Annotated in this window: 44 protein-coding genes, 9 tRNA genes, 3 rRNA genes and 4 pseudogenes (2 of these 60 cut by a window edge); 38 read left to right on the top strand and 22 right to left on the bottom strand. The window is 42.9% G+C overall.

Going from position 1 to position 52,730, the window contains the following annotated elements:
- From ACMX2I_RS21145 to ACMX2I_RS21135, 3 genes and pseudogenes are all read right to left on the bottom strand, one after another.
- On the bottom strand, positions 1 to 214 hold the 5' portion of the coding sequence (locus ACMX2I_RS21145; protein ID WP_414958258.1) for a hypothetical protein. The gene continues 68 nt to the left of window position 1, outside the view; the window shows 214 of its 282 coding nt (coding positions 1–214); it begins with the start codon at positions 212 to 214; its stop codon lies off the left edge, out of view.
- Complete coding sequence (locus tag ACMX2I_RS21140; RefSeq protein ID WP_414958257.1) at positions 215 to 571, bottom strand: hypothetical protein; 357 nt, start codon at positions 569 to 571, stop codon at positions 215 to 217. It lies immediately after the preceding gene.
- 124 nt (positions 572 to 695) lie between these two features.
- Positions 696 to 1,931 (bottom strand): annotated as a pseudogene (locus ACMX2I_RS21135) (ribonuclease YeeF family protein); the annotation flags it as partial.
- Positions 1,932 to 2,136: 205 nt separating this feature from the next.
- Between ACMX2I_RS21135 and ACMX2I_RS21130 the strand changes: the two are divergent.
- From ACMX2I_RS21130 to ACMX2I_RS21120, 3 genes and pseudogenes are all read left to right on the top strand, one after another.
- Positions 2,137 to 2,588 (top strand): annotated as a pseudogene (locus ACMX2I_RS21130) (aspartate phosphatase); the annotation flags it as partial.
- 95 nt (positions 2,589 to 2,683) lie between these two features.
- Positions 2,684 to 3,145, top strand: coding sequence for a tetratricopeptide repeat protein (locus ACMX2I_RS21125; RefSeq protein WP_414958256.1), 462 nt, complete (start codon positions 2,684 to 2,686; stop codon positions 3,143 to 3,145).
- 115 nt (positions 3,146 to 3,260) lie between these two features.
- Positions 3,261 to 3,392, top strand: a complete 132-nt coding sequence (locus tag ACMX2I_RS21120) for a hypothetical protein (RefSeq protein ID WP_414958255.1) — start codon at positions 3,261 to 3,263, stop codon at positions 3,390 to 3,392.
- A 43-nt stretch (positions 3,393 to 3,435) separates the two neighbouring features.
- On the opposite strand, the gene ACMX2I_RS21115 is transcribed toward ACMX2I_RS21120, so the two are convergent.
- Positions 3,436 to 3,624, bottom strand: a complete 189-nt coding sequence (locus ACMX2I_RS21115; protein WP_414958254.1) for a hypothetical protein — start codon at positions 3,622 to 3,624, stop codon at positions 3,436 to 3,438.
- A gap of 105 nt (positions 3,625 to 3,729) precedes the next feature.
- On the opposite strand from ACMX2I_RS21115, the gene ACMX2I_RS21110 reads away from it, so the two are divergent.
- The gene (locus ACMX2I_RS21110) at positions 3,730 to 3,957 is read left to right on the top strand and encodes a hypothetical protein (RefSeq protein WP_414958253.1); all 228 of its coding nucleotides are present in this window, start codon (positions 3,730 to 3,732) and stop codon (positions 3,955 to 3,957) included.
- Positions 3,950 to 4,162, top strand: coding sequence for a transcriptional regulator (locus ACMX2I_RS21105; protein ID WP_131227035.1), 213 nt, complete (start codon positions 3,950 to 3,952; stop codon positions 4,160 to 4,162). Before ACMX2I_RS21110 ends, ACMX2I_RS21105 begins: the two co-directional genes overlap by 8 nt.
- 79 nt (positions 4,163 to 4,241) lie before the next feature.
- On the opposite strand, the gene ACMX2I_RS21100 is transcribed toward ACMX2I_RS21105, so the two are convergent.
- A complete protein-coding gene (locus ACMX2I_RS21100; protein ID WP_414958252.1) occupies positions 4,242 to 4,904 on the bottom strand; it encodes a hypothetical protein in 663 nt (220 codons plus the stop codon).
- A gap of 456 nt (positions 4,905 to 5,360) precedes the next feature.
- Between ACMX2I_RS21100 and ACMX2I_RS21095 the strand changes: the two genes are divergently transcribed.
- From ACMX2I_RS21095 to rrf, 7 genes are all read left to right on the top strand, one after another.
- A tRNA-Gly gene (locus tag ACMX2I_RS21095) sits at positions 5,361 to 5,435 on the top strand.
- 33 nt (positions 5,436 to 5,468) lie between these two features.
- A tRNA-Arg gene (locus ACMX2I_RS21090) sits at positions 5,469 to 5,545 on the top strand.
- 26 nt (positions 5,546 to 5,571) lie between these two features.
- Positions 5,572 to 5,648: transfer RNA gene (locus ACMX2I_RS21085), tRNA-Pro, on the top strand.
- A gap of 7 nt (positions 5,649 to 5,655) precedes the next feature.
- A tRNA-Ala gene (locus ACMX2I_RS21080) sits at positions 5,656 to 5,731 on the top strand.
- Positions 5,732 to 5,899: 168 nt separating this feature from the next.
- Positions 5,900 to 7,449: ribosomal RNA gene (locus tag ACMX2I_RS21075) — 16S ribosomal RNA — on the top strand.
- A 233-nt stretch (positions 7,450 to 7,682) separates the two neighbouring features.
- A 23S ribosomal RNA gene (locus tag ACMX2I_RS21070) occupies positions 7,683 to 10,610 on the top strand.
- Positions 10,611 to 10,744: 134 nt separating this feature from the next.
- A 5S ribosomal RNA gene (rrf, locus tag ACMX2I_RS21065) occupies positions 10,745 to 10,860 on the top strand.
- Together the 16S, 23S and 5S rRNA genes with 4 tRNA genes alongside form the textbook arrangement of a ribosomal RNA operon.
- A gap of 37 nt (positions 10,861 to 10,897) precedes the next feature.
- Here rrf and ACMX2I_RS21060 read toward each other — a convergent pair.
- A pseudogene (locus ACMX2I_RS21060) lies at positions 10,898 to 11,699 on the bottom strand (MFS transporter); the annotation flags it as partial.
- Between the two features lie 395 nt (positions 11,700 to 12,094).
- Here ACMX2I_RS21060 and ACMX2I_RS21055 point away from each other — a divergent pair.
- Positions 12,095 to 13,531, top strand: a complete 1,437-nt coding sequence (locus tag ACMX2I_RS21055; protein WP_414958251.1) for a SulP family inorganic anion transporter — start codon at positions 12,095 to 12,097, stop codon at positions 13,529 to 13,531.
- Between the two features lie 146 nt (positions 13,532 to 13,677).
- Complete coding sequence (locus ACMX2I_RS21050) at positions 13,678 to 14,598, top strand: bile acid:sodium symporter family protein (RefSeq protein ID WP_414958375.1); 921 nt, start codon at positions 13,678 to 13,680, stop codon at positions 14,596 to 14,598.
- A gap of 15 nt (positions 14,599 to 14,613) precedes the next feature.
- Here the strand turns inward: ACMX2I_RS21050 and ACMX2I_RS21045 are convergent, their stop codons facing one another.
- The 13 genes from ACMX2I_RS21045 to ACMX2I_RS20985 all read right to left on the bottom strand — a co-directional run bounded on the left by ACMX2I_RS21045 (position 14,614) and on the right by ACMX2I_RS20985 (position 29,034).
- On the bottom strand, positions 14,614 to 15,360 hold the full coding sequence (locus tag ACMX2I_RS21045) for an alpha/beta hydrolase (protein WP_414958250.1): 747 nt from the start codon (positions 15,358 to 15,360) through the stop codon (positions 14,614 to 14,616).
- Complete coding sequence (gene feuC / locus ACMX2I_RS21040; RefSeq protein WP_414958249.1) at positions 15,357 to 16,367, bottom strand: iron ABC transporter permease FeuC; 1,011 nt, start codon at positions 16,365 to 16,367, stop codon at positions 15,357 to 15,359. Before feuC ends, ACMX2I_RS21045 begins: the two co-directional genes overlap by 4 nt.
- Positions 16,360 to 17,364 carry a FecCD family ABC transporter permease gene (locus ACMX2I_RS21035; protein WP_414958248.1) on the bottom strand — a complete coding sequence of 335 codons (1,005 nt, stop codon included), beginning with the start codon at positions 17,362 to 17,364 and terminating at the stop codon, positions 16,360 to 16,362. The genes feuC and ACMX2I_RS21035 overlap by 8 nt, the downstream gene beginning before the upstream one ends.
- Before the next feature lie 18 nt (positions 17,365 to 17,382).
- A complete protein-coding gene (gene feuA, locus ACMX2I_RS21030; protein WP_414958247.1) occupies positions 17,383 to 18,336 on the bottom strand; it encodes an iron ABC transporter substrate-binding protein FeuA in 954 nt (317 codons plus the stop codon).
- A gap of 90 nt (positions 18,337 to 18,426) precedes the next feature.
- Positions 18,427 to 20,016, bottom strand: a complete 1,590-nt coding sequence (locus tag ACMX2I_RS21025; RefSeq protein ID WP_414958246.1) for an AraC family transcriptional regulator — start codon at positions 20,014 to 20,016, stop codon at positions 18,427 to 18,429.
- Between the two features lie 187 nt (positions 20,017 to 20,203).
- Positions 20,204 to 21,448, bottom strand: a complete 1,245-nt coding sequence (locus ACMX2I_RS21020) for an exo-beta-N-acetylmuramidase NamZ domain-containing protein (RefSeq protein WP_414958245.1) — start codon at positions 21,446 to 21,448, stop codon at positions 20,204 to 20,206.
- Positions 21,449 to 21,458: 10 nt separating this feature from the next.
- Complete coding sequence (locus ACMX2I_RS21015) at positions 21,459 to 23,390, bottom strand: glycoside hydrolase family 3 protein (protein ID WP_414958244.1); 1,932 nt, start codon at positions 23,388 to 23,390, stop codon at positions 21,459 to 21,461.
- A gap of 27 nt (positions 23,391 to 23,417) precedes the next feature.
- Entirely contained in the window at positions 23,418 to 24,743 is a 1,326-nt protein-coding gene (gene pbp4b, locus ACMX2I_RS21010; RefSeq protein WP_414958243.1) for a penicillin binding protein PBP4B, read from the bottom strand.
- A 55-nt stretch (positions 24,744 to 24,798) separates the two neighbouring features.
- On the bottom strand, positions 24,799 to 26,166 hold the full coding sequence (locus ACMX2I_RS21005; protein WP_414958242.1) for a PTS transporter subunit EIIC: 1,368 nt from the start codon (positions 26,164 to 26,166) through the stop codon (positions 24,799 to 24,801).
- Positions 26,167 to 26,191: 25 nt separating this feature from the next.
- The gene (locus ACMX2I_RS21000; protein ID WP_414958241.1) at positions 26,192 to 27,043 is read right to left on the bottom strand and encodes a MurR/RpiR family transcriptional regulator; all 852 of its coding nucleotides are present in this window, start codon (positions 27,041 to 27,043) and stop codon (positions 26,192 to 26,194) included.
- Between the two features lie 16 nt (positions 27,044 to 27,059).
- The gene (gene murQ / locus ACMX2I_RS20995) at positions 27,060 to 27,974 is read right to left on the bottom strand and encodes an N-acetylmuramic acid 6-phosphate etherase (protein ID WP_414958240.1); all 915 of its coding nucleotides are present in this window, start codon (positions 27,972 to 27,974) and stop codon (positions 27,060 to 27,062) included.
- 109 nt (positions 27,975 to 28,083) lie between these two features.
- Positions 28,084 to 28,566 (bottom strand): GNAT family N-acetyltransferase, encoded by a 483-nt coding sequence (locus tag ACMX2I_RS20990; protein ID WP_414958239.1) that lies wholly within the window; start codon positions 28,564 to 28,566, stop codon positions 28,084 to 28,086.
- Between the two features lie 12 nt (positions 28,567 to 28,578).
- Positions 28,579 to 29,034 carry a DUF523 domain-containing protein gene (locus ACMX2I_RS20985; protein WP_414958238.1) on the bottom strand — a complete coding sequence of 152 codons (456 nt, stop codon included), beginning with the start codon at positions 29,032 to 29,034 and terminating at the stop codon, positions 28,579 to 28,581.
- A 180-nt stretch (positions 29,035 to 29,214) separates the two neighbouring features.
- Here ACMX2I_RS20985 and ACMX2I_RS20980 point away from each other — a divergent pair.
- From ACMX2I_RS20980 to ACMX2I_RS20885, 20 genes and pseudogenes are all read left to right on the top strand, one after another.
- A tRNA-Glu gene (locus tag ACMX2I_RS20980) sits at positions 29,215 to 29,289 on the top strand.
- A gap of 3 nt (positions 29,290 to 29,292) precedes the next feature.
- Positions 29,293 to 29,368: transfer RNA gene (locus tag ACMX2I_RS20975), tRNA-Val, on the top strand.
- A gap of 4 nt (positions 29,369 to 29,372) precedes the next feature.
- Positions 29,373 to 29,445 (top strand) — tRNA-Thr (locus ACMX2I_RS20970).
- 17 nt (positions 29,446 to 29,462) lie between these two features.
- Positions 29,463 to 29,547 (top strand) — tRNA-Tyr (locus ACMX2I_RS20965).
- Positions 29,548 to 29,551: 4 nt separating this feature from the next.
- A tRNA-Gln gene (locus ACMX2I_RS20960) sits at positions 29,552 to 29,623 on the top strand.
- A gap of 228 nt (positions 29,624 to 29,851) precedes the next feature.
- Positions 29,852 to 30,415, top strand: a complete 564-nt coding sequence (sigW, locus tag ACMX2I_RS20955; protein WP_087992004.1) for an RNA polymerase sigma factor SigW — start codon at positions 29,852 to 29,854, stop codon at positions 30,413 to 30,415.
- A gap of 13 nt (positions 30,416 to 30,428) precedes the next feature.
- Positions 30,429 to 31,055 (top strand): anti-sigma-W factor RsiW, encoded by a 627-nt coding sequence (gene rsiW, locus ACMX2I_RS20950; RefSeq protein ID WP_087992005.1) that lies wholly within the window; start codon positions 30,429 to 30,431, stop codon positions 31,053 to 31,055.
- Positions 31,056 to 31,216: 161 nt separating this feature from the next.
- Positions 31,217 to 32,038, top strand: a complete 822-nt coding sequence (gene cdaA, locus ACMX2I_RS20945; RefSeq protein WP_087992006.1) for a diadenylate cyclase CdaA — start codon at positions 31,217 to 31,219, stop codon at positions 32,036 to 32,038.
- The gene (gene cdaR, locus ACMX2I_RS20940; RefSeq protein WP_414958237.1) at positions 32,031 to 33,476 is read left to right on the top strand and encodes a CdaA regulatory protein CdaR; all 1,446 of its coding nucleotides are present in this window, start codon (positions 32,031 to 32,033) and stop codon (positions 33,474 to 33,476) included. Before cdaA ends, cdaR begins: the two co-directional genes overlap by 8 nt.
- An 18-nt stretch (positions 33,477 to 33,494) precedes the next feature.
- Positions 33,495 to 34,841, top strand: coding sequence for a phosphoglucosamine mutase (glmM, locus tag ACMX2I_RS20935; protein WP_087992008.1), 1,347 nt, complete (start codon positions 33,495 to 33,497; stop codon positions 34,839 to 34,841).
- 430 nt (positions 34,842 to 35,271) lie between these two features.
- Positions 35,272 to 37,074, top strand: a complete 1,803-nt coding sequence (gene glmS / locus ACMX2I_RS20930; RefSeq protein ID WP_414958236.1) for a glutamine--fructose-6-phosphate transaminase (isomerizing) — start codon at positions 35,272 to 35,274, stop codon at positions 37,072 to 37,074.
- A gap of 333 nt (positions 37,075 to 37,407) precedes the next feature.
- Positions 37,408 to 38,031 (top strand): undecaprenyl-diphosphatase, encoded by a 624-nt coding sequence (locus ACMX2I_RS20925; RefSeq protein WP_414958374.1) that lies wholly within the window; start codon positions 37,408 to 37,410, stop codon positions 38,029 to 38,031.
- Between the two features lie 1,056 nt (positions 38,032 to 39,087).
- Entirely contained in the window at positions 39,088 to 40,596 is a 1,509-nt protein-coding gene (locus ACMX2I_RS20920; protein WP_414958235.1) for an NADH dehydrogenase subunit 5, read from the top strand.
- A 14-nt stretch (positions 40,597 to 40,610) separates the two neighbouring features.
- A complete protein-coding gene (locus ACMX2I_RS20915; RefSeq protein WP_414958373.1) occupies positions 40,611 to 43,229 on the top strand; it encodes a DUF2309 domain-containing protein in 2,619 nt (872 codons plus the stop codon).
- Positions 43,230 to 43,290: 61 nt separating this feature from the next.
- Positions 43,291 to 43,818, top strand: a complete 528-nt coding sequence (locus ACMX2I_RS20910; RefSeq protein WP_414958234.1) for a carbonic anhydrase — start codon at positions 43,291 to 43,293, stop codon at positions 43,816 to 43,818.
- 56 nt (positions 43,819 to 43,874) lie between these two features.
- Entirely contained in the window at positions 43,875 to 44,165 is a 291-nt protein-coding gene (locus ACMX2I_RS20905) for a DUF6407 family protein (RefSeq protein WP_414958233.1), read from the top strand.
- A 52-nt stretch (positions 44,166 to 44,217) separates the two neighbouring features.
- A complete protein-coding gene (locus tag ACMX2I_RS20900; protein WP_202329087.1) occupies positions 44,218 to 44,580 on the top strand; it encodes a DUF2294 domain-containing protein in 363 nt (120 codons plus the stop codon).
- 493 nt (positions 44,581 to 45,073) lie between these two features.
- Positions 45,074 to 45,376 (top strand): ArsR/SmtB family transcription factor, encoded by a 303-nt coding sequence (locus ACMX2I_RS20895; RefSeq protein WP_015715145.1) that lies wholly within the window; start codon positions 45,074 to 45,076, stop codon positions 45,374 to 45,376.
- Between the two features lie 129 nt (positions 45,377 to 45,505).
- Entirely contained in the window at positions 45,506 to 46,678 is a 1,173-nt protein-coding gene (locus ACMX2I_RS20890; RefSeq protein WP_414958232.1) for an MFS transporter, read from the top strand.
- A gap of 483 nt (positions 46,679 to 47,161) precedes the next feature.
- A pseudogene (locus ACMX2I_RS20885) lies at positions 47,162 to 47,676 on the top strand (HEAT repeat domain-containing protein).
- Positions 47,677 to 47,856: 180 nt separating this feature from the next.
- On the opposite strand, the gene ACMX2I_RS20880 reads toward ACMX2I_RS20885, so the two are convergent.
- Both ACMX2I_RS20880 and ACMX2I_RS20875 read right to left on the bottom strand, forming a co-directional pair.
- Complete coding sequence (locus ACMX2I_RS20880) at positions 47,857 to 48,864, bottom strand: serine hydrolase domain-containing protein (protein ID WP_414958231.1); 1,008 nt, start codon at positions 48,862 to 48,864, stop codon at positions 47,857 to 47,859.
- A 5-nt stretch (positions 48,865 to 48,869) separates the two neighbouring features.
- Complete coding sequence (locus tag ACMX2I_RS20875) at positions 48,870 to 49,700, bottom strand: MerR family transcriptional regulator (protein WP_414958230.1); 831 nt, start codon at positions 49,698 to 49,700, stop codon at positions 48,870 to 48,872.
- A 135-nt stretch (positions 49,701 to 49,835) separates the two neighbouring features.
- Between ACMX2I_RS20875 and ACMX2I_RS20870 the strand changes: the two genes are divergently transcribed.
- From ACMX2I_RS20870 to ACMX2I_RS20855, 4 genes are all read left to right on the top strand, one after another.
- Positions 49,836 to 50,813 carry an alpha/beta fold hydrolase gene (locus ACMX2I_RS20870; RefSeq protein WP_414958229.1) on the top strand — a complete coding sequence of 326 codons (978 nt, stop codon included), beginning with the start codon at positions 49,836 to 49,838 and terminating at the stop codon, positions 50,811 to 50,813.
- A 1-nt stretch (position 50,814) separates the two neighbouring features.
- Entirely contained in the window at positions 50,815 to 51,486 is a 672-nt protein-coding gene (ybdJ, locus tag ACMX2I_RS20865) for a two-component system response regulator YbdJ (RefSeq protein ID WP_414958228.1), read from the top strand.
- Positions 51,483 to 52,469 (top strand): sensor histidine kinase, encoded by a 987-nt coding sequence (locus tag ACMX2I_RS20860; protein ID WP_414958227.1) that lies wholly within the window; start codon positions 51,483 to 51,485, stop codon positions 52,467 to 52,469. Before ybdJ ends, ACMX2I_RS20860 begins: the two co-directional genes overlap by 4 nt.
- A gap of 68 nt (positions 52,470 to 52,537) precedes the next feature.
- Positions 52,538 to 52,723, top strand: a complete 186-nt coding sequence (locus tag ACMX2I_RS20855) for a hypothetical protein (protein WP_176365283.1) — start codon at positions 52,538 to 52,540, stop codon at positions 52,721 to 52,723.
- Here the strand turns inward: ACMX2I_RS20855 and ACMX2I_RS20850 are convergent.
- Positions 52,720 to 52,730, bottom strand: the end of a protein-coding gene (locus tag ACMX2I_RS20850) for a serine/threonine protein kinase (RefSeq protein ID WP_414958226.1). 805 nt of this gene lie beyond the right edge of the window; 11 of the gene's 816 nt are visible here — the last part of the coding sequence; its start codon lies beyond the right edge, outside the window; the stop codon is at positions 52,720 to 52,722. The genes ACMX2I_RS20855 and ACMX2I_RS20850 overlap by 4 nt on opposite strands.

The following is a 52,730-nucleotide window of genomic DNA, read 5'->3' as shown; positions in this document are numbered from 1 at the left end:
TGTTCTCGTCAAGGATGTACCAATTTTTATCTTCTAACCATTCTTTATCGTAGCGAGTTTCATCAAATTGTCCTTCTTCATCTATTAGATCATTAAATAGATCCCTAAAAACTTCAATTTCTTTTTCGGGTTTTAGAATTCCATACATCCACATTCCCTCACCGGAAACATCATGAATTTCTCCTAATTTCGTATCTTTAAAATATAAAATCATCTATTTAGACTCCTTTTGATGAAATTTAAAATACTCTTTTGGTATTTCGCCTCTTATTAAATATTCAGTATCCCTTTTTGTCCAACTAAGAGCCCTTTTCTTCCAATAATCTGAATGCTTATCATTCTTTATTAGACGTTCAATTTGTTTCGGAGTTAAAATAGCTACTCCTTTTACTTCTCCTGATTGGTTGGCCTTTCGCAAAGCCGGCAGATTCAATTCAATAAAACTATCACCGTAATTAGTGATTACATTTTTATTCATCGTTAAACTGGTGTACGGACTATTAGACTTTTGAGCTCCTCTAAATCCGCCTAAAATATGTTCTGTTACTGTGACTTGTCTACCTTTATACATTACCTTCTTTATTTATCGGCACAAGATTTCCGGTGTCCGGATCAATATGTGATTTACCTAATCCGTTAGCTGCTTTGGTGGAATATAAATCTTTATCTCCACGATAGAGATTTGAGGGTTTTCCGGCTCCTGCGCTTGCTTTCAATACTTTTCCCGTCCCGATTGCTCTTATAGGACCGAGAGCAGCTAGAGAACTATTAAAGCTGTTTTCGCGTCTATCCTCAGAAATCTTATTCCCAAACATATCTCGGCCGGTTATTGCTTCACTAAAACCATTCGCTGACGCAAGACCATAGAGTCCTTTACTGGAGTTTTGAAGGGCAGGGAATGTCTTAGGTGTTTTATAGATATCAAGCGTTTTGTCTGCCCTATAGATGGCTTTGCTCGTTGAGTAGACAGCCTTTCCGCCTTTGGCTAATTTTCCGGCCCAGCCAACTATAGGGATGTAGCCGGCCGCAGCCATTGCGCCAGCTGCCACTCGTTGCCCCTCGGTTAATTTTTCACCGGTGACAGGATCGACGCCATCAGCAGCTCTCTTATAATCATAATATCCGGAGACTTCCCCCGTAAAATTACAAACGACATCCCAGGTCTTTTCATACCATGGCCTATTTGCGAGTTCTTCCTGTTCCTTCGCAATTCTTCTTTGTTCGGCCTGCTGATCTTTAAAGGAAATATAATCAGTAGATTGTTTTTTTACATCCTCGGTCATCTTATGAATTTCACTGTCCCTATAAGCCTTTGCATTATAGTGGATAGGGGAGGCGCTTTTGCCTTTTGTTGTAGCATTCATGAGTGCTTGATAATCAGCCTGAATCATTTGTTCATTTGCTTCTGAGAGCGTATATTCAGATGTTGAATTTTCATCGACTTCATGAATTTTTTTGACGGTCTTGGTACGTTTGTTGTTGGCTGAAGAGAGTTCGTCTTTAAAAGTTTCTGTGAAGAATAAATCTAGTGGCAGTATGATGTTGAGGTCATTTAGAATGTCTTTCATTGCTTTTTTCTGTTCTGACATGATGGATTTTGATTTAGTATAAGCGTTAGCCAGCTCGTGTTCTAAAAAAGATTCTTCTATGTAGGCATCGGATAAGCTTGCGTCTTCCAGGATGCCAATAATACCCGTGAGAAATGCGATTTTCATGTCGATCAAATCAATCCACTGGTCAGCGATCCCTGCTTGATCTTCTTAAAATGCCGTTATGTTATTGGCCCCTTTACCTGAAAACTCACTGTCATCAAGATCAGCCACTGATTTGAAGACTTTCTTTAATTTGACCATTTGATTTCTTGTATCTTTGTATTCCTTTGCACGGTTTTCAGCTTCAGAAAGCAATGATTTAGCTTCAAATACTTTCATGATCATATCCTTTCTTGTTAAGCTTTTTGGTTCAATAACTAACAAAATTTTACCATATAAAGAGAGTGAGAAATACAATAAACCCTGGAAGATGAGTAATTGAACGAAGTGAACCGAAGAAAAAGTTTGCGGTTTTTTCGCGGCATAAACACTTTTTGGAAATGTTACAATATTACAAAAATAGACATAAGAGGGAGGGGTATGTATGGACCAAGTTTTACCGTCATCCCGAGTGGGAGTCAAGATCAATGAATGGTATAAAATGATTCGTCAGTGTTCCTGATGCAGAGATCTTAAAGGCGGAAGTGGAGCAAGAAATAGAGGAAATGGAAGAGGATCAGGATTTACTTGTATATTATTCATTGATGTGTTTCCGTCATCAATTGATGTTAGATTCATTGGAGCCAGAATACAGATATCGGGATCGTCCCACAGTCGATGAACTACTTGAAAAAATAGAAAAACCGCAAAAAAGACTTACAGGTCTTTTAAATTATTACTCATTATTTTTCCGAGGAATGTAAAAATTTGATCATAAAGAGTACGTTGAAGCGATAAGTTATTATCGTAAAGCTGAGGAGGAATTGACTGCAGTTTCAGATGAAATGGAACAAGCTGAATTTCATTATAAAATAGCAGATGCCTACTATCAAATTGATCAGCATTTTGTTTCCCTGAATCATTTGAAAAAAGCTAAGCATTTGTTTGAAAAAAATCAATTATATAAGGTGAAAGTGATCGGATGAAATATGATGTTTGGTGCTAATATGTACGATATGTACCGGCTGACAGAGGCGGAATCATATTACCGAGAAGCTTTAAGTGTTGCTGAGGGAATGAGTGAGAAAAAGGCAAAAAGGATCATTGGGGTGATCTTTCATAATTTAGGCTTGGTTTATTTAAGGGCCCAAAACCTAAGTGCAGCTGAAGAGTATTTCAAAAAAGCAATAGAGATGAAAGAACATCTTGATACAGTGTATGGAGTAAGATCATTATATATGATGGCAAATGTACTTTACCAAAGCAACAAACCTAAGAAAGCACGTTTCTTTTATGAAACAGCTTTAAAACGGGCTGAAGATTCTAATGAAGAGGAATATATGGCGAAATTAAAGATCATTAATTCAATATATGAAGAATATAATGAAACAGAAGTATATCGAAGCTTAGACTATTGGAAAACAAACGTCTGTGGTCTGATTTTGCAGAATTAACAGAAAAATTGGGTGACTTCCATTATGAGCAAAGAAACTATGCAGAGGGAAGAAGCTTCTTAAAGAGAACTATACATGCACAAACACAAATACTTAAGGTTACGGAGGCTATATAATGAAAAAATTTTTAATCAGCTCCGCTTTAATCGGTATTTTTTTTGCAGGTTTATTAAATGTGGAAAATGTATATGCTGCTATGAATAATTCTGGAACTTTCTATGTAGCAGAAAAAGCTATTAATATCTAAGTAATATTATCCTGTTAAACCCCATCTTTTTAAGGTGGGGTATTTACACAATCCATTTATTCTTTTCCTTATCCCATTTTAACAAACGCTTCCTCATAAGATTCTTAACAGCTTCCCGTATAGCTCGTTCATCCTTCCCAGTCTTTCTCATCAATTGATCCAACGAGGGATTTTTTCCTAAGTGGGTCATATTAAAAATAATCCGATACACTTTTTGCTCAAAATCATTCAATTCAATGCCTCCTTGAGTAAATAATACTAGAACAAACATTCGTTTTTCAACTCGAAACAGAACTAATGTTCGTATAAAATATTGGTAAAGAAGGAGGAGGAAAGCATGGAATCGATTTTAAAACGTTCATTAACTGAGAAAACACCATTAGATATGATATATATGAGAAATGACGGTCTCATTACAAAGAGATCAATTATTGTTCGGCAGATTAATCAGAGTTACATACGCGCTTATTGTTTCAGCAGCCGTCAAATAAAGACGTTTACGATCGAGAATATCCTTGCTGTTTCTCCTGCAGCCTATAAAAGAGGGGCCAAGAATTATGCGTAAAATTACAGAACGACAATTTGAAACGCTCCAAGTAATCGAAAAATACATTAATGAAAAGGGGTTTGCTCCTACATATAGAGAATTAATGAACATGTTAGGGTTAACCTCACCAAGTACAGTGAAGGGGCTTTTAGACGCTCTGAAAAGAAAAGAATATGTAACTTGGGAAGCGGGATCACCAAGAACATTAAAAGTTATTAAATAAAGAACCAACCCATCGTCATAGATGGGTTCTTTTTGTTATAAATTAAAAGGGGGCTTTGCGAGGATTGATTAACATTGCTTTATTGCAGTACTCTTAGGTTGGCGAAGCCAGCAGTATCAATATCCATTCTTAGTACATAGCTCCTTGTGTAGTAGTCAGCTATGTTCCCGAAAGCATACAACGTAAATTGTCCACTTGTTTCTGTAATCCCCATTTTTGGGCTTGTGGCATTTTTTCGAATGATACGGCTGGACTGTTTATCGTTTTTAGCGAATGTACCTTGGAAGCCATGGTAAGCTCTTCTTACAGTTAAGCTTCTTCCTTCATGTTTAATATCTGCTTTGACAGAAATGTTGGCATTTGCTGTGACATAGAAGTATTGTTTTCTTAAAGTGTATGTTTTGTATGTGGCTTGGATGTCAGCGTCACTTTGGGTGAGGTTCTTAGGAAGATTTTCTTTTGATGTAGGAGTTATTTCTAGGGAGTAGACAATTCGGCTGCCGTCATCAAATTTAATTTCGAGAGATTGTCCATTTTTGAATTGGAGTTTGTCTGGATCTTGTCCTAATTCTTTTAGTTTTTTAACTTCGAGTTCTGTGTCCATTGCTTGAGACGTAGCAAGTTTGGCTTGCATAGCATTTGATGTAGTGTGAACTTGAGGTGTTTCTGACGCTGATGCTGGTGCAACAGGGAGCAATAACAAAGCGGCGAGACTAGGCATTAAAAAAGATCGTTTTTTCATTTCTTTCCTATTTGAAGTTTGATACATTCGTAGTATACTTGAAAAAATAGGGGAATAATAGGGTTTATTGTAAAACAAAAGAAAAATAGGAGGAATTTACTATGGCAACTTTAGGTATCATTATTCCGATTATTGTTTGGTTAGGTATCATTTATTTAATTGTTAGATGGTTCTTTAAAAGAAGAAAGAACAAAATTTAACCATAGTAAATCCTCTGTATTGCTCAAAAATATCTTTATAGGTGTATTCGCCACCTTTCTAAAATTGTTTAAACCGTATTGACATTTATCAAAACCCTGCTATAATTACTTTTGTTCTATGAAACCGGAGTTAAACTTTCAAGTTGCTCTTCCATGGTAAGGAAGAGGTCAGTGGTTCGAGCCCGCTTGGAAGCTTTATTAAGTGTGTTATTACCAAGGTTTCTCAAAAAAGAGAAAGCTTTTTTTATTGCGATATGCGGAAGTAGTTCAGTGGTAGAACACCACCTTGCCAAGGTGGGGGTCGCGGGTTCGAATCCCGTCTTCCGCTCCATTTTTATCCCAACGGGTTATTGTAAAATTGATTGCGCCCGTAGCTCAATTGGATAGAGCGTTTGACTACGGATCAAAAGGTTAGGGGTTCGACTCCTCTCGGGCGCGCCATTATTGTTATAGAATAGATAGGGAATCGGGAAGTAGCTCAGCTTGGTAGAGCACATGGTTTGGGACCATGGGGTCGCAGGTTCGAATCCTGTCTTTCCGACCATTTCAATGGGGCCTTAGCTCAGCTGGGAGAGCGCCTGCTTTGCACGCAGGAGGTCAGCGGTTCGATCCCGCTAGGCTCCACCATTTTTTTTAAAAAAGGTTGTTGACTTTGAAGAAGCATCATTGTATACTAATAAAGTTGCTTTAACAAAGCCAAACGAAATGATCTTTGAAAACTAAACAAGACAAAACGTACCTGTTAATTCATTTTTTATAAATCGCACAGCGATGTGCGTAGTCAGTCAAACTACTTTATCGGAGAGTTTGATCCTGGCTCAGGACGAACGCTGGCGGCGTGCCTAATACATGCAAGTCGAGCGGGCAGATGGGAGCTTGCTCCCTGATGTTAGCGGCGGACGGGTGAGTAACACGTGGGTAACCTGCCTGTAAGACTGGGATAACTCCGGGAAACCGGGGCTAATACCGGATGCTTGTTTGAACCGCATGGTTCAAACATAAAAGGTGGCTTCGGCTACCACTTACAGATGGACCCGCGGCGCATTAGCTAGTTGGTGAGGTAACGGCTCACCAAGGCAACGATGCGTAGCCGACCTGAGAGGGTGATCGGCCACACTGGGACTGAGACACGGCCCAGACTCCTACGGGAGGCAGCAGTAGGGAATCTTCCGCAATGGACGAAAGTCTGACGGAGCAACGCCGCGTGAGTGATGAAGGTTTTCGGATCGTAAAGCTCTGTTGTTAGGGAAGAACAAGTACCGTTCGAATAGGGCGGTACCTTGACGGTACCTAACCAGAAAGCCACGGCTAACTACGTGCCAGCAGCCGCGGTAATACGTAGGTGGCAAGCGTTGTCCGGAATTATTGGGCGTAAAGGGCTCGCAGGCGGTTTCTTAAGTCTGATGTGAAAGCCCCCGGCTCAACCGGGGAGGGTCATTGGAAACTGGGGAACTTGAGTGCAGAAGAGGAGAGTGGAATTCCACGTGTAGCGGTGAAATGCGTAGAGATGTGGAGGAACACCAGTGGCGAAGGCGACTCTCTGGTCTGTAACTGACGCTGAGGAGCGAAAGCGTGGGGAGCGAACAGGATTAGATACCCTGGTAGTCCACGCCGTAAACGATGAGTGCTAAGTGTTAGGGGGTTTCCGCCCCTTAGTGCTGCAGCTAACGCATTAAGCACTCCGCCTGGGGAGTACGGTCGCAAGACTGAAACTCAAAGGAATTGACGGGGGCCCGCACAAGCGGTGGAGCATGTGGTTTAATTCGAAGCAACGCGAAGAACCTTACCAGGTCTTGACATCCTCTGACAATCCTAGAGATAGGACGTCCCCTTCGGGGGCAGAGTGACAGGTGGTGCATGGTTGTCGTCAGCTCGTGTCGTGAGATGTTGGGTTAAGTCCCGCAACGAGCGCAACCCTTGATCTTAGTTGCCAGCATTCAGTTGGGCACTCTAAGGTGACTGCCGGTGACAAACCGGAGGAAGGTGGGGATGACGTCAAATCATCATGCCCCTTATGACCTGGGCTACACACGTGCTACAATGGACAGAACAAAGGGCAGCGAAACCGCGAGGTTAAGCCAATCCCACAAATCTGTTCTCAGTTCGGATCGCAGTCTGCAACTCGACTGCGTGAAGCTGGAATCGCTAGTAATCGCGGATCAGCATGCCGCGGTGAATACGTTCCCGGGCCTTGTACACACCGCCCGTCACACCACGAGAGTTTGTAACACCCGAAGTCGGTGAGGTAACCTTTTAGGAGCCAGCCGCCGAAGGTGGGACAGATGATTGGGGTGAAGTCGTAACAAGGTAGCCGTATCGGAAGGTGCGGCTGGATCACCTCCTTTCTAAGGATATATTACGGAATATAAGACCTTGGGTCTTATAAACAGAACGTTCCCTGTCTTGTTTAGTTTTGAAGGATCATTCCTTCAAAAACATAGGAATACCTGCTAAATGCGCCACATCTGTGGGAACGCATGTGTTAGCATGTCCTATACGTTGTTCTTTGAAAACTAGATAACAGTAGACATCACATTCAATTAGTAATACAAGATATCACATAGTGATTCTTTTTAACGGTTAAGTTAGAAAGGGCGCACGGTGGATGCCTTGGCACTAGGAGCCGATGAAGGACGGGACGAACACCGATATGCTTCGGGGAGCTGTAAGCAAGCTTTGATCCGGAGATTTCCGAATGGGGAAACCCACCACTCGTAATGGAGTGGTATCCATATCTGAATTCATAGGATATGAGAAGGCAGACCCGGGGAACTGAAACATCTAAGTACCCGGAGGAAGAGAAAGCAAATGCGATTCCCTGAGTAGCGGCGAGCGAAACGGGATTAGCCCAAACCAAGAGGCTTGCCTCTTGGGGTTGTAGGACACTCTGTACGGAGTTACAAAAGAACGAGGTAGATGAAGAGGTCTGGAAAGGCCCGCCATAGAAGGTAACAGCCCTGTAGTCAAAACTTCGTTCTCTCCTGAGTGGATCCTGAGTACGGCGGAACACGTGAAATTCCGTCGGAATCCGGGAGGACCATCTCCCAAGGCTAAATACTCCCTAGTGACCGATAGTGAACCAGTACCGTGAGGGAAAGGTGAAAAGCACCCCGGAAGGGGAGTGAAACAGATCCTGAAACCGTGTGCCTACAAGTAGTCAGAGCCCGTTAACGGGTGATGGCGTGCCTTTTGTAGAATGAACCGGCGAGTTACGATCCCGTGCAAGGTTAAGCAGAAGATGCGGAGCCGCAGCGAAAGCGAGTCTGAATAGGGCGCATGAGTACGTGGTCGTAGACCCGAAACCAGGTGATCTACCCATGTCCAGGGTGAAGTTCAGGTAACACTGAATGGAGGCCCGAACCCACGCACGTTGAAAAGTGCGGGGATGAGGTGTGGGTAGGGGTGAAATGCCAATCGAACCTGGAGATAGCTGGTTCTCTCCGAAATAGCTTTAGGGCTAGCCTCAAGGTAAGAGTCTTGGAGGTAGAGCACTGATTGGACTAGGGGCCCCTACCGGGTTACCGAATTCAGTCAAACTCCGAATGCCAATGACTTATCCTTGGGAGTCAGACTGCGAGTGATAAGATCCGTAGTCGAAAGGGAAACAGCCCAGACCGCCAGCTAAGGTCCCAAAGTATACGTTAAGTGGAAAAGGATGTGGAGTTGCTTAGACAACCAGGATGTTGGCTTAGAAGCAGCCACCATTTAAAGAGTGCGTAATAGCTCACTGGTCGAGTGACTCTGCGCCGAAAATGTACCGGGGCTAAACGTATCACCGAAGCTGCGGACTGTTCTTCGAACAGTGGTAGGAGAGCGTTCTAAGGGCTGTGAAGCCAGACCGGAAGGACTGGTGGAGCGCTTAGAAGTGAGAATGCCGGTATGAGTAGCGAAAGAGGGGTGAGAATCCCCTCCACCGAATGCCTAAGGTTTCCTGAGGAAGGCTCGTCCGCTCAGGGTTAGTCGGGACCTAAGCCGAGGCCGAAAGGCGTAGGCGATGGACAACAGGTTGATATTCCTGTACCACCTCCTCACCATTTGAGTAATGGGGGGACGCAGGAGGATAGGGTAAGCGCGGTATTGGATATCCGCGTCCAAGCAGTTAGGCTGGGAAATAGGCAAATCCGTTTCCCATAAGGCTGAGCTGTGATGGCGAGCGAAATATAGTAGCGAAGTTCCTGATTCCACACTGCCAAGAAAAGCCTCTAGCGAGGTGAGAGGTGCCCGTACCGCAAACCGACACAGGTAGGCGAGGAGAGAATCCTAAGGTGATCGAGAGAACTCTCGTTAAGGAACTCGGCAAAATGACCCCGTAACTTCGGGAGAAGGGGTGCTCTGTTAGGGTGCAAGCCCGAGAGAGCCGCAGTGAATAGGCCCAGGCGACTGTTTAGCAAAAACACAGGTCTCTGCGAAGCCGTAAGGCGAAGTATAGGGGCTGACGCCTGCCCGGTGCTGGAAGGTTAAGAGGAGCGCTTAGCGTAAGCGAAGGTGCGAATTGAAGCCCCAGTAAACGGCGGCCGTAACTATAACGGTCCTAAGGTAGCGAAATTCCTTGTCGGGTAAGTTCCGACCCGCACGAAAGGCGCAACGATCTGGGCACTGTCTCAACGAGAGACTCGGTGAAATTATAGTACCTGTGAAGATGCAGGTTACCCGCGACAGGACGGAAAGACCCCGTGGAGCTTTACTGCAGCCTGATATTGAATGTTGGTACAGCTTGTACAGGATAGGTAGGAGCCTTGGAAACCGGAGCGCTAGCTTCGGTGGAGGCATCGGTGGGATACTACCCTGGCTGTATTGACCTTCTAACCCGCCGCCCTTATCGGGCGGGGAGACAGTGTCAGGTGGGCAGTTTGACTGGGGCGGTCGCCTCCTAAAAGGTAACGGAGGCGCCCAAAGGTTCCCTCAGAATGGTTGGAAATCATTCGCAGAGTGTAAAGGCACAAGGGAGCTTGACTGCGAGACCTACAAGTCGAGCAGGGACGAAAGTCGGGCTTAGTGATCCGGTGGTTCCGCATGGAAGGGCCATCGCTCAACGGATAAAAGCTACCCCGGGGATAACAGGCTTATCTCCCCCAAGAGTCCACATCGACGGGGAGGTTTGGCACCTCGATGTCGGCTCATCGCATCCTGGGGCTGTAGTCGGTCCCAAGGGTTGGGCTGTTCGCCCATTAAAGCGGTACGCGAGCTGGGTTCAGAACGTCGTGAGACAGTTCGGTCCCTATCCGTCGCGGGCGCAGGAAATTTGAGAGGAGCTGTCCTTAGTACGAGAGGACCGGGATGGACGCACCGCTGGTGTACCAGTTGTTCTGCCAAGGGCATCGCTGGGTAGCTATGTGCGGACGGGATAAGTGCTGAAAGCATCTAAGCATGAAGCCCCCCTCAAGATGAGATTTCCCATTCCGCAAGGAAGTAAGATCCCTGAAAGATGATCAGGTTGATAGGTCTGAGGTGGAAGTGTGGCGACACATGGAGCTGACAGATACTAATCGATCGAGGACTTAACCACATTTTGAATGATGTCACATCTGTTATCTAGTTTTGAGAGAACATCTCTCTAAAAGGCGGAAAAGCAAGGAAACTCCGCTAAGGGCTCTCACATCCTGTGAGAAACGCCCAGTACCTTCATCCTGAAGGCATTTGTTTGGTGGCGATAGCGAAGAGGTCACACCCGTTCCCATGCCGAACACGGAAGTTAAGCTCTTCAGCGCCGATGGTAGTCGGGGGTTTCCCCCTGTGAGAGTAGGACGCCGCCAAGCAAGGTAAAACCCAGCTCATTGAGCTGGGTTTTTTGGTTTATATCTGTACTGATTTGTTTTCATCAGTATCCATTTTATCGAGCTTTTTGCTTTTCAGGTTTTCTAATACTTTTAATACCAATACAATCCCCAGCATGTTCAACATGAGAGTTGTAAATAACCAATGCAGTATGTACTGAGAATTCATCTAGACGCCATCCAACTGCGATTGGCGGGATAGAACCGCCTAATCCGTTGGCAGCTAGCAGTATGCTTGTCGTTTGTTCTGTTTTTCCAAGGTAGAATTGATTGGTGATAATTAAAAGCAATGGTAAACATGCCAGCCATAAATAAGCCTAAAAAGAAACAAAGAACAAACCCTGCAAAATCAGTAAACGGCCTATGATCATACCGATCCAATATATTGTTACCGTTATGGTTGCTAAGGAGTTGGAAATCTCCCATTTCTCAGCGAAGATAGAAGGGATAAAGTGAACAATCGATACTTCACTGGCTCCATAAAAAGAAGTACGCAGCTGCTAAAGAAATAAACAGTAAGCCAAGTCTTCGAAAACTTATAGGTGCTTGTTTTCCATTGCTCGAAGTGTCTGTTTGACGAATGAGCAAATCGTCAAAGCTGCCAAAGCTCATTCGGCTCCAAACAAGCATCAGAAGAAATGAAATAAGCCCCAATACCAGAAATGCCAATGCCCATCATTATTGCTAATTAAAAAATCAGACAGCAACGGCATGAAAAGGGCTCCTAAACCGTACGCTACTTCCATCTTACTCATGACGATTGCTTGTTTTTCTATAATTGCTGTTAAGATAATTGTTCCTACACAAGATTCTACCAGTCCGGGTATCATGTGGCGTGGATATCCCTCAGCTTGCTGAACTGATGATGTAGAAAACCCCGCTTGATACTATGAGGATGCCATTCAGGAATTGATGGGAATAGATCCGTTGTAAAATGTGTTAAAACGATTCTTGTTTCTCATCCGGATATGATATAATTCAAAGATGGCTTAAGCCTAGCTTTAGCCATTTTTTTCTTTAGTATTCATCTTGCATATTTGATTAAAATTTAATATGATACTCTTTGTATAATAACTCCTTGCCTCTATACAACATACTCAACGTTTCCCCTTATTCTTCGTTCGTTTGGCCTTTCCTTTTCTCCCGTAAAATAAAGAAAGCTCCCAGCACAATAGATACGGTGCGGATTTATTTTTTAAAAAAGGAGTCGTTATATTTGAATAATAGTTTTACATTACAACAGCAATGGTTCGGTAATATCCGAAAAGACATTCTTGCTGGCATTTTAGTTGCATTAGCATTAATACCTGAAGCGATTGGCTTCTCGATTATAGCGGGTGTTGACCCGATGGTCGGTCTTTATGCGTCATTTTGTATAGCCATTATCATTTCTATTTTTGGCGGCAGACCTGGCATGATTTCAGCAGCTACTGGCTCAATGGCGGTCGTTATGGTGTCGCTGGTTGCTGATCATGGGCTTCAGTATTTATTTGCGGCTACCATTTTGACAGGAATCATTCAGATGATTTTAGGTATCAGTAAAATTGCGAGATTAATGAAATTTATCCCGCGTTCTGTGATGATCGGGTTTGTGAATGCGCTGGCGATCCTTATTTTCTCCGCGCAGCTTCCTCAGTTTGAAGGTGCTTCTTGGAGCATGTATGCGCTGCTTGCCGGGTCGTTGGTTATTATTTATGTACTGCCGAGGTTTACGACTGCGGTTCCTTCTCCGCTTGTCGCGATTATTGTAATGACGATTATTGCGGTCACTTTCCATGTGGATGTGCGGACGGTCGGAGATATGGGCAATATTTCTAGTTCGTTGCCTCATTTCTTAATCCCTGATGTTCCGTTTACCTTTGAAACACTGCAAATCATTTTTCCTTATTCGATTGCTTTAGCATTTGTCGGATTACTTGAGTCTTTGCTGACAGCACAAATTATTGATGAAATGACGGATACGGACAGTGATAAAAATAAGGAGAGCCGCGGACAGGGAATTGCGAATATCGTGACTGGATTCTTTGGCGGAATGGCAGGCTGCGCTATGATTGGACAATCTGTCATTAATACAAAAGCGGGCGGACGCGGACGCTTATCTGCATTTGTTGCTGGTGCTTTTCTGATGTTTTTAATTGCCGTCTTGAGTACTGTTGTCGTGAAAATTCCAATGGCTGCGTTAGTGGCTGTTATGGTTATGGTTTCTGTTGGCACATTTGATTGGTCTTCTTTAAAAGGCCTCAAAAAAGCGCCGCTCACAGACTCTATTGTCATGGTTGTGACTGTGATTACGGTTGTTGTGACGGATGACTTGTCTAAAGGCGTATTCGTCGGCGTTCTCTTAAGTGCGGTGTTCTTTGTGGCAAAAATTTCGAAACTGAAAATTGTTTCGCATGCAGGGGATCAAAAGCTGAGAACTTATCAAGTAAAGGGACAGATCTTTTTTGCGTCAGTGACTGATCTTACGAATGCATTTATTTATCAAGAGGATATTGAGCGAGTCGTGATTGACTTAACTGAGGCCCATGTTTGGGATGATTCAGGAGCGGCTGCGCTTGATAAGATTGTTGCGAAGTTTAAGGAACAAGGAATTGAAGTTGAAGTAAAGGGTTTGAACAATGCTAGTAAAGCTCTTATGAAGCAAATGACATAAAGTGTGAAAGCCCAGATTGATGAGATCTGGGCTTTTTTATATAACATATGGCTGAACGGCATTGATATAATAGAGTGAGAAAGAAATATTTAATAGGAGACTTGTATATGACGCTTCAGAAGTTGAACCATGTATTGGGGAAAGTCATGCCGCTTTTAACGCCTGCTAGTGTTGTGCTGGGCGTTCTGCTGTCTCAATTTTTAAATGGGTATGAAAGTGCTGTGCCTTGGATCTTTGCTTTTATTACGTTTGCAGGCAGTTTGAGCGCTAACTTTCAATCTTTGAGACATGCGTTGTCTCATCCTCTTCCTATGATTCTTGCACTATTTGTTCTTCATATTTTCATGCCGCTTTTTGCTTGGGGCAGCGGCCATCTTATATTTAAAGGCGATCCTTTGACAATCACAGGTTTAACATTGGCTGTTGTGATTCCTACCGGGATTACAAGCTTGATTTGGGCAGCGATGTATAAAGGGAATGTCGGTTTGACGCTTTCGATTATCTTGGTTGATACGGTGCTGTCACCATTGATCGTACCGCTGAGCCTTTCATTGCTGGCCGGCGCTCAGGTTCATATGGATGTGTGGGGAATGATGAGAGGGCTGATTGTGATGGTCGTGATTCCTTCTTTTCTGGGCATGCTGTTTAATCAGATGTCATCTCCAGATAGAACCGCATCTGTTAGCAGTGCGCTGTCACCTTTTTCAAAGCTTTGTCTGATGGCTGTGATTGCGATTAACAGTTCAGCGATTGCCCCTTATTTCAAAGCAGTTGATTTGAGATTTGTAGGAATAGCTGTGACGGTCTTCTTTATTGCGTTAACAGGCTATGCCGCTGCTTGGCTGATCGGGAAAATGATGAAAAGGCGCCAAGAGGAAATTGTATCTCTTATTTTTACGGGAGGCATGAGAAATATCAGTGCCGGCGCAGTTCTTGCCGTTACATTCTTCCCGTCTCAGGTTGCTGTTCCGGTGGTGATCGGCATGCTGTTTCAGCAGATACTTGCCGCGTTGTTTGGCTATATGGTGAATCGCTTTGAATTAAAACCTGTATTGCAGAAAGCATGAAAAAACCGCTCAATCTTATGAGCGGTTTTTTCCGTATAGCCATTCGAGCGCAATGATGAACTGTTGGCAGAAGTACTTGCGGTGGTGCACCGCCCCTTGTTCAATTGAAAGACATAGCTGATTTTCAGTGAAGCCTTTTTCTTTTAAACTTTGATGCACTTGCTTTGTATTCCGCAGCATATTTCGCTGTATAGATTGTTTTTCACAGCCTTCTTCACTGCCGACAGACATAAAGACACGTGCAGTGCCGGGCTTTAAAGAAGATAAATGAATGGCTTCGGCTGCGTTCTCGTACCAGTAGGAGCCTGAGATAGAGCCTATGTTTGCGAACACTGATGGATACTTTATTAAGGCGAACATTGAGATGAGTCCGCCTAATGAGGCACCGATCATTCCTCTTGACTGCGGTTCCCTGGAGACGTTCCAATTTTCTTCGATAAACGGAATGAATCGGTTTGTTATGTTAGATAGATAGTGATATCCCATGCCTCCGAAGTCCGGGAACCGATCACTGAGTGATGCAGCCGGCCAAGGGGTGTATTCATCCAGCCGACTTGCGGGTTCGATACCGATCAACACGAGCTCAGGCAGTCTTCGCTGCTGAAATGTACTTTCTAATAATTTGATTTGGTCTTGAAACAACGAACTTCCATCCTGCAGGTAAACAGCAGGAAATCTCCTGCTGTCTGTGCTGTAGGAAGGAGGGAGGTATAGCGTAAATCTCCTTTCGCCGGCTTTGTGCTCTGAAAGAGATCCGTTCAAGCACTTTCCCCCTTTTTTTGCTTGAAAAGCAGGTATAAGAAATAAGGAACACCGAGGATCGCCAAAATGATGCCTGCGGGCACTTCCGCTGGCTGGAAAAACAGTTTTCCGGCAAAGTCTGCGCTTATTACAAGCAGCATGCCGATTAAACCGCTCAGCGGCAGGATATTGCGGTGTTCGACACCGGCCAGTCTCCGTGAAATGTGGGGAGCGATTAAGCCGACAAACGCCATGCTACCCGCTACGGAGACACAGGCGCTGATGATTGCTACGCAGGCGACGAGCAGGATGGTTTTTTCTTTATTTGATGAAATACCGAGGCTTCTGACTGTGTCTTCATCAAAACGAATGGTGTCCAGCAAGCGGGACTTGGCGATAAGAATAGGTATAAACAGCAGCATCCATGGGAGAACGGCTGTGATGTAAGTCCAATTGGAAGACCAGATGCTTCCGTTTTTCCACACCATGGCCATTTGATAGTCTTGCGGGTCCATTTTTAATGATAAAAACAAAGACAGGGCGCTGAATCCAGAATTGATCGCGATTCCTACCAGAATAATTCTTCCTGAATCTAAATTGCCTCTGTGCCATGCAAATATGTAAATCAGGATCGCCGCAATCAGTCCGCCTATCAACCCGAAAAATGGCATTCCCATCGCCGCAACTATGGATGTCACTTCTTTCTGGCCTTGGAACAAGAGCATAAACGCCACAATCCCGGCTCCCGCCCCCGCGTTAATTCCGAGAATTCCCGGGTCTGCAAGCCCGTTTCTTGTGATGGCTTGGATGACGGCTCCCGCAATGCCAAGACCGAGTCCGATAATGGCCGCCATGACAATTCGCGGCAGTCTTAAATCGAACAGCAAAATTTCATACTGCGGATTCGGATCGATCTGAAAAAGAGTGGAGAGCAGCTCAGCCGGCTGAACGGAAAATGATCCGCTCGTTAAGCTGAAATAGCTGACAACGAGAATCAAAGCGATGAACACTGCATATTTTTTAGCCATTTTGCTCCCCTCCTTTTCGTTTAATCAAATAAAGGAAGAAAGGCACGCCGATTATGGATGTCACGACTTCAATCGGTGTTTCAAACGGATAATTGATAAATCTGCTTGCGAGATCACACAGGGTTAAAAAGACTCCGCCCAAAATGCATGAACACGGAATCAGCCTGTTATAATCGGAGCCGACAAGAAATCTTGTGATATGCGGAACAACCAATCCGACAAACGCAATTTTGCCGGCGAGCGCTACGGCACTGCCGGTTAAAATGATGACTGAAAGCATCGCCATGATTTTAATGGTTTTTTTCTTTTGTCCCAGACTTTTAGAAATGTCGTCGCCTAATGATACAGCAGTCACCTTTTTGCTGAGGGAAACAGCTATCACGATGCCGACCAGAAAAAACGGTGCGGCAAGCTTCAGAAAATCAGGACTCATTTGATGAAGTCTGGCGCTGTACCAGAAACTGAGATCCTGTGATATTTGAAAATAAATCGACATGGCTGCTGATAAACTGCTAAGCAGCATGCTTGTAACTGTGCCGATAATGGCAAGCTGCACGGGGGAAAACCCGTTAGGCATCATGGCGGCAAGGCTGAATACTAGAACGGCTCCTAATGCTGAGCCGATAAAAGAGTAAATGATCATCTCAATGGAAGACGATTGCGGGAGCAGAACCATACAAAGCGTGATAATAAACGCGGAACCATCTGAAACGCCCATAATCGATGGCGAAGCTAAATAATTGCGCGTAATACCTTGCATAAGGGCTCCAGAAACAGCAAGGGCTGCCCCTATGAGCAGAGCGCCGGCAGCCCTTGGAATCCGGGAATGCCATATAATTTGATGGTCTGTGTTTCCCGGATCGAAATGAATAAGAGATGTAAAAACAATATCTGTGCTTAGATGCTTTGCGCCATATAGGATCGAAAGCAGCAGCGACAGTGCAATAGCAAATGGAGAAGTAATCAATATGATACGTGTCCACTGTTTTGAATACATACAAAAACCTACTCTGAATTAGTTTTGTGTCAATTTTTCAGCAGCCGCTTTCAGGAAGCGGACTTTGCTCCAAGCGGTGCCGCCTTGTGCGAGAGGGTCGACTGAGTTAACGTACACATGATCTTCTTTGACTGCTTTAAGGCTTTTCCAGATTGGATTTTTCTCTAAATCTTTTAATGCATCAGGTTTATCTGCATTTTCATCATCAGAAAATTGAACGAAGATATGGTCTGGATTCATTTCGCTTAATTTTTCTAATGAAATCAGTTCTTGCGCTTTTGCAGCTTTTACTTCGTCCGGCGCTTTAAGGCCTAAATCACCATAAAGGGTGGAGTTGAAGTACACCTGTTCAGGGTAAATGTAAATGTTGCCTTGTCTGATTCTAATGACAAGCGCTTTTGAATCTTTTGCTTTTTCGTTGATTTTTGTTTTTGTTTCTTTTAAATCCTGTTCATAGTCTGCAATGATTTTTTTCGCCTTTTTCTCTTTACCAGTCAGCTGGGCAAGGAGCATCATATTTTCCTTCCAGTTTGAAGAGATGTGAGAAACCGGGATTGTTGTGCCGGCTGTACTTATTTTTTTCAGTGTTTTTTCTGGGAACTTTGTTGAAGCAAGGATGACATCTGGCTTCATCTCAAGAATCTTTTCAATGTTTGGCTCCATTTTTTCTCCGGTTGGTTGGGCTTTGTCTGTGATGTCTTTGAACATTTCAGGGAATTTGCCGGAGAATGAAATCGCGCCTTGCGGATGAACGTCAAGCAGTTTCGCGTCTTCCATCGACTCAACGCTTCCCGTTATGGCAATTTTGTCTGTTGGTACAGTTACTTCATATGTTTTATCCAGGTATTCAATTTTCTTCTTCTCGGATGCTGTGCTGCTTGCCTTGCTGGCAGTTGATTCATTTTTGTTGCCGCAAGCTGCCGCTGTCAGCGCGAGAAGCAAGATTAATAAGGTAAGAGATATTTTTTTCATCTATAGAGCCTCCTGTTCAATTGATAACTATTATCAATTGGAATTATAGAGAATGAACGGATATAACACCATGGACAAATTCCATATTTATCATGGACAATCACCGGATAGTAAAGAAATGGTTTGCTGAACAATCCGTTCATGGCCGCAAGCCGAATATTCGTTCCAAGGGTCAAAGGATAGAAGGTATACACGGTTATTCCGCACTGCGCTTAGGTTTTGCCATGCTTCTGTCTGCTGCAATTGCTGGTAATAAGCAATGGTTTCAGGCTCTTTAAATAAAAAAAGCATTAAGCAGTCAGCTTGGTAATTTGGGATATTTTCTACCGAAATCGCTTGCTCTGAAGGCGTGTCTTCCGTTTTTGCGGAGCGGAATTCTAAATCTCCAAAAAAGACTTCGCGGACGCTTCGATGATGTGCCAGATAAAAATTTTGCTTATGCAGCCTCAGAAAGAGAAAACGCTGCCCTTGGGCGTGCTGGAGTGTTTTTTTGGCGACCGCCGTCTGCTGGTCATAAGCCGCGATCCACTTTTCTGCTTCGGACTCTTCCTTTAAGAATGAGGCGGTTTGCAGAAAGTGAGTTCTCCAGCTTTCTTCTGAAGGAAGATAAATGACTTCTGCGATGCGATTCAGATGATTTTTTTCTTCTTGAGAAATAGAATCCATGCTGAAAATCACATCTGGTTCGGCCTGAGATAACGTATTCAGGTTTTCTTCCCATTTTTCATTAAACCGGTATGCGCTGAGCTGGACGGGTATATCTGTCGAATAATGCTGATAGTAGTAAGACGTCCATTTTGGATGGAGCGCGGCCGCAAACGGTATGTGATGAAGAGGGATGAGGTGGCCCATTGTGCCCCTTCCGTATGCGGCTATTTTTTTTCGGCGTTTTTTCATATAGCTTGTAGGTGAGCAGCCTGTATGCTTTTTAAAGATTCTGCTGAAATAAAATTCATCTTGATAGCCGGTTTGATGAGCGATTTCTTTCAATTTGCAGTTTGATCTTGCCATGAGCCGTTTTGCTCTGGTGATTCGCGTTTTTGTGATAAATTCTGTTACGCTTTGACCTGTCCATTTTTTAAAGGTTTCGCTGTAGTGTTTGGCGCTGATCCCTGCCATTTGCGACAACTGGGCAAGTGTCATTTTTGTTTCTGCATGAGTTTCGATGTATTGTTTTGTTTTCTCGATTGCTGAGTGTGTATCCGTTTGATCAGATAAACTGGCAGTCATGAGGTCATAAATCAGGCTTTGTACTTCAATCATACATTTTAGCTGAGAAAGCTGAGACGATTCATTCCATAGCACAGCAAGCTCTTGAAGCCGGGCTGCAAGGTTTTCGATATGTGATATATTCACAAGCTTCAGTTTGGCTAATTCCGTTTCTGTACATGGCGTTAAGATATCTCGTCCGGATTCCTTGGTATAGCTTTGAAGCCTGATCAGACAGATATCTATATGTCCATCGGCTGCAGGCGTAAAGCCGAAGGTTTCGTTAGGCGGACAAACATAAAGCGTCTTTTTTTGCAGAGGACTGATGCTTGTTCCGATCGAAATATGGCCGTTTCCTTTGACATGAAAGATCAGTACGAATGAATCGGCTAATTGCTGTTCTGAGAAGAGATCACTTGTTTTTTTAAGATATTCAATTTGTATGGGATAATAAATCACTGTATTTTGCAAGAGTAGACCACCTTTTCAGAAACATTCAATTGATAATCATTTTCAATAAGATTGTACCAAATAAATGAAAGTTTTCCTATATAAAGCGGGTGGGTTTTTGTCATAAAAAAACCCTTACTCCCGTTTGAAAGTAAGGGTCTTTTGTTCGGTAAGAATATGTTACACGTGTAACATACGAAGCTTACGTCTAATAGATGAGATGCTTTTTTCTTGTTTTACTGAATTGTTTGAGTGGTTTTTCATAGCGATCTATGATGTCTTCTATAGAAGCGCCATTTTTAATTTCTGTTTTGATCCAACCGTTGCCTGCCAGTTTATCAAATGAACCTGTTGCTAGGAACTCAAAATCTTCAGGATAGAGGTCGTGTATTGTTTTAATGAGTGAAAGGCCTGTTCTAACCGCTTCAAACTTTTTTCGGTCTGTCACATAGAGCTGAACACCGTGGCAAAGCATTCCCTGATGTTTAGAAAATGTCGGCGTAAAGGAAGCTGCCCTGAATGTGACGCCTGGCAGATGGAGTCTGTTTAATGTTTCTGCAAGTTCTGTGCTTTTGATAAAGGGAGCCCCAATCAATTCGAATGGCTTTGTTGTCCCCCGCCCTTCGGATATATTTGTTCCTTCAATCAGTCCGGTTGCAGGATATACAAATGTGCTCTCTATCGTCGGCATGTTAGGTGATGGGAGGACGAAAGGCAGTCTGGTGTCGTCAAAATCCATTTTCCGTTTCCAGTGTTTCATTTTTACCACTGTTAGATCGGCATCAATGTCAAATTCCTTGTTGAACAGCAAAGCCAATTCGCCTATTGTCATTCCGTGCTTTAGCGGAATGGGATACAGTCCGACAAATGAGGCGTACTCAGGCTCTAAGACTGGTCCTTCAATATGATTCCCGCCTTGAGGATTCGGTCGGTCCAGCACCATAAAAGGAATGCCGTTTTCTTTAGCGGCTTCCATGGCGTATGCCATTGTATAAATGTACGTGTAGTAACGGGTCCCGACATCCTGAATGTCAAACATAAGAACATCGACATTTTTCAGCATCTCTGGAGTCGGTTTCCTCGTTTTTCCGTAGAGGCTGTATACGGGAATCCCGGTTTTTTCGTCAATGTAAGAGCCGACTTTGTCTCCCGCCTGGGCATCGCCGCGGACGCCGTGCTCAGGGCCGAATAAAGCTGTCAGTTTAATATCAGGGTTTTCGTGAAGAATATCGACACTGCTTTTCAGAGATGCGTTTACGCCGGTTGGATTGGTGATTAATCCGATTCGTTTTCCTTTGAGATGTTTTTTATAAACTGGCAAAAGCGTGTCTATGCCGGTCTGGACTTTAGGTTTTTTAGCCGTTTGATTCTTGGAATCGGGTGATGCCGAGGCGGCTGTTATCGTTCCAAACATGATGAGCCCTGTGAGAAAAGCAAATATTGTTTTTCTCATGAGTCCCTCCTTATGAAAACGGTTTTCCCGTTTTGATATTTAATCCGTAGCCATATGGATAAAGGATGTCTCCCGGTTTCGTGACTGACGGAATGTCAACTGGGAGTGTGCCTTTAGGTTTTGCCTGGCCGAATATCGCCATAACTCCAGCCGGAATATTGGGTTGAAGATAACGGCCATTCGCGTATCCTTTAAAGCCATAGACAGCAATGAGCGCCTTCGCTTCCTCAAAATTGGCAACATCATATGGGTTGCGCAGGCTCATTAAGACAAATGGCTTGTTGTGCTGCAGTGCGGCTTTCATGACAACCCTCGGAAATACAGTGGCCCATTTGCTTGAATCTGATATGGTGTCGTCGATGACACCGTCGTTGACGACAGGGTCATTTTTCACGATGTAGGAGCCGGTAATGATATAATCAGCCTCTTTTACTTGTTTTTCATGCTCGGCATTAAATACTTGGTTGGCAAAATTGATTTTGCTGAGGGACACGGGTTTGATTTTCTTTCGCTTGATGAGATCACGAATGGTTTGTTCAATTGAAGCGGTTTGTTCTTCGTAAGGCGCGATAATTAAGATTCGGCTGTCTTTTTTAGGTTTGAACGGCAAGGTGCGCTGTTCATTTTTTAAAACGGTCACTGCTTTTTCGGCTATATTTTTCTCTGCTTTCAAGTGACGCTTGTTTCCTACGATTTTCTGGGCTTTGGCTATTTTTTCTTTTATGCTGTCGTCATGTCGAGCTGGATACATACCGCGTTTTATTTTCAGGGAAATGATTCTTTCAACCGATTTGTTGATTTGTTGTACAGGAATGTCACCGTTGTTCACGGCTGCTTTTAAAACTTGAATAACACGGGCGAATTTCTGTTCTTCTTTTAGAGAAGTAACTGAGGCAGGCATTAAGGCAATATCGACGCCCGCTTTTACAGCCATGACCACAGCCTCTTCCTGTCCGAAATGATCTGCGATTGCTTTCATATTGAGGGCATCGGTAACGATGACGCCGTCAAATCCCATTTCCTGACGAAGAAGACCGGTCATCACCTTTTTCGAGAGTGTCGCCGGAACCAGAATGTTTGATCCATCAAGTTTGCTTTTGTACGTGGTGTCATCAAAGGCAGGAAATTGGACGTGAGCTGTCATCACCATATCAGCACCGGCATCAATGGCTCTTTGAAAAGGATAGAGCTCGATCTCACGAAGCCGTTCTTGGCTATGGGGAACGAGAGGCAGTCCGTAATGGCTGTCAACGTCCGTGTCTCCATGTCCCGGGAAATGTTTGAGGGCAGAGGCTATATCTTGCCGCTGCAAACCTTTCATCGTGTATAAACCAAGTCGTGCTGTCAGTTCTCGATTGGAGCTGAATGACCGTACGCCGATGACCGGATTATCAGGATTATTATTAATGTCCATGACAGGGCTGAAATCCGTATTAATGCCTAAGGCTGAAAGCTCTTTTCCAATGATGGTGCCAGTCTGATATGCGTTGATTCTGCTTCTGGCTGCACCCAGTGCCATATTCCCCGGGAAATTAGTCCCCTCTCCTAATCTCGTTACGATGCCCCCTTCCTGATCAATACTTAGCATGAGAGGGATTTTGGGGCTGGCTTTTTGGTAAGCGTCTGTCAATTGAACAGTTTGTTTTGTTGTTTTTACATTTTCCGCAAAAAGGATGACGCCGCCGAATTGATATTTCTTGATGAGGCTAGCGACTTCCTTATTCATTTCTGTAAAGGCTTGCGGAGAAGACTCGCCCTCCTTTTGCCAATTTCTGAAATCAGGCATCAGCATCTGGCCGAGTTTTTCATCTAACGTCATGCGATTGACAAGCTGCTTGGCGTTGGGTGAGCTGTTGGATGAAGCAGCTTTTGCTTGGCCGGCGCCGAGAAAACATGAAAGAAAGAGAACGGCTGAAAGGATAAGCGGAAAGACAGGTTTCATAGAAACTTCCTCCTATCGTCGAATCATTTATTCCATCGCTTCATAAATCGCGGTAATGACGCTCCCGTAACTGCCTGTTGGAAATTGATCACCCTCAAACACGTTAGGATTTTCCTCTGGATCAGCAACGGGCGAATGCTTTTTGTTTGTTAACAATGCGATGCCTAAATGGTAAGTTGGATCAATGATCGTAACTGTCCCTGTCCAGCCGGTATGCCCGTAAGCACTTTCGCTGGCATAGGAGCCAAACATCCATTCCATGCTTTTACTGCCGTTTCGCCGCCAGCCAAGAGCGTATGTTGGGTCTGTTGCTGAAGGTGCCGTGAACAGGCCGGCTGTTTTCTGATCAAATAAAGAAACGCTTCGGTATGATCCTTTGTTTAGCATGACTTGCAGCAGAATGGCCATATCATTTGCATTTGAGAACAATCCGGCATGTCCGGACACGCCTCCCATTGAGTAAAATGCTTTTTCGTCATGCACTTCTCCTTGCAGCGTATCTGTACGGATGTTAGGGAAATGAATAAAGCCGTCCCGCGTATTGCCCATACGTTCAGTCGCTGCGAACCGCTTCGGTTTAAATCCTTTTTGCAACGGATTGTATAAGGTATGCTTCAGCCCCAACGGCTTGTAAAGTTCTTGCTCCGCATATACATCAAGCGGTTTACCGGTGAGATTTTCGACAATAATGCCGAGGAGCATATATCCTATGTCGCTGTATACGTGTTTTGTCCCTGTTTCATAATCGAGCGGAATTTTCGTTAAATATTCAATCGTTTTATCCCGATCCTGAGAATAGTACATACCGGCTTTTTCCGGTGAGTAAAAGTAAAAGCTTGCGGGAAGTCCTGATTGGTGCTGCAGGACATCGATGACACGAATTTTGTTTTTTCCTTTTATGAGGTCTCCCGGCTTCTCCTTGAAATCAGGCAAATAAGCAGAAACCTTCTCATAGACGTCGAGTTTTCCTTGGCTGACTAAGCGCTGCAATGCAAAATTCGTTGCATACATTTTTGTATTTGAGGCCAAGTCAAACATCGTGTGGTTTTTCATTTTAACTGGACGGCGCAGCAGCTCTGATCCTTCGTACTTTTTACTGTAGCCGTACGCTTCTTTTTTAATGATGCGGCCATCCTTCACGATAACAAGAACGGCGCCTGGAAATCCTGCTTCAACATCCCGTTCTATCATCCGATCAACCTTCCTTAGTTTCTTCGAAGAGAATTGTACAGTTTCTGAATTTATGGTTTTCGGCTCAATTTGGTTGTCTGCTGTTTGCGCGAAGGTTTCGTTCGACACCAATATGGAAAAGGTTAAAATGGCACTGAATAAGGAAAGTGTCTTTGTTTTCATAGGCTTGCTCCTTTCCATGCTTCTATCCCGTTACTATCCCAAAAACAGAAACCATTTAATCGAACTGAGAAGCCATTTCATCTTTATATCCGAACGCGTAGGTCAATAAAAAGCCGGCCGCGTAGGAAATAAAGAGTCCGATGATATATAGGATAATTTGCGAAGACAGGACGAGAAAGGAAAGCGGCAGCCCGGAGACACCAATGGCAATGGTGGCTACCTGAAAATACGCTTGAAAAGCGCCGCCGATCCCGGCTCCTAAGCATGCTGTTAAAAACGGACGTCCAAGTGGCAGCGTAACTCCGAAGATCAGCGGTTCACCAATGCCGAGAAACCCTGGGGGGAGCCCGCCGGCGATCGCTTTTCTTAATGTTGTTTTTTTTGTTTTGACAAAGATGGCAAAGGCCGCGCCTACCTGTCCCGCGCCTCCCATCGCCAGAATCGGGAGCAGAGGGTCATTTCCAATTGAATTGATCAGTTCCATGTGCACAGGCGTCAAGCCTTGATGCAGTCCGGTCACGACGAGAGGAAGGAAGGTCGCGCCCAAAATAAAGCCTGCAGCGATGCCGCCGATGTCCAGGATGGACAGAAGGCCGGATGTAATGGCATCAGAAATGAAGCCGCCTAAAGGCATAAATACGACATACGTTACGATTCCGGTGATTAACAGTGAAACGGTTGGAGTGACAATGATATCAAGTGATTGAGGAATAAAACGGCGGATAAATTGTTCGGTGTAAGCGATGAATATGGCTGCGAAAAGAACTCCGATCAGCCCTCCCCTGCCCGGAAGAAGCTGTTCTCCGAATAAAACGATCTTTGCGATCTCCGGATTCAAAATCAAGATCCCCGCCAGAGCACCAAGAGCGGGTGTTCCGCCAAATTCTTTCGATGCGTTAATACCGACGAGAATGCCGAGATAAGTGAACAGCCCGGAGCCGATGACTGTCAAGATAATAGCGACTTGTGATTCTGCAGAGAGCCATTCGGCTTGAATGATTGCTTTGGTAATCCCAGTAATTAAACCGGAAGCGACGAGTGCGGGAATTAGCGGGATAAAGACGCTGGCAATTTTACGTAAGAAAAGCTTAAATGGAGTGGCGTTTTTTCGGTTTATATCGGCTTTCTTTTTGGCAGCTGCATCTTTGACATCGATATCTTCTTCTGCTGACACAAGCTTTGAGAAAGCGGCTGTGACATGATTGACGATTCCTGCTCCGAGGATGATTTGGATGGTTTCAGCTTCGATGACCCCCAATACGCCGTCAAGCTCTCTTAAAGCGTGAGCATCTGTTTTGCTTTCATCGTAAGGCGTAATACGCAGGCGCGTCATACAATGCGTATACGAGGAAATATTGGACTTTCCTCCGCATAGCTCAAGGATTTTCTTTGCGAGATGATGGTAGTTATTTTCTTTGCTCATCAAAACCCCTCCTCATCAAGATGCCTTATTTTTTTCTCATAGATTTTATGGCTGCTCTCGTTTTATCGATATATCCGGTTGTTTCTTCGTACCGCTCAGCCGCCATGCCTAAAAACAAAACATCAATCATAAAAAGCTGGGCGAGGCGGGAGGAAGTGGCTGCACTTCGAATCAGGGCTTCATTGGAGTGTGCTGTGTGCAACGGGACATCAGCCAGCGCGGAGACGGATGTCTGACTGAATTGTGTGAGGCTGATCGTTTTGATGCTTTTTTCCTTAGCCATCGTGAGCAGCTCAATGATTTCCTGCGTCTCTCCCGAAAATGAAATAGCGAATACGATGTCATCCTTATCTGCATTTGCGATTAATGATGCCACAAGATGAGTGTCTGTGAACGCGGTTGCTAGTTTATGAATGCGAAGCCACTTTTGCTGGGCGTCCTTGGCGACAATGCCGGAAGCCCCGACGCCGATAAAATGCACAGTATGAGCTTGGAGAAGCAGAGAAACCGCTCGTTCAAGCTCTTTATAGTCCATCAGGTCTGAGGTGTCCTGAATGGCTTGAATGGCATTGCTGGCCGCTTTTTCAGAAATGGAGGACAGCGGTTCGTGGGGCGCAATGTCCCGATAGCCTTGAACAGCAGGCTTTGCCAGATCGCCTGCTACTCTCATTTTTAAATCTTGAAAACCCTTTAGTCCGAGTGATTTGCAGAGCCTGATGACGGCAGCGTCACTTGAATTGGCTAAGGCGCTGATTTCGCTGACAGTGTTTTCTATTGCCTTGTGGGGATGAGTTAGGATGTAATCCGCAAGTTTACGCTCGGATGGAGGGAGCTTGTGCTTCATTGATTGGATGATCGCTAAACCGCCTGTTGCCATGCTCGGTCTCTCCTTATCATGAATGGTAGTTTTCGATTGCTTTGTCTATAAAACCGTTTGCTTCATCAAGCAATGTTTTAGCTTTTTCTTGATCTGTGCTTGTTTTGAGCATGAGGATTGCCGTTTTGACGTGATGATTGGCTTGTTCCAGTGTATGTCTGGCTGTGTCGTATGAAGCGTTAGTGAGGCTTTGGATGATGCTGATGGCTCGTTCTTTTAGTTTCTTATTGCTGACGTTGACGTCTACCATCAAGTTTTCGTAAACCTTGCCGATTTTGACCATTACTGCGGTGGATATCATGTTTAGAATCATTTTATGAGCGGTTGCGGCTTTCATACGTGTTGATCCTGTAATGGCCTCAGGGCCAACAACAACCTCAATGCTGTGATCCGCTTCCTTGCTGATGGCGGAATTTTCATTGCAGGTAAGGGCGATGGCGTGTGCTCCTACTTTACGGGCGTATGTGAGGGCGCCTGCGGCATAAGGTGTGCGGCCGCTTGCTGCAATGGCAATGACGGTGTCGTTTGACGTAAGCTGTATGTTTTTTAAATCTTCCGCTCCTGCCTCTTCACTGTCTTCAATGCCCTCTGCTGCCTGCAAAAATGCTTTGGGGCCTCCAGCCATAATTCCGATGACCTGATCTGGGCTTACGCTGTAGGTGGGAGGACATTCAACAGCATCCATGACACCGAGTCTGCCGCTTGTGCCGGCGCCTGTGTATATGAGCCGGCCACCATTTTGAAACGAGTTGTATGCGCAGTCTACAGCTGTTTTAATATCAGGGAGAACCTGCTGAACGGCGGCAGCGACTTTCAAATCTTCCTTGTTGATCATCTTGAGGATGCCGAGAGTGTTTGTTTTGTGGATTTCCGCTGTTTGGCTATTGCGTGATTCTGTTGTAAGCCGGTGAAGGTTTAATAGTTCTGACATGAGGATGCCCCCTGTTTTAAAATGATGTATCTTACTATTCAGTATATTCACTTCCGTTATGATATTTCAACTGGGTTTTATATTTGTTGAAATTTTATTTCACCCGAGACTATAGGAAATAATGAAGAATCAGCTGTTCTCCGAGCGGCCCGATTTTTCGCCGTCCTTTATCTAGGAACCCGCTTTTCATATAAAGGTGTTTTGCGCGTGTGTTTAGGTGATTGACGGCCAAAATGATTTCATCGCACCATGGAAAATAACTGCTCACAAACGATGGAAGCTGAAGCATTGCTTTTTTTGCATAGCCTTTTCCATGATGTACAGCGTTTAAAGACAGGGAGCTGAGCAGTAAAGCAAATGGATTGCTAGTATAGGGAGCAAGCGTTTCTTTTGATGTATATAAAATGAAAAAGCCGACTGGCAGATTGTCATTTAAGATGACAGCCGGATACCGGTCCTGTATGCCTAAGGCCTGAGTCAGCACCTCTTTGGGGAGAGAGGTAAAGCGCTTGTCATCGTTGTTTAGGGTGAATGATTGAAGTTCCGGCGAATGTTCAGGTTTATAGAAGGATAAAGAAATGTCTTGAGTCATGGGGTGCCCTCCTTACAATATGTCGTCTAACTGGTTTTCTGAAATGACACGGCAGCCCGCTTGTTTTAGCAGTGCGGCGGTCACTCCGCTGCCGGCGATTTTTTTGCCAGTGAATGTGCCGTTATAAATGAAATTGCTTCCGCACGATGGACTGTTTTCTTTTAATATGACAGCGGATGCATTGATTTCTTTTGCGTAAGCTAATGTTTTAGCGGCGCCTTTCATATATAACTCTGTTACATCTTCTCCTGAAGCTGTCACGATTTTAGCGGTTCCATTGAGAACATCCTCGCCGGTGCCTCCGATGATTTCTGCAGGCTCACGGGGAGTGGGAAAGCCGCCGAGAAGCTCAGGACAAGCCATGACTGCTTTATTTTCATCGACGAGTTTTCTGATTTTCTCTGATGCGGCGTGAGAGCCGTTGTATCTGCATTCAATGCCTCCAAGGCAAGAACTGACTAGAATCATATTGGTTTCTCCTCTCTTGCTTAGCTTGTCTCTATCATAAAATAAATGACTAATGTTGGGAGGCTTTTTCAGTTAAAAAAGGAGTTAAAAAGTTTGAAAATAAAAAATTTAATTTTTCTCTTTACAAACAGGGGGTAACCTGTATATAATAACTTTTGTCAGCTCGACGAGAACACAAACGGCCCGTTGGTCAAGCGGTTAAGACACCGCCCTTTCACGGCGGTAACACGGGTTCGAATCCCGTACGGGTCACCATTTGGAGGATTAGCTCAGCTGGGAGAGCATCTGCCTTACAAGCAGAGGGTCGGCGGTTCGAGCCCGTCATCCTCCACCATCTTGCCGGTGTAGCTCAATTGGTAGAGCAACTGACTTGTAATCAGTAGGTTGGGGGTTCAAGTCCTCTTGCCGGCACTGTCTTTGCAAAATACGGAGGGGTAGCGAAGTGGCTAAACGCGGCGGACTGTAAATCCGCTCCCTCAGGGTTCGGCAGTTCGAATCTGCCCCCCTCCACCATTATTGGGCTATAGCCAAGCGGTAAGGCAACGGACTTTGACTCCGTCATGCGTTGGTTCGAATCCAGCTAGCCCAGTCACAGACACCTTTGACCAAAAGGTGTCTTTTTTATTTTGTGAAAATCATTCCAACTTCTAACTGTTCAGTCTGTATAATAATTTTAAAAATATGTTAAGGTAGTTTATTCACGAATTACCATCTACACCCTGCCAAAAATTTGTTAAACTTATTTTATAAAAAATTGAAACCTTTTAAAACGAAGCTCGTATACATACAGACCGGTGAAGGCAGAGGTTAGATAAATATGGAAATGATGATTAAAAAGAGAATTAAGCAAGTCAAAAAAGGCGACCAAAATGCATTTGCGGACATCGTAGATATTTACAAGGATAAAATTTATCAGCTTTGCTACCGTATGCTTGGCAATGTGCATGAGGCAGAGGATATTGCACAGGAGGCTTTCATCAGGGCGTACGTTAATATCGACAGTTTTGATATTAACCGGAAATTTTCAACTTGGCTTTATCGAATCGCGACCAATTTGACTATTGACCGCATTCGCAAAAAGAAGCCGGATTATTACCTCGATGCAGAGGTGGCTGGTACGGAAGGCTTGACCATGTATTCGCAAATCGCCGCAGACGGAGTTTTGCCAGAAGATGAAGTAGTGTCGCTGGAGCTCTCAAACACGATTCAGCAGAAAATTTTAAAGCTTCCTGACAAATACAGAACAGTTATCGTATTAAAGTATATTGACGAACTCTCATTAATTGAAATCGGCGAGATTCTAAACATTCCTGTGGGGACTGTGAAAACGCGGATTCACAGAGGCAGAGAGGCTCTTCGAAAACAATTAAGGGATCTTTAAGTGGGGTGATGAAATGAGCTGTCCTGAACAAATTGTGCAGCTTATGCATATGCATCTTGATGGAGATATCCTTCCAAAAGATGAACACGTATTAAATGAACATCTTGAGACATGCGAGAAATGCAGAAAGCATTTTTATGAGATGGAAAAATCTATAGCACTCGTCCGGAGCACATCGCATGTCGAAGCCCCCGCGGATTTTACCGCTAATGTCATGGCGAAATTGCCTAAGGAGAAGAAAAGAGCTTCTGTGAAAAGGTGGTTCAGAACCCATCCTGTTATCGCAGCTGCTGCGGTATTCATCATTTTGATGGGCGGAGGTTTTTTAAACAGCTGGCATAATGACCACAACTTCAGCGTGTCTAAGCAGCCGAATCTTGTGGTGCAGAACCATACTGTGATCGTGCCTGAAGGTGAGACGGTCAAAGGTGATGTCACTGTCAAAAACGGCAAGCTGATTATTAAAGGCAAAATAGACGGGGATGTAACCGTCGTAAATGGCGAAAAGTATATGGCCTCTGCTGGACAAGTCACCGGTCAGATTGAAGAAATCAATCAATTATTTGACTGGACATGGTATAAATTGAAGTCTGCGGGGAAAAGTGTACTCAATGCATTAAAACCGAACGAAAAAGAGTAAAGCGTGTCAGCCGCTTTGCTCTTTTTTTACGGGCTGTAAGGGCTGGCGCATTTCACTTGCCGAATCGAAATGTGGTATAATGGGCTCGCTATGTTAAGTACATATGCGTAACACGTAAAACACAAAAATACGAAATGACTGAAATCTTGGAGGACGAGGAAATGGCTTTTGAGGATATCCCTTTTTTGCAGTACCTCGGCAATGCCGTTGATATTCTCCTTGTTTGGTATGTGATATATAAACTTATTATGGTCATACGCGGCACGAAAGCGGTTCAGCTGTTAAAAGGAATTGTCGTGATCGTGCTTGTTCGTATGGCCAGCCAATATTTGGGCCTCGGCACGCTTCAATGGCTGATGGACCAAGCGATAACATGGGGATTTTTAGCAATTATTATTATTTTTCAGCCTGAGCTGAGAAGAGCGCTTGAACAGCTTGGCCGGGGCCGCTTTTTCTCAAGGAGCGGCACGCCTGTGGAGGAAGCGCAGCAGAAAACGATTGAGGCAATCACAAAAGCGATCAATTATATGGCGAAACGCCGTATAGGCGCCCTGCTGACCATAGAGCGGGACACTGGAATGGGCGATTATATTGAGACCGGCATACCATTGAATGCCAAAGTCAGCTCTGAGCTGCTGATCAACATTTTTATACCGAACACCCCGCTTCATGACGGTGCTGTGATTATGAAGAATAATGAAATTGCCGCTGCCGCCTGTTATCTGCCGCTTTCGGAAAGCCCGTTTATTTCAAAAGAACTGGGTACGCGGCACAGAGCGGCTGTCGGTATCAGTGAAGTGACAGACAGTTTGACGATTATTGTGTCTGAAGAGACCGGCGGCGTCAGTGTGGCAAAGAACGGCGACCTTCACAGAGAGCTGACCGAAGAAGCGCTGAAAGAAATGCTTGAAGCCGAGTTTAAGAAAAACACCAAAGACACTTCTTCTAACCGCTGGTATTGGAGGGGCAAGAAAAATGGATAAATTCTTAAACAATCGTTGGGCTGTGAAAATTATTGCTCTGCTTTTCGCGCTCTTGCTTTATGTGGCGGTCAACAGCAATCAAGCACCGACTCCGAAAAAACCGGGTGAATCTTTCTTTCCGACATCAACCATTGATGAGGCAACACTGACCGACATTCCGGTCAAAGCGTATTATGATGATGAAAACTACGTCGTGACGGGTGTTCCGCAAACGGTTAATGTCACGATAAAAGGCTCGACAAGTGCTGTGAAAAAGGCTAGACAGACCAAGAATTTTGAAATATATGCCGACATGGAAAATTTAAAAACCGGCACACATAAGGTTGAGCTAAAGGCCAAAAACGTGTCGGATGGGCTGACAATCTCAATCAATCCGTCTGTTACGACAGTTACGATTCAAGAACGGATGACCAAAAGCTTTCCCGTAGAAGTGGAGTACTACAATAAAAGCAAGATGAAAAAAGGCTATTCTCCGGAGCAGCCGATTGTCAGTCCGAAAAATGTGCAGATTACCGGGTCTAAAGATGTGATTGATCATATTTCTCTTGTGAAAGCTTCAGTGAACCTGGAAAACGCAGATGAAACGATTGAAAAAGAGGCAAAAGTGACTGTCTATGATAAGGACGGAAACGCGCTTCCTGTGGACGTGGAGCCCTCGGTCATCAAGATTACCGTTCCGGTGACAAGCCCAAGTAAAAAAGTACCCTTTAAAATTGAACGGACAGGAAGCCTTCCTGACGGTGTCAGTATAGCGAATATTGAATCCAGCCCCAGTGAGGTAACGGTTTACGGCTCGCAGGATGTGTTGGATTCTCTTGAATTTATAGACGGCGTCAGCTTAGATTTAAGCAAAATTAACAAGGATTCCGATATCGAGGCAGATATTCCGCTTCCTGACGGCGTCAAAAAAATCTCGCCGTCAAAGGTGACTTTGCATATAGAAGTAGATAGTGAAGCGGATCAGAAGTTTGAGAATGTCTCTATTAAGACTGTAGGGCTGAGCAGCTCGCAAAACATTGAATTTCTAGATCCTGATTCGCAAGCGATAGACGTGACGGCTAAAGGCTCTCCCAGCAATATAAAAAAACTGGAAAAATCAGATATTGAATTGTATGTGAATGTTTCAGATTTAGATGACGGGGAGCATAGCGTGAAGCTTGAAGTAAACGGGCCTCAAAATGTAACCTGGTCCTTGGGACAGAAAAACGCCAAAATCAAGCTGACGTCTAAAAAAAGCAATACATCAACTAATGACAACAGCAGCAATACATCAGGGAACCAGGATGACACAGGTCAACAAACGAATGATCAAAAGAACAACCAGCAAGAAGATACAACGAAAAACAGCAATGATCAAAAACAAGACGAACATAAAGATCAAAACCAAGATCAGGATGAGGATGAATCTACTTCGGGTTCACAATCATCATCAGAATAAAAAAGGAGCGATTATAAAATGGGCAAGTATTTTGGAACAGATGGTGTAAGAGGTGTCGCCAATAGTGAGCTTACACCTGAGCTGGCCTTTAAAGTCGGACGTTTCGGCGGATATGTGCTGACAAAAGACAAACAACGTCCAAAAGTGCTGATAGGCCGCGATACACGTATCTCCGGCCATATGCTGGAGGGAGCCCTTGTCGCCGGACTTTTATCCATTGGCGCAGAAGTCATGCGTCTGGGTGTCATTTCTACACCTGGTGTATCTTATTTAACAAAAGCGATGGATGCAGAGGCAGGCGTCATGATTTCTGCCTCTCACAACCCAGTGCAGGATAACGGCATCAAGTTTTTCGGGGGAGACGGATTTAAGCTTTCCGACGAACAGGAGGCTGAAATTGAACGGCTGATGGACGAACCGGAGGATAAGCTGCCAAGACCGGTCGGAGGCGATCTCGGGCTTGTAAATGATTATTTTGAAGGCGGCCAAAAATATCTGCAATTTTTAAAACAGACAGCTGATGAAGATTTCACAGGCATTCATGTGGCGCTCGACTGTGCTCATGGCGCTACATCGTCCTTGGCGACACACCTGTTTGCTGATTTAGATGCAGATGTTTCAACAATGGGCACTTCCCCGAACGGGTTAAACATTAATGACGGCGTCGGATCGACACATCCAGAAGCGCTCAGCGCGTTTGTCAAAGAGAAAAACGCCGATCTCGGCCTTGCGTTCGACGGTGACGGCGACCGCCTGATTGCGGTCGATGAAAAAGGAAATATCGTTGACGGCGACCAAATCATGTACATATGCTCAAAATACCTGAAATCAGAGGGCCGCTTAAAGGATGATACAGTCGTTTCAACCGTGATGAGCAACCTCGGCTTCTATAAGGCGCTCGAAAAAGAGGGCATCAAAAGCGTTCAGACAGCTGTCGGCGACCGCTACGTAGTAGAAGCGATGAAACATGACGGCTACAATGTCGGTGGTGAGCAGTCAGGACATCTTATTTTCCTTGATTACAACACGACAGGGGACGGATTATTGTCTGCTATTATGCTGATGAACACATTGAAAGCGACAGGGAAGCCGCTGTCAGAGCTTGCAGCTGAAATGCAGAAGTTCCCGCAGCTGTTAGTCAATGTGAGAGTAACTGATAAATATAAAGTCGAAGAAAATGAAAAAGTAAAAGCTGTTATTTCTGAAGTTGAAAAAGAAATGAACGGCGACGGCCGGATTTTGGTGCGCCCTTCAGGCACTGAACCGCTCGTCCGTGTTATGGCTGAAGCGAAAACGAAAGAGCTGTGCGATGAATACGTAAATCGCATTGCTGAAGTTGTGCGGTCAGAAATGGGATTGGAGTAACGAAGCCTATCATCAGAGAGCGAACAAGACAAGCGAGGTTTACATATGATAATGGTGAGACATGCGGCAAAGTTGTTTAAAAAACAATTGACCGTGCATGGCACATGCTGTAAAATCAAGCTTGTCTTGTTCTTATTTTCTCTGAGGAAGAATAGACGGGATTATTGCTTCACCTATAATTATAGCGCCCGGACTAAGCGCCCGAAAAAAGGCTTAGTTGACGAGGATGGAGGTTATCGAATTTTCGGCGGATGCCTCCCGGCTGATTATGCAGATCACAGCCGTAAGGATTTCTTCAAACCGAGGAGGCGACTCCTTGCACAAAGAGAAATCACATGATCTTCCAAAAACATGTAGGAGGGGACGATTGAAAGTCCCCTTGAAATTCGACTTTCTTCGTCTCCTTTTACAATCTTAGGAGGAAGAAATTATGTGTGGAATCGTAGGTTATATCGGTCAGCTTGATGCGAAGGAAATTTTACTGAAAGGGTTAGAAAAGCTTGAGTACCGCGGATATGACTCTGCGGGTATCGCTGTTGCCAACGAACAGGGGGTCCATGTGTTCAAAGAAAAAGGACGCATTGCTGATCTTCGTGAAGTTGTGGATGCCAATGCAGAGGCGAAAGCCGGAATTGGCCATACTCGCTGGGCAACACACGGCGAACCAAGCTATCTGAACGCTCACCCGCATCAAAGCGCACTGGGCCGCTTTACACTTGTTCATAACGGCGTGATCGAGAACTATGTTCAGCTGAAACAAGAGTATTTGCAAGATGTAGAGCTCAAAAGTGACACCGATACAGAGGTAGTTGTTCAAGTAATCGAGCAATTTGTCAACGGAGGACTTGAAACAGAAGAAGCGTTCCGCAAAACACTTACACTGTTAAAAGGCTCTTACGCAATTGCTTTATTCGACAACGAAAACAGAGAAACGATTTTTGTAGCGAAAAACAAAAGCCCTCTATTAGTCGGTCTTGGAGATACATTCAACGTCGTAGCATCTGATGCGATGGCAATGCTTCAAGTGACCAATGAATACGTAGAGCTGATGGATAAAGAAATGGTCATCGTCACTGATGATCAAGTTGTCATCAAAAACCTTGATGGTGACGTCATTACACGTGCTTCTTATATCGCTGAGCTGGATGCCAGTGATATTGAAAAAGGCACATACCCTCACTACATGTTGAAAGAAACGGATGAGCAGCCTGTTGTGATGCGCAAAATCATCCAAACGTATCAAGATGAAAACGGCAAGCTGTCTGTGCCTGGCGATATCGCTGCCGCTGTAGCGGAAGCGGACCGCATCTATATCATTGGCTGCGGAACAAGCTACCATGCAGGACTTGTCGGTAAACAATATATTGAAATGTGGGCAAGTGTGCCGGTTGAAGTGCATGTAGCGAGTGAATTCTCTTACAACATGCCGCTCCTGTCTAAGAAACCGCTCTTCATTTTCCTTTCTCAAAGCGGAGAAACAGCAGACAGCCGCGCGGTACTTGTTCAAGTCAAAGCGCTCGGACATAAAGCTCTGACAATCACAAACGTACCGGGATCAACGCTTTCTCGTGAAGCTGATTACACATTGCTGCTTCATGCAGGCCCTGAAATCGCTGTTGCGTCAACGAAAGCATACACTGCACAAATCGCAGTTCTTGCGGTTCTTGCATCTGTAGCTGCAGACAAAAACGGCATTGATATCGGATTTGACCTCGTCAAAGAACTTGGTATCGCTGCAAACGCAATGGAAGCCCTTTGCGACCAGAAAGACGAAATGGAAATGATCGCACGTGAATACTTGACTGTATCCAGAAACGCTTTCTTCATCGGACGCGGCCTTGACTACTTCGTATGTGTCGAAGGCGCACTGAAGCTGAAAGAGATTTCATACATCCAGGCTGAAGGTTTTGCCGGCGGAGAGCTGAAGCACGGCACGATTGCCTTGATCGAACAAGGTACACCAGTATTCGCACTGGCGACACAAGAGCACGTAAACCTAAGCATCCGCGGAAACGTCAAAGAAGTTGCCGCTCGCGGAGCAAACACATGCATCATCTCACTGAAAGGCCTAGACGATGCGGATGACAGATTCGTACTGCCGGAAGTAAACCCAGCGCTTGCTCCATTGGTTTCTGTTGTTCCATTGCAGCTGATCGCTTACTATGCTGCACTGCATCGCGGCTGTGATGTTGATAAGCCTCGTAACCTTGCGAAGAGTGTTACTGTGGAGTAAAATGTTTAACCCCTTTGGTTGTTTTGTGGCTTTGAAATAAAGTCGCGATTTTTGTAAAAAAGATGTGATGTTTAAAATAAAGTTACGACGTTTATAAAAATGTTGCGATGCTTTTTCCCTTAGATAATTTTTGTCTAAGGGTATTTTTCTATTTTAACTAAAGAGGCAGGTAACTAAAAATTATAAGGGGATTCCAATTGATATTGAGTCCCCTTTTTACATAAATGATGTGACAACACTCTTACAAAAATGTAACTTTAATCTCAAATAATGTAATTTGATTCGATGGCAGGTCATCTAATTTTCTTTTATTATGTTCTAAAAAGAGATTGGATGGTGTTGGGTTTGGATATTTCAGAAGTTAATATATCACTGTTTAGACTAGTTAATGACTTAGGAAAAGAACATCCCTTTTTGAATCCTGTATTTAGTTTTATTGCTGAATATATGGTTTTTTTACTTGCACTAAGTGTTCTTTTTATTTGGTTTACAAGAGATACGGATAATAGAATTATGATTCTTTGTGCATCTATCGCTTTCATTTGTGCCTTTACGATAGGGAAGGTTGCAGGGGTATTTCACTCGAATTATCAACCTTTTGTTGAATTGGGAGAGGTTAATAAACTGATACATAAAGAAAAAGACAATTCTTTTCCAAGTGACCATACAATTTTATTCTTCTCATATTGTATTTCATTCTGGCTCTTTAAGAGAGGCTGGTCAATTTTATGGGTATTGTTAGCTGTTCTTGTGGGAGTCTCACGTATATGGGTTGGGGTTCATTATCCTTTTGATGTTCTAGCAGGAGTATTAATAAGCCTAGCAGTTTCAACTTTTATATATTTAACAATCCCTAAACTAAATGTTACTCAAACTACCATAAAAATTTATGGAAAATGTGAAAACATGTTTCTTTATCGCTTCAAAAGAAAGGAAAACAAGTCAAAAAACTTTTAGATTTATTCATCAATCGGGTGCTAATGTTCAAAAAATCGTAACCTAAAATGATCAAACTCTTTTATAAAGATTCCATCTGTATTCAAAACTGTAGAATCCATTTTGCTCTATCTTTTTTTCTAAATGGATTCTTTAAATTTGCCGTAAACTGAAGGTTCATGTGTTATTTTTGATCATCCTTTATTTCACAGCTACAGTTTTAGCCAAATGGTTTTTTTGTTTTAAAGATGGCTATGTTTAGAATATGAAAATATAAAGAAGGTATTTTCAGGGAAAGTGACATCTACGGAGAAATTGGGGAATTCTAGCTATAACAATATCCACAACAGCTAGTTCAATTTCTTGGTCGTTAAGGCTGTTGAAAATAAAGTAGGAACCAGTATTCATTTATAGTTCCTAATTGAACTCAGTTATTTACTAAACAAGAAAATAGAAAAATGATTATAAAATTTTTCTTGTATTTCTACAAAAAAATTAGAATGGTAGATATCATAGGCCTTGGATAAAGATTCAGGATGTATATTTAAAGGGAAAGCAAGATTTCATACTTCATTCTCCGTATTCCAACATCTTGACAATGTTTAAAATTTAGCATATCTTATACGTAACGTAATAATCGGTGCAGATGTTTATTTTCGCCATTCTAAATCATTAGGCCTTTAGCATTCTTTTGAATATTTAATTTTAAATCTTGACTGGATGAAAAAGTATTCTAATATTAAAAAGGAAAAGTAACATAAATCGATTTATTTTATAATCAAGGGACTAAATGAAAGTTTTAACGATGATTCCTTTAGAAGGAAGTTAAAATATAGCTTAAAGCTAAATGACCAATAATAAGGTAGCTCTTCAAAAAACTTCACTGAAGTTAGTTGAAGTGAAGCCGACAATTTTCAAGATTCAATGATCTAAAATCATCATTGAAATTTTGAAGTTGTCGGTTTTTTTATTGGAAAAAAATAGAGATGAATAAAAATTGTAATAAATGATAGAAAAATATGATCTGACTTAAAGGTCTTTTGAACAATAATGACATTTAAAAAGGGAGAAGTTAGAATGTTAGTTTCGTCATCATTATTAACATTATTTTTTATGATGCTTATTGCATCTGGGATAAGCGGACTATTGTTTTTACATCCACGCGTACCCTTGAGCTTTATTCGCATTCATATTGGTATTTTGGCTTTACCACCGTTGGTATCCTTAGTCATTCTTGCCAATGGCAGTGTGAATGGAAATGTGGGCCCTTGGTACTTAGATTCCTTAGCTTGGTTAATGGCTTTCTTTGTTTTAGCAATTGGCCTAATCATTCAGCGTTTTTCTGTACGTTACTTAATGGGGGATCGATCTTATCGAAAATATTTTGCGCTTTTTACTTTCACTACAGGTGCTGCTTCAATTGCATGGTTAAGTGGTGATCTCCGCCTGATGGTTGTTTTTTGGGGAGCAACTCTTGTCGGTTTAACCTTACTTATCAGGTTAAACAGTGCTTGGCAAGTGGCTAGTGAAGCAGCCAAGGTTTCTGGCCGTTTATTTTTGTTAAGTTGGTTTTCTTTGTTTTTCGCGATGATTTGGCTTTTTCAAGTCACAGGCCAATGGCAGTTATCATTGGTTTTAACAAATGAAAGTTTAGCTCAACTGGGGGGATGGGAGAGAACAGGGATTCAACTATTGATTGTATTAGCAGTGATCATTCCCGCAGCTCAATGGCCATTCCAAAGATGGTTAATTGAGTCTATTGTTGCTCCAACTCCTGTTTCTGCGATTATGCACGCAGGTTTAGTCAATGCAGGCGGGATTATACTAGCCCGGTTTTCACCTCTATTTAATGGCGGTATAGCTTCGATTATTTTACTTATGCTTGCTGGGATCTCTGTATTGATTGGAACTGGCATTAGTTTAGTCCAGGTTGACTATAAACGCCAGTTAGTAGGCTCCACGATCGGACAAATGGGGTTTATGCTCATTCAGTGTGCATTAGGTGCGTATGTAGCTGCCATTATTCATCTTATTTTACATGGTTTATTCAAAGCTACGTTGTTTTTACAAGCTGGTTCAGCGGTACGGTCTCATGAAGTATTGGCTGGCGCTAATAAAGGAACATCTTATTTATGGATCATGGCTGGTCGGATTTTATCCTTAGTTATAGGGGTTTCTTTTTGGCTTACAGCTCCTGGTGAGGGGTATCAATTCATTAGTGCGCTAATCTTAGGGTGGTCATTGTCCGTTTCTTGGACTCAGCTCGTAGCTTTTGGAGAGGGGAGACTTGGCCGAATTGTTGGCATAACATTTTTAGGAGGAGCAGCTCTCGTATATTTTATCATTCATAGCCTCTTCTATGAGTGGTTGCATACAATCGCTTTTCAAAGTGTTCAGCCTCCCATGTCAGCTGTGATCATTGTCGTATGTCTCTTACTATTTGGCAGTGCTTTAGGTACGTGGGTTGCTCGTCATCGTTCTTCAGTTTTCTTCGCAGTACTCTATCTTTGGTTAGTGCGATTAGGTGAAGCAAAACCAAAGACAGTAGAGAGACATCCAGACTACCTTAAACAATATTTATCATAAGGAGGTCATCAATGATGGGCATTACATCCGTATTAACGAAAGAAAATGTAAAAAACAAAGATATAGATCTCAATGTTCAAGAAAGTGATATTCACGTTTTAATTGAATCTGCCAGCCGAGTGATTGCGCCGCTTTGGCCTATTTCTACCTTTGCTGCACGCAATCCGTGGATGGGACTTGAAAACCAACCTTTTGATCAGGTTGCAAGCTGGTTGAAAAATACCCGTGATGTTGATATATACCCTAGTGCGTCTTTGATCCATTCAGCAAAGAATAAAGGTGAGATTGATGAAGATTTTGTGGAAATGGGACTGCAGAGTTGGTTGGATTCACATTCCTTTACTATCTCGCGGGACGCGGCAGAACGATTTTGTCGTGCTGGATTAAAATTAGATCCACTGCCTTCCGACCTTTTATCATCGCATAAGCTGGAGAAATTGGTGAATGAATGTAGTAGATTGGATCATATCGAGAATATTTTTATGCAGCCAATAAGTTCATATATAGAGAATCAAGATGGTGAAAGGTTAATCAATATACTAGATCATCATGTCATTAAGTGGTGTAAATTATATCTTGATGACTCTCAAGCAGGTTGGACAATGCCCAATCGTAATGAAGGTTTTTATCGTGCTTGGCAGCATCTGATTCAATATGATCCAGCACTTAGTAAAAAGCAGCGTGAAAGGTTAAAAGGCTGGCCGCAAGAGGCACACTTGGCTTTACAAGAAGCATTATTCGCACTAGAAATCCCCGAATCAGAAATCCAGAGCTATCTTGAAGGTCATTTACTTTCCTTACCTGGATGGGCAGGGATGATGCTTTGGCGCTCCCAACAATCGAGCCATGAACATGCACTTCTAACAGAATATTTAGCAGTTCGAATATTGATGGAGCGTGCCCTTGTAAAGCCTTATTTACCTTTGGCTAATCAACGACCTGAGAAAAAAATGTCGATTACTCCCCTTTTAGCAGCTTGGATCCATTGGGGGGGCCTTGCAATAGAGGAATGGTCACAGATGTCGGCCGATGAACAAAACGAATATTTATCATTTGCCTACAGCTTTGATGAGAACCTTCGCAGGAAACTTTGGTTAGAAGCTTGGGAACAAACACACACAGATCGATTAAGTCAGAAGATCATCTCGAAACAACACGAAACTAACGGTAAAACATCGGCGTTAGCTCAATTAGCATTCTGCATCGATGTCCGATCAGAACCTTTTCGCCGTCAACTAGAAAAAGAAGGCCCGTTTGAAACGATTGGTATTGCCGGTTTCTTCGGGGTGCCGATTGCAACTTGTGAACTTGGCAGTAAACACAGTCATGCCTCCTTGCCAGTCATACTAAAACCGCAACATAAAATAAAAGAGTTCGTAGATGATGATGTACTCGAAAAATACAACCAACGCAAGCAGGCAGTTTATTCCGTAAGCCATACATTTAAAACGATGAAACAGAATGTGCTTACGAGCTTACTTCTGCCTGAGCTAAGTGGACCTTGGCTAAGTCTGCAAATGGTAGCGCGTAGCTTTGTACCAAGAAAAGCAGATCGTTTCATTCGTAATCTCCGTGAGACTTGGTTGCGCAAACCTGATACAAAACTCTCGCTTCATCATGTTTATGACACAGAGGCAGAGATACCTGTTGGTTTTTCTGAAGAAGAAAGAGTGAACTTTGCTCGCCAAGCTCTAAAAATGATGGGGTTAACTGAGAATTTCGCACCATTAGTCGTGATTTGCGGGCATGGCAGTCAAAGCGCCAATAATCCTTATGCAGCAGCTCTTGACTGTGGTGCCTGCGGTGGAGCTGCCGGCGGATTCAATGCAAGAGTTTTAGCCGCTTTATGTAATCTTTCAGAGGTAAGAGAAGTTCTTTTAACTGAAGGAATTAAAATCCCTGAGGATACCGTTTTCGCAGCCGCTGAGCATAAAACAACAGTGGATGAATTACATTGGATTTATGTTCCTGAACTTTCCGAAGCTGCACAAGAAGCATTTGATCGTATCGAAGCTGTTATGCCGAAAGTGAGCCATAATGCAAATGCAGAACGTCTAGCCCAATTACCGAATTTCCAAAAGGAACTTAAAAATCCGAAGGCTGAGGCACACCGATTTGCGGAAGATTGGAGTGAGATACGTCCGGAATGGGGACTAGCTCGTAATGCCGCTTTTATCATCGGCCAACGTGAACTAACTAAGGATTGTGATTTGGAAGGAAGAGCCTTCCTTCATAATTATGATTGGAATCAGGATGAAAGCGGTGAACTCCTAGCAAATATTATTGCAGGGCCTGGAACTGTGGCCCAATGGATTAATTTACAATATTACGCATCAACGGTCGCACCTCATTATTATGGCAGCGGAAATAAGGCAACTCAAACCGTTACTGCAGGTCTTGGAGTTATGCAGGGGAATGCAAGTGACTTGTTAGCCGGACTGCCTTGGCAATCCGTCATGCAATCAGATCAAGAGGTTTATCATTCTCCTCTTCGTTTGCTGGTTGTCATCCAAGCTCCTAGAGATTATGTAGAACGGTTATTAAATAATGATTCAGTATTTCGAGAAAAAGTTCAAAATGGATGGATTCGACTGGCTAGTGTTGATCCAGATGGACGCTGGGAAAACTGGTAACTATTCATATGGATTCGTTACTCAATACAAAAATGATAAACATAAAGAAGAGGTGTGCTGTATGAATGTAAATAAAAAAGTATTATTTTTGACGGACATTGAAAACGGCTTGGAGCCTATTTTACAAGAAGTGACTAACACTCCAGCGGAAAATATGCTGACGATACAAAGCTATGGTGCTGCTATCTCGCATCCCTATGGAGAAATCATGAGGTCTGTTATCATTGCAATTTATCAGGAAGATGTTGAGGAGGTTTTTGTTGTAGGAACAAAAGATAAGAGAACTTCCACAGGCCATGTACGAACTCAACTTGAAACAATGAAAGATAAAATACAAACATTGGATTATCTTTTTCAAAATTGCAAGCCTGAATTTTTTGGTGGTACGGTCGATGAATGGCTAGATGGAAATGAAAATAGTAGTGGCTGTATTGAAAAAAGTGTTGAAATCATTCGTCAACATCCACTAGTGCCGTCAGATGTTAAAGTTAGAGGTTTAATCGTTAATCCAAAGGATGGAACATCTTCAATTGTGGATGCTCCTGCTGCTAAAACAGGTCAAGCCTCACCTGATCATTGCTTGTCATGATGAAACGGAAGGAATTAACCTCTAAGCACTGAAAAAAGCAGTTTTAAGGAGAAAGTATGGCCGCGAATTTAACTGATTTTGTAACGAAAACAATAGAGGATATGAGTCCGTTTGATCGTGAAAATATAGAATGTATGAAAAAAGTAATGAGAAAAGCAATTGATTTTTATCATTTGAAATCTTATGAAGAAGTTGAGGAAACCCACTTAGGAAGCGTTCAATTTTTGCATGTACACTCTATTATTGAAGAAAATATGTTATCCAAAATGATTGTCGTCACAAGAAACGGTAAAACTGATTTGGATATTGAAGATGTATATGCAGGACATGTTGTAAGAGAATATTAATCAGACGAAATAACGAATATGCCAATTTTTTTGCTCAGGAGATGTTTTATAAATGAAAAAATCGAAAGGTTCTTTTGAATCAGAGATCAGTAAGTCAATTACGCAATGGGAAAAGGATTATCTTGGGCGTGGGTCTGTATCTGTTAAGACCGATATCTTGCGGGACATGATCATTGTTAATTTAAAAGGAATTTTAACACCAGCTGAATATGCAGTTTGTGGATCAAAAGAGGGTATGTTATCTATCAAACAAACTCGTTCGGAGTTAGTTGAATCAGGTATAGAAGAACTTAAGGATATTATTCTGACGATAACCGGAGAAGAAGTGACAAGTTTTCATACTGATTTAAGCTCTCGGACAGGTGAACGAGTGATGGTGTTTAAGTTATTTAATGATTTAGAGAAGAATCTTTGATGTAAAGAATTAAAATGTTTTATTAAACAATCAAGCCCAAGTGGAGGGCTGAAGCATTCTGATTATTAACAGGTTGTAATATTTTACTTTTTTAAACACGATGGAAGTTATAAGAAATTGAACATAATCAGCTGCCGCTTCTTTTGACTTACAGTTATGCCATCATTAATGATTTTTCATTCATGATCTAAGCGGACGCAAAGAGATATCAATTTATAGCACACTGTCTAGTTATTCCTGAAGACTCAATGGTTTCATTTCGAAAGATCTAACATCCGCTTTTGTTACGAGCGGATGTTTTTTTACATCAATTTAAATAATGAATTTGATGCTAGTGGATTGATCACTTGATCGATATTAAACTCATTTTAACTGGAAGTCATGAAAACATGCTTCGGAAATGAAATAAGTTTTCAAATTTTTAATGTCTAAAAAGAAGTCAGTCGCCAAAAAACGAATTGACATATCGGAATATAACGATATAATAATCGGTATGGAACCAATTGAAGTATTCAAAGCCTTATCAAATGAATCAAGGCTGCAAATTTTACAATGGCTGAAGGAGCCTGATCGTCATTTTGCACCCCATGAAGGGATTGATATGAACACAATCGGGGTATGTGTCAGTCAAATAACAGACAAATTGAAAATGACGCAATCAACGGCTTCTCAATATCTTACCATCCTTTTAAGGGCCGGCTTGATTAAGGCGGAACGAATCGGAAAGTACACGTATTACAAAAGAGATGAAGAAGCCATTGAGAAACTTGCTGACTTTCTTAAAACAGAGATATAAAAATAAACATCAAAGGATGTTTATTTTTACACTATACATATCGACATATTACGATGTGTTTATTTTTTAGTTAATCCATCGACATTTCGTGATATGTTGTTTTATTAATGATTAAGGAGTGAATGTTTTATGTCTAACACTTGGAAAATTTACATTTTAGCCATTGTCAGCTTTTTAGTTGGAACCTCAGAGTATATTATTTCCGGTATTTTGGATCACATTGCTCATACACTAGGGGTAACCTTGGCTGCCGCGGGCCAGCTTATTACGATCTTTTCACTTGTATATGCTCTTTCCACACCCATACTTATGGCATTGACAGCAAGTATGGATAGACGCAGATTGATGATGTATGCCCTCGGTTTGTTTGTGTTTGGCAATGTCCTGGCTTTTGTACTGCCTGGTTATGGATGGTTTATTGCTGCTCGGATCATTATGGCGATGGGAGCAGGTGTGGTTGTTGTCACCGCATTAACGATTGCCGCTAAGATTGCATCGGAAGGGAAGCAAGGCAGTGCCATCGCTACTGTTGTTATGGGATTTACCGCTTCTTTAATCATTGGTGTTCCGCTTGGAAGAATGATAGCAGTAGCATTAGGCTGGAAGTCTGTATTTGGTGCAATTGCTTTGTTGGGATTGATCGCAATGGCCGTTATATTCTTTACTCTTCCGCATACTGAAGGGGATAAGCCTGTACCTTTGCTTCAACAGCTTTCTCTTTTCAAAAAACGGAAAGTGGCGATAGGATTATCAATCACTTTCTTCTGGCTCGGGGGATACTCTGTTGCTTATACCTATCTGTCACCGTATCTCTTGAACATTTCAGGAATAGGCGGCAAGTTGCTTAGCGGTGTTTTGCTTATATTTGGAGTTGCCAGTTTAGTTGGATCGAAGTTTGGGGGATTTAGCACCGACAAATGGGGAGTGTCTTTTACACTTGTTGGCGGAATGACATTGCATATCGTCGCACTGATTCTGCTGTCATTTGTCACTCATTCCTATATCGGAGTGTTGGTGATTCTCATATTATGGTCGTTTGCCGCATGGTCCACCGGTCCGACACAGCAATTTCACTTGGCTACAATAGAACCGGAAATGTCAGGTGTTTTGCTCAGCATGAATCAGTCCATGATGCAACTCGCCATGGCAGTCGGCGCAGGGATAGGAGGGGTTTTTGTAGAAAACATATCATTGGCTTCGATTACCTGGATTGGTGCATCAGGGGTTATAATTGCAATTATGGCATCATTGCTGATTTTTAATTCACAACCGAAACAGGCGCTAAAAGATATCAATCAATAATACATTTTATCGAGCAGGAAGAAGAAAAAAGGTTTTGTGGTAACTTTGTGTTATTTCATGGAACGAACTCTGCGGAATAATGTTTTGTGAGAGTTAAGACTTAATATATATAGGATACTTAGTTATCAATCTACGTGAAGCGGTTATTTTTAGATCATTAGAAACTTTTTAAGATTCTATAAGATGAATTTGATGAATAAGACCTCTTTGGTTAACTGACCAAAGAGGTCTTTTGTGTCAGCGCTTAGCAGGTGTGAGATAACCTTTAAAAGGGCGACAGAGTTTCTTATAGTGGGACTGATACCAACGGATAAACAAGTTAAGACTAGTATACGATGTTAAAACGGTCAACTTGTTGGCTCCTCACAGGATTATTGACAGTGTTTGTAGTATTTAAATGTTGATTGGAAAATAATGAAATTGCTGATGTATCTTTTTGGAATATGCTGAGTGTCTGTTATCAAACGGGAGAGGGGCTCTATTATGAAATCAAATGGTGATGAATTGTCGCTGTCTGTTCAGAATTTAGCGAAAACAAATGAGATCACAATTGTTCAAGCGATAGGGGAGCTAAAGAAATCAGGAAAAGATGCGATACCTGTTTTGTTGAGGCCTTAAAAGAGGAAGGATCTTCACGTAATATTGCTGCGGCTGTTTTAGGTGAGTTTGGGGAAGACGCGAGTGAAGCAGCGGAGGAGCTATCATGTTTATTAAAAAGTCATGCCGAAGATACAAGAATGGCCGCTGCCATTTCACTCATGAGAATCGGGAAGCCCAGTCTGCCCTTTGTCATCAAAATTGCTCAAGAAAGTGAAGGACAATCGTGCTTTTGGGCATCTTGGTGTATTGCATGGATCGATCCGTCTCGCATTGAATCGAAGATGTATGAATGTCTAAAACGCGAGCATGAACACCCTTCAGGAATGGTTGCTCCGTTTGCGGCTGAAGAAGCATTAGGAAAGCTGATTGCTTTTCAGATGAAAGACAAGGAGGATTGAAAGTAGGGTAGTAGATATGGAAGTTGTGTATCGCTAAGCAGAGGACACCTTCATGGGATTATCGGTAATAATAAGAACGAACGAGAATTTTTATTGGCGGTTAGCGGCAGCCTTCTCTAGGAGAAAGATATTGAGGAGGCTACCGCTTTTTTCTTATCTGTCTAATTGCCATAAATAAGTTTAATCTTTCACGGACTGGACGATACATTCCTTAATCAGCTTCCACCTATCAAGAACATTCATAGTGAATTCTGACGCAATCGCTACGATCAGGTTTTTCTCTGGAATACAGCAAATCACATTCCCGCCATCACCCAGTGCTGAGTATGAAAAAATGCCGTCCTCATCACGAAGCCACCATAGATAACCATAGTTATTGGCGTTCATCTTTGTTGATTCGTCAATCCATGACTCCGGAATGATCTGTTGGTTGTTCCAAGTACCATGATTCAAATAAAGATAACCAAACCTAGACATATCCCGCGGAGTCAGCGTAAGCCCCCATCCTCCGGTTGAGTTGCCGCCCGGATCATTTACCCATCCCTTCACTTCTTTTCCGAAAAGGTCGTCAAAGCCAAATGATTTCATTTCATAATTCGGGATTTCTTTCATGCCACTTGGTTTAAACAAGTGTTCGTTGGCAAATTCGCGGGCGCTTTTGCCTGTGCTGCGGGTGATGATGGCTGATAGCAGGTGCGCGCCTGCGGTGGAGTATTTAAATGTGCCGATAGTGCCTCCTTGCCCCAGCATATTCAGTGTATAGGTGATCCAATCAGGATGCATGCACATCTTGTCGAGTGGTTCGTGCCAGTCTTCAAATGGATAGGGAGCTGTCATCGTGAGAAGGTGGCGTATGGTGATGTTTTGTTTTTGTTTATTAGAAGGATCCGGGACGTATTCCGGGAAAAAATCGAGAATGTTTTGGTCGACACTTTTGATGTATCCTCCATGTATCGCAATTCCCATGAGGGCCGATATGATACATTTGGTTACTGATGCTACATGATGCGTATCATTCGGTCCATAGTCATGATAATAGCGTTCATAAGCGATGTATCCATTTTTCACAACTACAACACCGTTAATATTGGTGTACTCGGACTTTATTTTTGGGTCAAGCTCAGACAGTTTTTTAGCGTCCATCCCCAAGGCTGCCGGGTAAGCAGCTGGCCAGTCGCTTCTTTTCATGACAGTTACCTCTCTTTTTTCTTGATTGGAAAATACACTTCAGTCACAATATCTTCTCGCACAGCAGCTTGCTGGTGATCGGTTATATACACTTCATACGGTGATTGGGCCAATTCATAGCCTTCATCTTCGACCCATTCTCTCAACTTAGCGTATACCGAGGTCAATTCTGCATAAGGGCCTTTAAAAACAGACTTTGCGCAAAGCCCCCCCGGCAAATCCCTTGTACCTTTTACAGTCTCATTTATAGGAATCGCAAACTCTGTATCATTGCCGGCAGGGTTGTACTCAGGGCTGTGATAAATGGTCATAGGCGTACCGAGCAAGGTAAGTTTATCAACGGCAATTCTTTCATATAGCCTGCTAAAATACTTCTCATATCCTAAGGCGTAGTCATTACTGCTCATCATTTTGCGTAAATACAGGATGTTCATTGGCTGAGTTTCTGCAAGCACTACTTCTATATCGTCAAGCCATGACATCATTGGTTTGTCTTTCTCTGCACGCAGAATATCGAGGTTCAATTGTGTAAGGGTATATTCATAGGCATTGATCTTTTCCTGTACTTCTTTTCTTTTTCGCTGAAGGACAGAACCAAGCTTTTCTTTAGCCTGATCCTCTCCCAAATCGAGAATGGTGTTGATTTCTTCTAAAGAAAAATGATACGACTTTAAACGGTTAATCAAGAGCATTTCTTTCAGCTGCCTGATAGAATAATATCGATATCCATTTTCAGGGTTAATGTCTTCGGGGTGGATTAACCCGATTTCATCATAGTACCGCAGTGTTTTTGTTGATACTTTGCATATCTTTGAAAATTCACCGATCGATAGCAAGCGATCACCTCCATGCTCCCAATGTACACCTTTCCGTAAGGGCAAAGTCAAATGTCTGAATAAAATCGTCCCAAAATTAATCAGAAATTTATTTTCATATCGTATCCTTTCCGTATCACGTGAAAGGAGCATCATATGAAAACGTTATGGAAAGTACTAAAAATCTTTTTTGGCGGCTTGGCTGCTTTGGTTTTGCTTGTTTCCCTCTCCGTTTTTATTTACCACCATTATCAATTAAATAGGGAAGCAGCACTGTTAAAAGGCAAAGGTACAGTAGTCGATGTTGACGGTAAAAAGATGAACGTGTATCAAGAGGGAAGCGGGAAGGATACATTTGTGTTTATGTCCGGTTCGGGGATTGCTGCGCCTGCTTATGAGATGAAAGGTTTGTACAGCAAGTTTTCAAAAGAAAACAAGATTGCTGTCGTTGATCGGGCTGGTTATGGATACAGTGATGTGTCTAATGATGACAGAGATATTGATACGGTTCTGGAACAGACGAGGAAAGCGCTTATGAAAAGCGGAAATAAGCCTCCATATATTCTAATGCCTCATTCCATATCCGGGATTGAAGCGATGTATTGGGCACAGAAATATCCCGAGGAGATCAAGGCGATTATTGCGATGGATATTGGATTGCCTCAGCAGTATGTTACGTACAAATTGAGCGGGATTGACAGACTGAAGGTGAGAGGCTTCCATCTGTTAACGTCGATTGGTTTTCACCGGTTTATGCCTTCCGCTGTATATAATCCTGAGGTGATTCGGCAGTCGTTTTTAACCGATGAAGAAAAAGAAATCTATAAGGCGATTAATTATAAGCGATTTTTTAATGCCGATATGGAGCATGAGCTTTTAGAGTCTTACCAAAACGGCAGCAAATCTGTGAATCTGCCAGTACCTAAAGAAACTCCCATCTTCATCTTAGATGCGGTTTCTGACCAAAATAGAAATTCAAAGTATGCCATACAAAACCGAAAAGATTATGAAGCGTTTGCGGCTCAATTCAATACCGCCGATATAAAGGAACTGAGGGGAACACACAGTATTTATTTATATCAGCCAGATCAAATATATAAACTCTCCATGGAGTTTATGAGAAAGGTTCGCTAGGATGAAGGGTTATCATATTTTAATCGTTGAAGACGATGTGATGATTGGTGATTTGCTGCAAAAAATTTTGCAGCGTGAGGGATATCATGTGATGTGGAAAACAGATGGAGCGGATGTGCTTTCGGTCATTCAGAAGGTGGATTTGGTCATTATGGATGTGATGCTGCCGGGTGAAGATGGATATCAAATGTCTGCCAAAATCAAAAAGCTGGGGCTGCGCATTCCGGTCATTTTTCTCTCGGCCCGCAATGATATGGACAGCAAGCTTCAAGGTTTGCAGGTCGGTGAGGATTATATGGTGAAGCCTTTTGATCCGAGGGAGCTGCTGTTAAGAATGCAGAATATGCTTGAGCATCATTATGGCACTTTTACGCAAATCAAACATTTATATATTGATACAGAAACGAAAAAAGTGTTCAATAAAACCTTGCATGATGAGGTGCTGTTTACGGCAATTGAGCGGAAAATTTTCTTTTATTTATATGAAAATAGGGACAGCACCCTGACAAAGGAACATTTCTTTGAATATCTATGGCAGCTCGAAGACAGAAATCCGAATATCGTCAATGTGCACATTAAAAAAATCAGAGCTAAAATCAATGATCAAACGGGTGAGATTATTGAAAATATATATGGAGAAGGGTATCGGCTGAATACCGTTGTGAAGAAATGAAGCTCAAGACAAAATATCAGTTGTTACTATGTACCGCCGTCATTAGTGTTCCGGTGCTATTGCTGGCGGTTAGCATTTTGATGTCGGTCATTTATGACAGCATGTTTAAACCGATGAATCATGGTATGCCTTTTCACAGGTCTTTTGCGTATCCGACAATGCTCATTGTATTTTTGTTATCACTCTTATTGTTAGCTTTTTTATTTTCAAAATCGATTCATTCTCTGCTGCATAAAATCAATCTATTGAATCAAACCATTCGGCACCTGGCGAGTGATCAAAAGGTGCCTGATAAAATAGAAGTGAAACGCGCTGATGAAATCGGGGAACTGATTAAGTCGGTTAATTTGTTAATTGAACGGACGACATACCGTGAACTGGAACTGAGGCAGCAGGAAGAAGGGAAAAAGGAGCTTTTGCAAAAACTGCGTCATGACATGAATACACCTTTAACCGCTCTCAGGCTGCAGTTATTTTATTTGGAGGGCCAATGTGATAATCAGGCCGTATTTGAATCATTGTATCAGCAAATCCACTATATCGCGGAATTAACCAATGAATTCAATTTATATTCCGCTGAGACGTTAGAAAGTTCTTATATCGTAAATGAAGAAGTCCGCATAAACGAGCTGTTAGAAACAGCGGTGAAAAAATGGGATTATTTATATAGTGTGAGTGGGATTGGGCTGCACTATAAGCCGGCAGATCAAGATGTGCTATGGATGAGCAACGGGTTATGGTTGCAAAGGCTGTTTGATAATATTTTTCAAAACACGTTAAAGCATTCAAAAGCTGAAAAGGTGGAAGTCACGATTGAACATGGGACTGTTTCTATTTGTGATGACGGCATTGGATTTGATCGTAATCAGAACAGTGAGGGGCTTGGGCTAAAGATTATTGATGATGTATGCAGGCTGCTGTCGATTACTTATGAGCTGCAGACAAATGAGAATGGAACGGGGTTCTTGTTTTCGAAAGAGTGACCCCGCTGATGTTTTCTTTCTCCTATAAACTCTATATAATAGGCAGAAAGAAATGAGGTGATCAGCACATGTTTAAAAAAATCATTAAAACAATCAAGCACCTCTCAAGCAGCTCTAGCGGCCGATATCGCAGACATCGGCATTACAGCAGCAGCCGGCGCAGGCACTACAGCAGCAGCTCAGGTAAAAGAAGACACTACGACCGCTATGGCGGCAGTCATCGTTACAAACGCCGGAGCTACAGCAGCAGTTAATCCAAAA

The organism is Bacillus sp. SW14 (assembly GCF_047608225.1).
GTDB lineage: Bacteria > Bacillota > Bacilli > Bacillales > Bacillaceae > Bacillus > Bacillus subtilis_G.
This window is presented reverse-complemented; position numbering and strand designations above follow the sequence as displayed.

What these genes read in the sequence shown, in the direction of transcription:
- ACMX2I_RS21140 (WP_414958257.1), bottom strand. Translation starts at nt 571, where the DNA reads ATGTATAAAGGTAGACAAGTCACAGTAACAGAACATATTTTAGGCGGA.
- ACMX2I_RS21125 (WP_414958256.1), top strand. Translation starts at nt 2,684, where the DNA reads ATGTTTGGTGCTAATATGTACGATATGTACCGGCTGACAGAGGCGGAA.
- ACMX2I_RS21120 (WP_414958255.1), top strand. Translation starts at nt 3,261, where the DNA reads ATGAAAAAATTTTTAATCAGCTCCGCTTTAATCGGTATTTTTTTTGCA.
- ACMX2I_RS21110 (WP_414958253.1), top strand. Translation starts at nt 3,730, where the DNA reads ATGGAATCGATTTTAAAACGTTCATTAACTGAGAAAACACCATTAGAT.
- ACMX2I_RS21105 (WP_131227035.1), top strand. Translation starts at nt 3,950, where the DNA reads ATGCGTAAAATTACAGAACGACAATTTGAAACGCTCCAAGTAATCGAA.
- ACMX2I_RS21100 (WP_414958252.1), bottom strand. Translation starts at nt 4,904, where the DNA reads ATGAAAAAACGATCTTTTTTAATGCCTAGTCTCGCCGCTTTGTTATTG.
- ACMX2I_RS21050 (WP_414958375.1), top strand. Translation starts at nt 13,678, where the DNA reads ATGCCGCTTTTAACGCCTGCTAGTGTTGTGCTGGGCGTTCTGCTGTCT.
- feuC (WP_414958249.1), bottom strand. Translation starts at nt 16,367, where the DNA reads ATGGCTAAAAAATATGCAGTGTTCATCGCTTTGATTCTCGTTGTCAGC.
- ACMX2I_RS21035 (WP_414958248.1), bottom strand. Translation starts at nt 17,364, where the DNA reads ATGTATTCAAAACAGTGGACACGTATCATATTGATTACTTCTCCATTT.
- feuA (WP_414958247.1), bottom strand. Translation starts at nt 18,336, where the DNA reads ATGAAAAAAATATCTCTTACCTTATTAATCTTGCTTCTCGCGCTGACA.
- ACMX2I_RS21020 (WP_414958245.1), bottom strand. Translation starts at nt 21,448, where the DNA reads ATGAGAAAAACAATATTTGCTTTTCTCACAGGGCTCATCATGTTTGGA.
- ACMX2I_RS21015 (WP_414958244.1), bottom strand. Translation starts at nt 23,390, where the DNA reads ATGAAACCTGTCTTTCCGCTTATCCTTTCAGCCGTTCTCTTTCTTTCA.
- pbp4b (WP_414958243.1), bottom strand. Translation starts at nt 24,743, where the DNA reads ATGAAAACAAAGACACTTTCCTTATTCAGTGCCATTTTAACCTTTTCC.
- ACMX2I_RS21005 (WP_414958242.1), bottom strand. Translation starts at nt 26,166, where the DNA reads ATGAGCAAAGAAAATAACTACCATCATCTCGCAAAGAAAATCCTTGAG.
- ACMX2I_RS21000 (WP_414958241.1), bottom strand. Translation starts at nt 27,043, where the DNA reads ATGGCAACAGGCGGTTTAGCGATCATCCAATCAATGAAGCACAAGCTC.
- murQ (WP_414958240.1), bottom strand. Translation starts at nt 27,974, where the DNA reads ATGTCAGAACTATTAAACCTTCACCGGCTTACAACAGAATCACGCAAT.
- ACMX2I_RS20990 (WP_414958239.1), bottom strand. Translation starts at nt 28,566, where the DNA reads ATGACTCAAGACATTTCTTTATCCTTCTATAAACCTGAACATTCGCCG.
- ACMX2I_RS20985 (WP_414958238.1), bottom strand. Translation starts at nt 29,034, where the DNA reads ATGATTCTAGTCAGTTCTTGCCTTGGAGGCATTGAATGCAGATACAAC.
- sigW (WP_087992004.1), top strand. Translation starts at nt 29,852, where the DNA reads ATGGAAATGATGATTAAAAAGAGAATTAAGCAAGTCAAAAAAGGCGAC.
- rsiW (WP_087992005.1), top strand. Translation starts at nt 30,429, where the DNA reads ATGAGCTGTCCTGAACAAATTGTGCAGCTTATGCATATGCATCTTGAT.
- cdaA (WP_087992006.1), top strand. Translation starts at nt 31,217, where the DNA reads ATGGCTTTTGAGGATATCCCTTTTTTGCAGTACCTCGGCAATGCCGTT.
- cdaR (WP_414958237.1), top strand. Translation starts at nt 32,031, where the DNA reads ATGGATAAATTCTTAAACAATCGTTGGGCTGTGAAAATTATTGCTCTG.
- glmM (WP_087992008.1), top strand. Translation starts at nt 33,495, where the DNA reads ATGGGCAAGTATTTTGGAACAGATGGTGTAAGAGGTGTCGCCAATAGT.
- glmS (WP_414958236.1), top strand. Translation starts at nt 35,272, where the DNA reads ATGTGTGGAATCGTAGGTTATATCGGTCAGCTTGATGCGAAGGAAATT.
- ACMX2I_RS20925 (WP_414958374.1), top strand. Translation starts at nt 37,408, where the DNA reads ATGGTGTTGGGTTTGGATATTTCAGAAGTTAATATATCACTGTTTAGA.
- ACMX2I_RS20920 (WP_414958235.1), top strand. Translation starts at nt 39,088, where the DNA reads ATGTTAGTTTCGTCATCATTATTAACATTATTTTTTATGATGCTTATT.
- ACMX2I_RS20915 (WP_414958373.1), top strand. Translation starts at nt 40,611, where the DNA reads ATGGGCATTACATCCGTATTAACGAAAGAAAATGTAAAAAACAAAGAT.
- ACMX2I_RS20910 (WP_414958234.1), top strand. Translation starts at nt 43,291, where the DNA reads ATGAATGTAAATAAAAAAGTATTATTTTTGACGGACATTGAAAACGGC.
- ACMX2I_RS20905 (WP_414958233.1), top strand. Translation starts at nt 43,875, where the DNA reads ATGGCCGCGAATTTAACTGATTTTGTAACGAAAACAATAGAGGATATG.
- ACMX2I_RS20900 (WP_202329087.1), top strand. Translation starts at nt 44,218, where the DNA reads ATGAAAAAATCGAAAGGTTCTTTTGAATCAGAGATCAGTAAGTCAATT.
- ACMX2I_RS20895 (WP_015715145.1), top strand. Translation starts at nt 45,074, where the DNA reads ATGGAACCAATTGAAGTATTCAAAGCCTTATCAAATGAATCAAGGCTG.
- ACMX2I_RS20890 (WP_414958232.1), top strand. Translation starts at nt 45,506, where the DNA reads ATGTCTAACACTTGGAAAATTTACATTTTAGCCATTGTCAGCTTTTTA.
- ACMX2I_RS20880 (WP_414958231.1), bottom strand. Translation starts at nt 48,864, where the DNA reads ATGAAAAGAAGCGACTGGCCAGCTGCTTACCCGGCAGCCTTGGGGATG.
- ACMX2I_RS20870 (WP_414958229.1), top strand. Translation starts at nt 49,836, where the DNA reads ATGAAAACGTTATGGAAAGTACTAAAAATCTTTTTTGGCGGCTTGGCT.
- ybdJ (WP_414958228.1), top strand. Translation starts at nt 50,815, where the DNA reads ATGAAGGGTTATCATATTTTAATCGTTGAAGACGATGTGATGATTGGT.
- ACMX2I_RS20860 (WP_414958227.1), top strand. Translation starts at nt 51,483, where the DNA reads ATGAAGCTCAAGACAAAATATCAGTTGTTACTATGTACCGCCGTCATT.
- ACMX2I_RS20855 (WP_176365283.1), top strand. Translation starts at nt 52,538, where the DNA reads ATGTTTAAAAAAATCATTAAAACAATCAAGCACCTCTCAAGCAGCTCT.